Genomic DNA, 57671 nt, shown 5'->3' on the forward strand with positions numbered 1-57671 from the left:
CTAGACGGGCTGTCGCTTAAGCAGGCTGACAATAAACAGCAACGAGGCGCACAGCACCACTGACGGCCCAGCTGGCGTGTTGTATCCGGCTGAGAAGGCCAGGCCGCCCGTCACGGCAATCATGCCAACAATAATCGCGATACTCGCCATTTGTTCCGGCGTCCGCGCGAAGCGTCTGGCGCTGGCGGCGGGGATAATCAGCAGTGAGGTAATGATCAGCGCACCAACAAATTTCATGGCAATACCGATCGTTAATGCGGTGGTCAGCATCAGGAGCAGCTTGGTACGCTGTAACTTCACGCCGTCAACGTGCGCCAGCTCCGGGCTAATCGTCATCGAAAGCAGGGCGCGCCATTGCCAGCGCATAATGGCAACAACGACGATCACACCAGAACCGATGACCCACAGATCCTCTGTCGTGACGGAGAGTAAATCGCCAAACAGGTAAGCCATCAAATCCACGCGCACGTTATTCATCAGGCTAACCACAACCAATCCAAGTGACAGGGCGCTGTGTGCCATGATGCCGAGTAACGTATCGACGGCCAGATAGGGACGTCGCTCCAGCCAGACCAGCCCCAGTGCCAGAATAAGCGTCACGGCGATGACGGCAGCAAATAGGTTGATGTTCAGCAGCAGGCCGAAGGCGACGCCGAGTAAAGAAGCGTGTGCCAGCGTATCGCCGAAGTAAGACATCCGCCGCCAGACGACGAAAGAACCGAGCGGACCTGCCGCAATAGCTAACAATATCCCCGCCAGCCAACCGGGAAACAGCAGTTCGATCATGCGTCGTTTCCACCTTGTCTTTTCAGAATAATGCGTCCTTGTAGATCGTGACGATGATTGTGATGGTGGCGATAAATCGCCAATTGCTCCGCGCCGCGGTGGCCGAACATCGCTAAAAATTCGGGATGAAGGGAAACGACTTCAGGCGTACCGGAGCAGCAAACATGTTGATTAAGGCACAGGACTTCATCAGTTTTCGCCATCACCAAATGCAGATCGTGCGAGACCATTAACACGCCGCAGTGGAATTCCTGCCGCAGTTGGTTAATGAGATCGTACAGAGCAAGTTGCCCATTGACGTCGACACCCTGCGTTGGTTCATCCAGAACCAAGAGCTGAGGCTGGTTGAGCAGCGCGCGTGCTAACAGTACGCGCTGGGTTTCGCCGCCGGAGAGTTTCTGCATCGGTTGTTCCAGCAGGTGTGCCGCCTGAACGCGCTTAAGCGCAGGTAAAATATCCTGCTTTTTCACACCGGGACGCAACTGCATAAAGCGGCTGACGGTCAACGGCAGCGTGGTGTCCAGATGCAACTTCTGTGGAACGTAGCCGATACGCAGCGCAGGATCGCGGACCAGCGAGCCGGAAGTAGGGGAAAGTAGCCCCAGCACTACGCGCACCAGCGTTGATTTCCCTGCGCCATTCGGCCCCAGCAGCGTCAGAATTCGACCTGCCTGCAAGGTAAGAGAAATATCTGACAAGACCTTTCGGCTGCCAAATGTAACTGAAATATTATTGAGTGATACCAATGTGGACATATAATTCGGTTTGCACAACCCATGTAACGTTATATTATAACAAGCAATACGATAAAAATCGATGGGATCGACTTTCATGCCGCTATGTATTCAACAAAAAAAATGTATTCAGCAGAAAAAATGGTTAAAAAGTGTGTTCGTTGCCAGCGCGCTACTCGCGAGCGGGATGTCAATCAGCGCGGCATCTGCTGCGGTCATTACTTCAATTCGTCCGCTAGGATTCATTGCGTCGGCGATTGCCGATGGCGTAACGCCAACGGAGGTTTTGTTACCGGATGGCGCATCGCCCCACGATTATGCCTTGCGCCCGTCTGATGTCCAGCGTTTACAGTCCGCCGATCTGGTGATTTGGGTTGGGCCGGAAATGGAAGCTTTCCTCGGGAAGCCGTTAGCAAAAATTTCACCTGCGAAGCAGATTGCGCTTTCCGCACTGCCAGCCATTAAATCTGAGCTGGAAAAAGACGCTGGGCACGATCATGAGAGTGGACATGAACCCGCGCAGGATGACCATGAAAAAGACCACGATCATAGCCATGCCGCCCATGATGACGGCGAGGATGGACACCATCATGGCGAGTACAATATGCACATTTGGCTATCGCCGGAGATGACAAAACAGGCGGCAATTGCCATTCATGCAAAATTATTGGAACTTATGCCTCAGAATAAGGACAAACTAGACGCGAATCTGCTTTATTTCACGGATAAAATCGCGCAAGCAGATGAAAAAATTGTTAAGATGCTAGCGCCTGTGCAGGGTAAAGGCTATTTCGTGTTCCATGATGCCTATGGCTATTTTGAGAAACACTATGGGTTAAGTCCCTTGGGTTACTTCACGGTGAACCCCGAAATCCAACCCGGTGCACAGCGTTTACATCAAATACGAACACAGTTGGTTGAGCATAAAGCCGTATGCGTTTTTGCTGAACCACAATTCAGGCCAGCCGTTATTAATGCTGTTGCCAAGGGAACCGACGTGCGCTCGGGTGTGCTCGATCCATTGGGAAGCAATATTGCACTGGGTAGAGATAGCTATGCCGATTTCTTGTTGCAGCTATCGAACCAGTATGTGAGCTGTCTGGAGGAAAAATCATGAGGATACGAATAAGTGCAGCAGATAGTCCGAACTATCGCTCTGGCGTATAACAGCTTACCTCGGCCCCATCGCGTCATGCTGGGGTCGCTTACCGTTGTGACATTGGCCGTTGCTGTTTGGCGGCCTTTTGTTTATCCCCACGTCGATGATGCCCCGGTCATCGTGAAAGATATCGACCTGGAAACCAGCCAACTGCGTACGCTGACACCTGAAGCCAGTGAACCGATAGACCAACCCTCCCCGGATGACGACATTCCACAAGATGAGCTAGACGACAAGGTGGCTGATGAAGATGGCGTACATGAGTACGTGGTGTCTACGGGCGATACCTTAAGCAGCATTTTGACGCAATATGGTATCGATATTGCGGATGTCACCCAGCTCGCCGATCAGAATAAAGATTTACGGAACCTGAAAATCGGTCAACAAATTTCATGGGTACTGGGAGAAAATGGCGATCTGCAAAGCTTGACTTGGCAGATGTCCCGCCGTGAAACACGCATTTATGAACGCGTGGGTGCTGATTTCAAAGAACGCATTGAAACGCTGAAAGGCGAGTGGCGCAACAGCGTCATGAATGGCCGGGTGAGTGGTAGCTTTGTCAGCAGTGCAAAAAACGCCGGTTTGACCAGCACCGAAGTGCGTGAAGTCATCAAAGCACTACAGTGGCAGTTGGATTTCCGTAAATTACGCAAAGACGATACCTTCTCCGTATTGATGTCCCGTGAAATGCTCGATGGTAAAAGCGAGCAGAGTGAACTGGTCGGCGTGCGTCTGAATACTGGTGGTAAAGATTATTACGCCATTCGCGCGGAAGACGGCAAATTCTACGATCGTGAAGGTTCCGGTCTGACGCGTGGCTTTATGCGTTTTCCAACGATGAAACAATTCCGTATTTCCTCCAACTTCAATCCGCGTCGTTTGAACCCGGTGACAGGGCGCGTCGCACCGCATAAAGGTGTCGATTTTGCCATGCCGGTCGGTTCGCCAGTTTTGGCCGTTGGGGATGGTGAAGTGGTGATTGCGAAGCGAAGTGGTGCGGCGGGGAATTATGTCGTGATTCGCCACGGTCGTCAGTATACGACACGGTTTATGCATCTCAACCGTATATTGGTTAAACCTGGGCAGAAAGTGAAACGTGGCGATCGCATCGGGTTGTCCGGTAATACAGGCCGTTCCACTGGTCCTCACCTGCACTATGAACTTTGGATCAACCAGCAAGCGGTGAATCCGCTAACGGCTCAGTTGCCACGTTCTGAAGGGTTGGCAGGTAAAGAGCGCCGTGATTATCTGGCGCAGGTTAAGGAAGTTGTGCCGCAGCTTAAGTTTGATTAGTTCTACTAACTGCATGTTATGCCGGTGGCTTGCTGCCGGCATTTTCATTTATAGAACACTTTATAGAGTACGGTTCCTGATTTTTTATTGTCGAGCAGGTATGTTTTTGCGTAATTGTCGGCGGGTGTTGCCAAACGCGGGGTGGCAATTATGATTATGTTTATTGATTGATCTGAAGAGTTTAGGCATGGAAAAAGAAAAAAAATCGAACGCTGAATTTATTCCCCAGTTTCAACGCGCCTTTTTTCATCCGCGCTATTGGGGAGTTTGGTTAGGTGTTGGCGCAATGGCGCTCGCTGCCTATATTCCGGCACGATTAAGAAATCCGGTGCTGGGTGGGTTGGGGCGTTTTGTCGGGAAAATATCCAAAGGCGCCCGCCGCCGTGCCCGTATTAACCTGCTGTACTGTATGCCTGAGTTAACGGAAGCGCAGCGTGAAGCCATCATCGATGACATGTTTGCGACGGCCCCTCAGTCGATGATCATGATGGTGGAAGTGGGGATTCGTAACCCGAAGAAAATCGAGAAATATGTTCGCTGGCACGGTGAAGACATTCTGGACCGCATTAAAGAACAAGAGAAGAACGTGATCTTTCTGGTTCCGCACGGTTGGGGCGTCGATATTCCTGCGATGCTGCTGACCTCACGCGGGCAGCGTATGGCGGCGATGTTCCACAATCAGAAGAATGCGCTGGTAGATTATTGGTGGAATCGCTTACGCCGTCGCTTTGGTGGCCGTATTCATGCGCGTAACGACGGTATTAAGCCGTTTATCAGTTCTGTGCGTTCTGGGTGCTGGGGCTATTACCTGCCCGATCAGGATCACGGCCCTGAACACAGCGAGTTCGTTGATTTCTTTGCGACCTATAAGGCCACGCTGCCTGCTGTCGGACGACTGATGAAAGTATGCCGTGCGGATATCATTCCGCTGTTCCCGGTGTATAACGCTAAAGACGGCTGTCTGGATGTATATATTCGCCCGCCGATGGATGATTTGGCAGAGGCGGATGACGTCTATATTGCGCGACGCATGAATGAAGAGGTGGAAATTCTGGTCAGGCCGAATCCTGAGCAGTACACCTGGATTCTGAAACTGTTGAAAACCCGCAAACCGGGTGAGATTGAACCGTACTGTCGAGATGATTTATACCGCAACTAGTTGATATTGAATTACTAAACGCGAGATGAACGGCGAATAGTGACTGACAGAAAGAGAGATAAAAAAAGCCGGGCGAGAAATCGTCCGGCTTTTTACTGAAATGAACCGTCTGCCTGCCAGCGGACGGCTATGGCAAAGATTATTCCACGCGCAGGATGCGGATCGTGTTGGTCGTGCCTACGGTACCCATGATGTCGCCTTGTGTGACGATAACCAGATCCCCAGACATCAGGAATCCTTTATCGCGCAGGCGAATCACCGCATCGTTAGCGGCAGCCACACCGTCCGTGTAGCTATCGAAATGCACGGGAGTGACGCCGCGGTATAATGCTGTCAGGTTCAGCGTTTGCTCATGGCGAGACATGGCAAAAATCGGCAACCCGGAACTGATACGGGACATCATTAGCGCGGTGCGGCCTGATTCCGTCATGGCGATCAGTGCCGTAACCCCTTTCAGGTGGTTGGCGGCATACATCGCAGACATCGCGATGGATTCTTCCGTGTTATCAAACTGCACGTCAAGGCGATGCTTGGAGACGTTGATGCTTGGGATTTTCTCCGCGCCTAAACAGACTTTCGCCATGGCGGCGACGGTTTCAGCCGGGTACTGACCCGCAGCGGTTTCTGCCGACAGCATGACCGCATCGGTGCCGTCTAGCACGGCGTTGGCAACGTCCATCACCTCTGCGCGCGTTGGCATCGGGTTGGTGATCATCGATTCCATCATCTGCGTGGCGGTAATGACTGCACGGTTCAACTGACGGGCGCGACGGATCAATTTCTTCTGAATGCCCACCAGCTCTGGGTCGCCGATTTCAACGCCCAGATCGCCCCTTGCTACCATCACCACGTCGGAAGCCAGAATGATGTCATCCATCGCGGCATCTGAACAAACGGCTTCAGCACGTTCAACTTTTGATACGATCTTGGCATGACAGCCGGCGTCGCGCGCGAGGCGGCGTGCGTAGTTGAGGTCTTCACCCGTACGAGGGAAAGAGACGGCCAGATAGTCGACGCCAATTTTTGCGGCAGTGATAATGTCGGCTTTATCTTTTTCCGTCAGGGCTTCGGCAGACAGACCGCCGCCAAGTTTGTTGATGCCTTTGTTGTTGGACAGCGGGCCGCCAACGGTGACTTCGGTATAAACTTTCAGGCCTTCAACCTGAAGCACTTTCAGCTGTACACGACCATCATCCAGAAGCAGGATGTCGCCAGGTACTACGTCGCTCGGCAAGCCTTTGTAATCGATCCCAACTTTTTCTTTATCGCCTTCGCCTTTCGCTAAGTTGGCATCCAGCAAGAATTTGTCGCCGACATTCAGGAAAATTTTACCTTCTTTGAAGGTAGAAACACGAATTTTTGGACCCTGTAGATCGCCAAGAATGGCAACGTGGCGGCCCAATTTGGCCGCAATTTCACGAACTTTGTTGGCACGTAATAGATGATCTTCTGGTGTGCCGTGAGAAAAATTCATGCGTACTACGTTAGCGCCCGCATTGATAATCTTTTCGAGATTATTATCACGGTCGGTAGCGGGCCCCAGGGTGGTGACAATCTTGGTTCTTCTGAGCCGTCTGGACATGTATAACTCCGTTCACTTGTGAAGCTGTAGTGTTGCGATTAAGCGTCGAATAACGGTGCAAAATGTCACTTTACAACAAAACTATTTCACCTGCGTTATCCGAACATCGTGTTGAGTCTGATTATCATACTGTACAGGTAATCCCCGTCATCTTTCCATGCCCGTACTCTCTGACCATATCAAGATGAAGCAGGTAGATGATACCGCTCATTTTTATTACCCGTCATACTTCAAGTTGCATGTGCGTTGGCTGTTCAAATTCGTTTCCGACGAATTTGTCCTTCCCTTGCCGCCTTACGATGCTCATAAATGAGCATCACCCTAGAGGGCTAACGCTTCGCGTTATTCAAAACGAACTCGTTTTGTCCTGAAACTCGAATTATTTAGGGTATAAGATATAACTAAAACAAAGCACAACGTAAAACTTAGCGATCACCTAAAGGGATTAATCAATCGCTCGTCTTTATCAAAGCGAGATTCACGCAGGGCCTCTTTGACCCGCTTCAGATTATCACGAAACTTTTCCCCACGGCGCAGCGTGAAGCCTGTTGCCAGAACGTCGATCAGCGTCAACTGGGCGATGCGGGACACCATCGGCATATAGACATCGGTATCTTCAGGCACATCAAGCCGCAATGCCAGTGAGGCTTCACGCGCCAGCGGCGTACCGTCTGAGGTGATCGCGATAACGGTCGCGTCGTTCTCGCGCGCCAGCTGCGCCATTTCAACCAGACTTTTGGTTCTGCCCGTGTGGGAGATCAAGACCACGACGTCGCCGTCGCTGGAATTCATGCAGCTCATGCGCTGCATAACGATGTCATCGAAATAAACGACGGGGATATTAAAGCGGAAAAATTTGTTCATCGCATCGTGTGCGACAGCAGCGGAAGCGCCGAGGCCGAAGAAAGAGATTTTTTTTGCCTGCGTCAGCAAATCCACGGCGCGGTTGACGGCGGTGACATCCAGGCTGGATTTCACCTGTTCCAGGCCAGCCATTGCGGATTCAAAGATTTTACTGGTGTAAGCGTCAACGCTGTCATCTTCTTCAACGTTACGGTTCACATAGGGTGTACCGTTTGCCAGACTTTGTGCCAGATGTAGTTTAAAATCGGGAAATCCTTTCGTTTCAAGGCGACGACAGAAACGATTGACCGTTGGCTCGCTGACGTCGGCCATTTTGGCTAAGGTCGCGATGCTGGAGTGAATGGCTGTCTGCGGAGTGCTCAGGATCACTTCAGCAACTTTTCTTTCCGATTTGCTCAAGAGTTCTAGGTGACTCTGGATTTTTTCCAGCATATTCATACGACAAGGGCCATGTAAGTTTTTTCCAATTTTAACTAAAGGTACAACTGGCGGTATTACGTGAAAAAATGCTACGTGAAAAAATGCAAGTCGTGAAAATATACTACGACCCTGTAGTGGTTGGCAGAGGGCAATACGCTAAGTTGGGCCCTTTTTTTGCCAGAACATGACATGTGTCTAACTTTCAGAAAAGTAATCGACTGTCAGAAACGACGAAAAATTTCGCTTTAGGGCGAATGCATAAGTGATTTCAGCCGCTGCACAGACCGATTTATGTGTGGTTTTCGGCCAATAGCGACCATTATTTGGCATTTTTATGATGGGTTTACTGGCTGTAGTCAAAAAGAGTACATTATCGCTGTAATAAAATTACAGCATCCTGCAACGAGGAGATGAACATGGCGGTAACTTCAACAGCCCAAGCGTGCGATCTGGTTATTTTCGGTGCCAAGGGCGATCTGGCGCGCCGTAAATTGCTGCCTTCCCTGTACCAGTTGGAAAAAGCAGGCCACATCCATGCGGACACCAAAATTATCGGGGTGGGCCGCGCCGATTGGGATAAAGCGGAGTATACCCGCGTCGTGCGCGAAGCGCTTGACACCTTTATGAAAGAAGCCATCGACGACAAGTTGTGGGAAACGCTAAGCAGTCGGCTGGATTTCTGCAATCTTGATGTGGAAGACACGAAAGCGTTTAACAAGCTGGGCAAGATGCTTGACCAGAAAAACCGCACCACCATTAACTATTTTGCGATGCCGCCGAGCACATTCGGGGCGATCTGCAAAGGGCTGGGAACCGCCGGGCTGAATAAAGAGCCGGCGCGCGTGGTGATGGAAAAACCGCTGGGTACCGATCTGGCGTCTTCTCGCGTCATTAACGATCAGGTCGCGGAATACTTCAACGAGTGTCAGGTTTACCGCATCGACCACTATTTGGGCAAAGAAACGGTTCTGAACCTGCTGGCGCTGCGTTTTGCCAACTCGCTGTTCTCCTCAAACTGGGACAACCGGACGATCGACCATGTACAGATCACGGTAGCCGAAGAAGTCGGCATCGAAGGGCGCTGGGGCTATTTTGATAAAGCCGGCCAGATGCGCGACATGATCCAGAACCACCTGTTGCAGATTCTGACGATGATTGCGATGTCGCCGCCGTCTGATTTGACGACCGACCGCATCCGTGATGAAAAAGTGAAAGTGCTGCGTTCACTGCGTCGTATCGACCGTTCCAACGTGCATGAAACGACCGTACGCGGCCAATATACCTCTGGTTTTGTTCAGGGGCATAAAGTACCTGGCTATCTGGAAGAAGAAGGCGCGAACAAAAGCAGCAGCACGGAAACCTTTGTGTCGATTCGTGTTGATATCGACGACTGGCGCTGGTCTGGCGTGCCGTTCTATCTGCGTACCGGTAAACGTCTGCCGACCAAATGTTCAGAAGTGGTGGTGTACTTTAAGAACCCTGCGCTGAACCTGTTCCACGATTCTTATCAGCAGTTGCCGCAGAACAAGCTGATCATTCGCTTACAGCCGGATGAAGGCGTGGAAATCCAGATTCTGAATAAAATTCCGGGATTAGAGCACAAACACCGCCTGCAAACGGTGAAGCTGGATCTGAGCTTCTCGGAAACCTTTAATCAGCAGCATTTGGCCGATGCTTACGAACGTCTGCTGCTGGAAACCATGCGCGGCATTCAGGCACTGTTCGTTCGCCGTGATGAGGTTGAAGAGGCCTGGAAATGGGTGGATTCCATCATGGATGCGTGGGCGATGGACAATGATGCACCGAAACCGTATCAGGCGGGAAGCTGGGGGCCAGTGGCATCCGTGGCGATGATTACCCGCGATGGCCGCTCCTGGAATGAGTTTGAGTAATTCTTTGATAATACGTCAGTAATTGGGATGCCGAGAACGTTCGGCATCCCACAGTTTTTAATGTATGGCTAACGGTGCGGTCGGACATCTGCGGCGACGCAGATCCCTGTGGCAGGGGCGCGCTATATAATTAATGATGCCCTTCGGGCATGACTGGAGATAACTTTTGATGAAAAACTGGAAAACGAGCGCGGAACAGATTTTGACAACGGGTCCCGTTGTTCCTGTGATTGTGGTCAACAAACTGGAACACGCGGTGCCGATGGCAAAAGCGTTAGTCGCGGGCGGCGTTCGCGTTCTGGAACTGACATTGCGTACCGACTGTGCCATCGACGCGATCCGCGCGATTGCGAAAGAAGTACCGGAAGCCATCGTGGGTGCAGGTACGGTGACAAACCCTGAGCAACTGGCTGCCGTTGTGGAAGCGGGTGCCCAGTTCGCCATCAGCCCCGGCTTGACTGAGCCGTTGCTGAAAGCCGCGACGGCAGGCAACATCCCGTTGATTCCGGGTATCAGCACGGTGTCTGAACTGATGCTGGGTATGGATTATGGCCTGCGTGAGTTCAAATTCTTCCCAGCGGAAGCTAACGGCGGCGTGAAAGCGCTTCAGGCGATCGCGGGTCCGTTTGCTCAGATTCGTTTCTGCCCGACCGGTGGCATTACACCAAATAACTACCGCGACTATCTGGCGCTGAAAAGCGTGCTGTGCGTCGGTGGTTCATGGTTGGTGCCGAACGATGCGCTGGAAAGCGGTGATTACGCGCGTATTACCGAACTGGCGCGTGAAGCCGTTGCAGGTGCAAAAGCCTAAGTTTGCTCGTGACTGAATGACGAAGGCCACTCACTACGAGTGGCCTTTTTTATGGCGGACATCCATGTCCGCCACCCTGCGGGCCGTCGCAAGCGACGTTGAAAAACGTTCCCTACGTTTTTTTATGGCGGACATCCATGTCCGCCACCCTGCGGGCCGTCATCAGCGACGTCTTATCTCACCCGGTTGGCAGCAGCCTATCAGCCGCTGACTTTTACACCTGCAGCGACGCGCTTGGCGATCGCCACCGCATCGTCCGTGGTTTCTGCGCTGGCTAAGGCGACGCCCATACGGCGTTTGCCACCGATATCCGGCTTACCAAACAGGCGAATTTGTGTATGAGGGAGTAGCGCGCTTTCCAGCCCCTGATAGCGCACGTTGTTGCTTTCCAGTTCCGGTAAAATCACAGCGGAAGCCGATGCGCCATATTGACGAACTGCGCCAATTGGCAGCCCCAGAAAAGCGCGGACGTGCAGGGCAAACTCGGACAGATCCTGAGAAATCATTGTCACCATGCCGGTATCGTGCGGGCGAGGGGAGACTTCGCTGAAGATGACTTCATCGCCGCAAACGAACAGTTCAACGCCGAACAGGCCGTAGCCACCGAGCGCTTTTACGACATCGCTGGCCATCTTTTGCGCGCGCTCTTGCGCCAGCGCACTCATCTGCTGCGGCTGCCAGGACTCCCGATAATCGCCATCTTCCTGACGATGCCCGATAGGCGCACAAAAATGAATACCGTCAACCGCATGGATAGTTAGCAAAGTGATCTCAAAATCAAAATTCACCAACCCTTCCACGATGACACGCCCGCCGCCTGCGCGTCCACCCTGCTGGGCGTAGTTCCACGCCTGAGCTAACTGCTCCGCGGAGCGAATCAGGCTTTGTCCCTTGCCGGATGAACTCATGACCGGTTTGACAATACAAGGGTAGCCAATGGCGTCTACCGCCTGACGAAAGCTCGCTTCGCTGTCGGCAAAACGATAGGTGGAGGTCGGAACGCCGAGCGTTTCGGCTGCCAGACGGCGGATACCTTCACGGTTCATGGTCAGACGTGTGGCTTCGGCGCAGGGAACAACATGGTGACCCTGTTTTTCCAGCGTCACCAGCATGTCGGTTGCGATGGCTTCAATTTCCGGCACGATGTAATCAGGACGCTCGGCTTCAACCAACGCTTTCAACGCATCGCCATCCAACATATTGATGACGTGGCTACGATGCGCAATCTGCATGGCCGGGGCATCGGCATAGCGATCGACCGCAATCACTTCGATTCCCAGGCGCTGACACTCAATCGCCACTTCTTTGCCTAATTCACCGGAGCCAAGCAGCATCACTCGTGTGGCATCCGCACGCAGGGCGGTTCCAATCGTTAACATAACCTTATACCTGATCGGGTTGTGAAAAATGGCCGCAGTATAAACGAAAACGTTTGCGTGCGCATTAAAGAGGGCATGATTGGAATGCGGTGCGCAAAAGCGCACCAAGTGATAAGGGCGTGCCTTGGCATTGCCGATCAATCGTGCCACTCTTCTTGTAGAGTTAAAATTTTATGTTAAGACAACGAGATCCGACGCGATGAAAACACCGCAAGCTGAAAAACGCCCTCATGTGATGAGCATGCATGGCGATACGCGTATCGACAATTATTACTGGCTGCGTGATGACCAGCGCGCCGATCCGCAGGTGCTGGCCTATCTGGAGCAGGAAAATGCCTATAGCAACGCTGTCATGGCACCTCATGAGGCGCGCAAACGGTCGTTGTATGACGAAATGGTTAAGCGCATCCCGTCGACGGATATGTCGGTGCCGTATGTCAGGAAAGGCTATCGCTACCAAAGTCGCTATGAGCCAGGTAAAGAGTACGCCATCTATCTGCGCCAGCGTGAGCAAGAAACGGACGCGTGGGACACGCTACTGGACGGGAACCAACGTGCGGAAGGGCATGAGTTTTATAGCCTCGGCGCGCTTGAAGTTAGCCCCGACAATAGGCTGCTGGCACTCTCGGAGGATTTTTTATCCCGTCGGCAGTACACGCTTCGTTTTCGCGATCTGAACAGTGGCGAGTGGCTACCGGATGTGATCGAAAATGTTACGGCCGGAGCAGAATGGGCGGCGGATTCGACGGTTCTGTATTACGTGCGCAAACATGAGCAAACGCTACTGCCGTATCAGGTCTATCGTCATCGGCTGGGGAGCGATCCGGCACAGGATGAGTTGGTATATGAAGAGAAAGACGACACCTATTATGTCAGCCTGAGTAAAACGACATCAGAGCACTATATCTCCATTTATCTCAGCAGCACCACGACGACGGAAGTGTTATTGCTCGATGCGATGCGTCCGGATGCTGTGCCGCAGGTATGCATTCCACGCCGGAAAGATCATGAATATGGCATCGATCACTATCAGGGCATGTTTTATCTGCGTTCTAATCGGGAAGGAAAAAACTTTGGCCTCTACCGTTCGGACAGACTCGATGAGCAAACGCTGGAAACGCTGATTGCCCCACGTGAAAACCGCGTGCTGGAAGGGTTTGAGCTTTTCCGCGACTGGCTGGTGGTCGAAGAAAGGGAGCGCGGTTTGACCAGCCTACGCCAGATCCACTGGCAGACGCAGGAAGAAAAAGCGATCACCTTCAATGACGCGAGCTATGTGACGTGGTTGTCTTACAACCCTACGCCAGAAACGGCATTGATGCGATATGGTTATTCATCAATGACAACCCCCAGTACACAGTATGAATTGAATCTGGATACGGGCGAGCAGCAGTTACTTAAACAAGCCGAAGTGAAAGATTTCTCTTCGGACAATTACCGGAGCGAACGCGTGTGGATCACCGTTCGGGATGGCGTCGAGGTTCCCGTTTCTCTTGTTTATCATCGCGATCATTTCAGCCCAGGCAAGAACCCGATACTGGTCTACGGCTACGGCGCTTATAGCCATAGCATGGATCCGGATTTTAGCGTTAGCCGTTTGAGCTTGCTAGACAGAGGGTTCGTTTTTGCCTTAACGCACATCCGCGGCGGGGGTGAGCTTGGGCAACAGTGGTACGACGATGGTCGATTGCTCAATAAAATGCATTCCTTCACGGATTTCATCGATGTGTCGCAGGCATTGATAGCAAAAGGCTATGGCGACAGGAAAAACATGTTCGCAATGGGAGGCAGTGCGGGAGGATTATTGATGGGGGCAGTAGTGAATATGGCGCCCGAACTGTTTAAAGGCGTTGTCGCTCAGGTTCCCTTCGTTGATGTGCTGACGACGATGCTGGATGAGTCTATCCCGTTGACGACCGGCGAGTATGACGAGTGGGGCGATCCGAATGAGCAAACCTACTATGACTACATCAAACAATACAGCCCCTATGACGGTGTTATCGCACAGCGTTACCCACATTTGCTGGTGACGACCGGGCTGCACGATTCTCAGGTGCAGTATTGGGAGCCTGCTAAGTGGGTGGCGAAATTGCGGGAAGTCAAAACGGACGATCGTCTGGTGTTGCTGTACACCGACATGGATGCCGGGCACGGCGGAAAATCCGGTCGTTTCAAACGCTATGATGATATTGCGTTGGAATATGCGTTTCTGCTGATGGTGCTTGAAATGCCTGAGGACGATCGTGGATAAGGGATAAAACGTAGCTATGAGGGTAAACCCATTTTCGGGTTTACCCGATTGGCATGGCGCATTACTTCGGTGACCAAAACTGAGGTTATCAACACCTAGGTAATATCAGCCTGCGTTTTCTTCGCTCTTTTGTCAGCCCGCTTTTCGGCGGCCGTTTTCAGCGGTTTCTTCTTACTGTTCTTTTTGCTATCCAGTCCTTTGCTCATATCTTGCCTCGTTTAGATAAAAGGTTAGGTTGCCACTCCATTAACCTCCTGTGCGGGCCGAGATGCAAGTAGAAAATTGTTTTTGCTGTGTAAGAATGTAACCCGCGGAAAGGGATGTTTTCCGCGGGACAGGCGGCATAGGCTGGAATGAGGGAGAAGGCTATTTAGCCTTGGGTTCGTAGGGTAAACGTGAGAACTGGAGTGAGCGCTGGCGATAAAACATCACGCGTTCGCGAAAATAGTTACGCAGGTACTCGGGCTGTTCTCTCTCAACGGCCTCTGGAATGACCGGCATATTGTAACGCTCTTTGAAGGCAACGCCTGATGCTGCCAAATCCACGTTAACTTTATCCATATCCTCTTTGGACAATTCTGCCAGATTATATCCCATACCATTTTCTCCTGCCGGTTGATCACAGACTCATGTGCGCCACGGTAAAGTAGCAACAGAAAAATGGCAAGTGTTCGCCTTGTTATGTGGATGTTTATTATTCTCATTACGAAATGGGAATCATTTTTAATACAGGGTTTTCATAATTGATATAAACCGTTGTTGTTATTTTTGATAATAAAAATGATTCGCAGTAATATATCCCACTAAGATTTAAGTGATAACAAATATCAATAACAATTACTGCAATCTGTTGTTTTTATTGTTTATTTTGTTAATTCTCTCGTAATGTTAATAAAGTGTTTTTTATTTTATTTTTTCAGGCATAATGCCCTGAATAATTTCACCTGCCGGGAAAATAGGGAGTTAGCATGTTAAAAAAAGAAATGATTCAGAAGCTGAATGAGCAACTTAATCTGGAATTTTATTCCGCAAATTTGTATCTGCAGATGAGCGCATGGTGCGGTGACAAAGGTTTTGAAGGCGCATCCAGTTTCCTGAAAATACATTCTCAGGAAGAAATGCAGCATATGCAGCGCCTGTTTGACTATCTGGACGACACGGGAAGCCTGCCTGTATTAGGCGCGATTGCCGCACCGCCAATTGATTTCGATTCACTGGCTGATGTTTTCAAGCAGACCTATGAACACGAACAGCTGATTACAGCAAAAATTAATGAGCTGGCACATGCCGCGATGGCGTTGCAGGATTACTCCACGTTTAACTTCCTGCAATGGTACGTTGCTGAACAGCATGAAGAAGAGAAGCTGTTCCGTTCCATTCTGGACAAACTGGCTCTGGTCAAAGCCAGCGAAGGCGGCCTGTTCTTCATCGATCAGGACCTGAAAAAAATGTCTGCGGCGGCCCCATCAGCCTAGCGACAAGCGACGTTTCTGTCGGCCAATCATGATTTGAATGATGCGGGATACCGTTTTCTTTATCCCGCCATTTTCCCCCTCCTGAACGACCTTCCTGCTGGTCTCAGACCGCTAATGCTATTCCTGACGTCGTGCTCGACTTCATCTCCCTCTGTCGCTATGATCGCCTCAGTAGTGATATACAACATTTTGTTTTATAAGGTTTGAGTCTGTCTTTCTCTGATTCAGATAAGGCTGCAAAACTCACACACATCATTGTCTGAATACGCCATGTCGGGAATACCATGATGAAGAAATTCTTGCTATCTATCGTGCTTACCTCACTTTCTGTGAATGCTTTTGCTGCTGCCAAACTGGCAAATATCAGCCGGCTGGAATACGGCGATCGCTGGGCTTTCACGCGTGAAGAAGTTCAACTAATTTGCCGCCCTGGCAATGCGCTATACGCCTTACATACCGGGACGCTGATGCAATATCCGTTAAACGATGTTGCCATTGCGCAAATGAAATCCGGGCAGGTGAGTGCACAACCGATAGACGCCATCTGGCTTGACGATCCTAAACATCCCGGTCAGAAGAAAAGCCTTCAGCCATTTATCGAGCGTGCAGAGCAACTGTGTCAACCGGATGCGAAACCATGAAGTGATTGATTCATTTGTTAAATGTTAATTATTAATGCACTTGCGGTTAAGGCAAAGTGTGAAATCTGTTCCATTTGTGATAATTGCGAGCGGATTGAGGCTGGAAAACGTGGAGGAGTTGGCTAAGCTTAATTCTACAGGGCTAGTACAGCTTGTATAAATGCCAACTTTTAGCGCACGGCTCTCCCAAGAGCCATTTCCCTAGACTGAATACAGGAATCGTATTCAGTCTTTTTTTTGATTTAAAACGTTAATGGATGAAAAAGTACATTTAACCCGTAACTTTCTTGATTTATCCTTTTCTTCAGAGGTTGGCGAATTTAGCCGTGGAGAGGTCTTTTAAATAATTTAAAAATAAATGCTTGCTAAAGATATTTATACATGCGTTAATAGCTCGTCGGTTTGATTCGCAGACCTAAAAGCAGTTTAGTAAAGCAGTTCTCATCTCCAAGTGTTATCCATAGATATCCCTTCTTTTGAGCCTCCTTCTCGTTGCTAATTAAATTCTGTGCACAGGCCCTATTTGCCGGAAGGCGCTATATAAATTAAGGTAATTTCTATGTCTAATAAAATGACTGGTTTAGTAAAATGGTTTGACGCGGGTAAAGGTTTTGGTTTCATTACTCCTGACAACGGCAGCAAAGATGTATTCGTACATTTCTCTGCTATTCAGAGCAACGATTTCAAAACGCTGGACGAAGGCCAAAAGGTCGAGTTCACCATTGAAAATGGTCAGAAAGGCCCGGCAGCTGGCAACGTTGTCGCACTGTAAGAAGTCGCGCCGTAATAAAGCTGCACTATAAATTTGAAGTAATATTTTTCTTGCGATAGCGATGATGGTTTAAGCCGGAGCAGTCAAGAGAAGTAATAAAGAACCCCTAGCGTAAAGCTGGGGGTTTTTATTTGTGTCTCATACTAACCTTCAGCGGGTTTTATTTTCCGAACTCATCGTAAATTATGTCTTGCTTCGTATCACCTACAGATATTTACCCTCACTGGCTATTTCAGAGAGAATGAAATTAATTGTTCTCTTTTATTATAAGAATACCTTGTATCACGACTACATCGGCAGATTCCTGCCCGTTTGTAGCGATTCTCGGCTAAATTGATAGAACTCGACGTGATGGGAGGAAGCAATGACGGATAAACATATGAATACCAACCACAAGGATGAAAACGATCATCCGGCAAAAGACGCGCCGAAAGATCGAGGAGAGATTCCTCGCAAACGCGATGACAGCAAGGATGATGTTGAAGATCCCTTTAATGATAATGAGGATTAATAGGTTGTCGACAGACTGCTGTCGCCAATGCATTGCGGAAAATTAGTGCGTTTTTGTGGTTGCGGTGCCCGATGCGTCGGGGGTGAAATAGTCGCTGTCGTCCACAATTGGAATATAAATTCTGACCCACTCGGTACCTTCAACCATCTCCCAGCTATGTCCTTCCCCCTGCGTATCGGCGGCAATCAACACCGTTCCGGGAGAAAGCAGGAAAGTAGAACCATCGCTGACCCTAAATTTCAACGTACCCTTTAGCGTGATGACATATTGCTTGCGTGGGGCTGGATGGACGTTCATCTCCCAGGCTTCCGTGGAGTTACTGAGCCAAAATTTCTGTGCGGTGATTTTTTCCAGCGCTGGCACGCTGCCTGTTACGAAGGCCGAGTGATTGTCGGGCGTATTGATTAGTTTGATGGCCGGTATCCGTTTTTCCTCTGCATGAGGTGAGGGAGGCGCTGTGGAATAAGCCGTAACGGAAAACCATAATCCAGCAAGCGCCAGAAGAAAACGCGATGTCTTTTTCATTTAAATAAAATCCATATTATCTATGCCCGATAAGCAGGCAACCCTATATATGTCAGCCGTCTCTGTGTACGTCTTACAACGTCGGGGATGGTACTGCTGGGGGGGATCCTTCACCAGATGGTTAAAGCAATCACACTAATTGGTATCTCGCTTGATTTGTTTGTATTTTATTCAAACAAGGAGGGGGAAGAATCGGCAGGTGGGGGCAAGATTGGGAAAGCGGTGCGACAGAGGAGCCCTTAGGCTCCCTGGCGTCGGGCACGATTTATTTGTACAGAATCGCGGTGCCGCGTAATTGATTGTTACCGGTAGCGGAAACGATGCGATATGACGATGCCCCAGCTTTTTTGGCTTTTTGAGCAACCTGTGCTTCGAAACCGTCTAACGTTTTTGCACCGCTAACAGAAACGGTCGCGATTTCTTGTGCTGCAAAAGCACCGAAAGACAAAGTAGAAAGTGCGATAACTGCGATAAAATTTTTGATGCTTTTCATGGTTCATTCCTTCACGTTTTATGGTGTTAATTAGGCGTATTGCCTTGATGTGGGAAATCATAGCGCCATGCTCTGGCAATGAATATCAGAGAGATTTGTTATTCTTTTTCAAAAATATTGTTCTTTATTGGCTGTGCCATTCATTCTCGTTCCGCAGTAGGATGAAACCTGTGAATACTCATCGGTAGATAAAGGGAAGAGACATGCAGATTTCAGTCAGCCGTCTGATGGCGACGGTGCAAAGCGTATTGCAAAAAGCAGGATGTGAAGAAAACGAAGCCCGTATTGTCACCGAACACCTTGTGACCGCGAACCTGAAAGGGCATGACAGCCATGGCGTGGGGATGCTGCCGCACTATGTGGAGTTTATCGGGAAAGGTATCATGCACCCGAATTCCCCGGCGCGTTTACTGCGCGACAGCGGGGCGGTGCTGCAATTTACCGGCGATCGCGGCTTTGGTCAGCGTACGGGCAAAGACGCGATGCAGGCGGCCATTGATCGCGTGAAAACGACGGGCGTGTGTTTAATGACGCTGTCGTCTACCTGCCATTTGGGACGTATCGGCACCTATGGGGAAATGGCGGCGGATGCCGGGCTCGTGTCGATACATTTCGTCAATGTTAACGATCTCGACCCGATTGTGGCGCCCTGGTGTGGCAGTGAAGCCCGTTTCGGGACGAACCCTATCTGCATTGCGTTCCCGTCAACGGAGCATAACGCGGCCTTTATCCTGGATTTCGCCACCAGCGTGGTTGCGCTGGGGAAAACCCGTGTTGCGTATCTGGCAGGCAACACGTTTGATGAAGAGGTCATGCTGGATTGTCACGGCGTGTCTACTAACGATCCGAAAGTCATGTGGGAAGGCGAGAAGCACGGAGCCTTAAAACCGATTGCGAAACATAAAGGCGGTGGATTGATTTTAGCAGCTGAAATGCTGGCGGGATTGCTTTCTGGCGGTGGAACCATTCAACCGGAAAATGAACGTCAGGGCGCGATAGTGAATAACATGACGACGATTGTTATCGATCCCGCCAGTATGGTTTCCATGGCGTGGCTGCAAAAAGAATATGATGCGATGCTGGACTATGTTCGCTCTTCAGCGGCGCCCGATCCGGCACAGCCTATTTTAATTGCTGGTGAACCAGAGCGTATTTCTCAGGCGCAGCGCCACGCAGACGGTATTTATCTGTCCGATCAAGAGTGGCAGAAAATCGTGGAGGCGGGGGTATCACTGGGGATGAATCCGGCCGAGTTTGCGTCAATGGCATAGTATTACTCAGGAGAAGGAAATAATCGGGGGACGATGCTGATGCGGGGATGGTTGATATTTGCGGTGATACTGGGGGCGTTAGTGGCGCTGGCACCCTGGCTCCAACGCCAACTCCCACCTGGTTACGATCCCTTCTCTCCGCTGTCCGTCGATGACCCGCCTACGTTTATCACCCGACTGAAAATGAAATCTGTCGCCAACGATCCTGAGGCCTGTCTGGCGGTGTTAAAACAGGCACAGGAAAACGGGCGGCTACGCTTCTCCGAGGCTAATGATATTAGTGGCCAATGTCCGGTGGTGTCGCCCGTTCGGGTACAAAATTTTGGCGCGGTCGTGCTGAGTTCCAGTTTCCTTGCCAGCTGTCCGCTGGCGTTGAGTAGCACCATGTTTGTGGCGCAGGTTGCGATACCGCAGGCGCAATCGCTCGGTTCGTCGCTGGCGCGTATCGACCATATGGGCAGCTACGCCTGTCGCAATGTCTATCATCGGCCGGAAGGGCGTTTGAGTGAGCACGCGACGGCGGACGCGTGGGATATCGCGGCGTTTCGCCTCTCTGATGGACGGCAGGTGAGCGTCCTGAATCAGTGGTCGGCAACGGACGACCGTGGCAGCTATTTACGCTCTACGTTCAGGGAAAGCTGTCGCTTTTTCGGTAATTCGCTAGGGCCGGAATACAACGCCGCACACGCTAATCACTTTCATTTTGGTATGCGCGGTTTTGGCGTGTGTCGATGAGATGACTTAAGTGGGAAAACTAAAAATCAGCGTACTCCTGAGCGGGAATCCAGAAGCCATCGATATACTCTTCGATGGGGAAGCAGCCAGCGCGACGCAGGCGTTGTTCGTCCATCGCTTGCAGACACTGCGCTTCGGTGTTGTAGGCGCCGACGACTACATCGTCACAGCCATGCCCGAGATAACAAACAAATATCACTAACGCAAACATGCCGTTCTCCAGACATTACTGATTCTCTCTAGAGATGATAGATGAAAATCCGTGAGGAAAGAGGGAACGTACGGTTCATCAGGTGGTTTTATACCCACCTGATGCAGAAACCGCATTTATTCTTTAGGAAGTGGTTGGGCGGAAGATGCGCCATCTCGCACTAAATCGCGCGGCAGGCTGTTTTTTATCCGGCTATTGATGCGTTTGGCCAGACCGACGGGCGTGTTCTGGTAGGTTAAAATCAGCTCATCCGCCGCAGGGAGCGGTTCGGGATAACAGTCTTTGCCTTGGAACCACTCGCAGGCAATGTCATCGGTCAGTGCGTAGGCATTATTTGCGTTTGGATCGGCCAGAGCGACAATCGCTTCATGTTGCCAGCGGAAACCTTTAGGGAAGCGTTCGGCGAGTTTAATGCCAATACGTGAGAATTTGATATTGCCAAAGGCGGAGGCCAGCGCCGCAGGGAAAAGCCAGATCTCGCTATCACGCTGCCACAGTTGCAGTAACGTCTCATCCCAATGAATACCCTGCTTACGCGCCGCCTGTATGAGTGGCGTGCAATCTTTGGGGGCAACCTGAGAGAACGGGAATTTACCGACTTTATAACCCGGACGCGGCAGCGGCGGTATGCTAGCGGTCTTCCGCAGACGGGCAACAAAGAAGCCTTCGCTGTCATAAATTTGTGGGAAGACGTGCAGGAAGCCGTCTCCTGTTGTGGCGCGCTCGGCATCGGTGAAGAGATCGTGTAACGATTCAAACTCACAGGCGTCGGGAAACTGTGCCTGTAGCCAATGACAGACCTGCTGATTTTCCTGCCTATTCAGCGTACAGGTGGAGTAAATCATTACGCCGCCGGGCTTCAGGGCATGGAACGCGCTCAGAATCAGGTCGCGCTGCGTGGCGGCAATCTCGGTAATGCTCTCTTGCGACCAGTGGCTCATCGCCGCTGGATCCTTACGCACGACGCCTTCACCGGAACATGGCGCATCCAGCAGTATCGCATCAAAATACTCCGGCAACGCTGCACCGAAAACCCGCCCATCGAAGTGTGTCATCGCGGTATTGGTGACGCCACAGCGGCTGATATTGGCATGCAATACCTTTACCCGGCTGGCCGAATACTCATTGGCGACGATAGCCCCTTCATTATTCAGCCGAGCTGCGATCTGCGTTGTTTTAGAACCCGGCGCGGCCGCGACGTCCAAAACCGTTTCCAGCGCATCGTTGCGGTGGAACAGCGCGCTAACGGGCAGCATGGAACTGGCTTCCTGAATGTAAAACAACCCGCTCAGGTGCTCCAGTGTATTGCCTAGCCGCGTATTTTCCTCTTCCGCATTCAGCAGCCAGAAACCTTCCTGACACCAGGGAATCGGCTCAAGCTGCCAGCCGTAGGGTTGCACGAGCCGAAGAAAGGCCTCGACGCTGATTTTTAACGTATTGACGCGAATGCTCCGGCGCAGCGGACGCTGGCAGGCGGCAATGAAATCGTCCATCGAAAGCGATGAAGGCATGATGTCTCGCATCGTGTCGAGAAATTCAGCAGGCAGGTTGGCTGGAGTAAATTTTGCCACGGCGTGGTTCCGTACAGGTTATTCAGTAAAACGAGGGGAAGAAGCGGCGAAGTGTAGCACGGATCTTTCATGCATCATGCGAAAACGACAAGACGGCACGTGAAAACGACAGGGCGATCGCCGTCGCCCTGTCAGGTGTGTGCGTTAATTATTAGGGGGATTTGGAATCGCCGTACCCCATTGTCGCCACTCTTTAGGTTCCTCGTTTCGTAGCAGGAAATGTTTCCCTTCCTGTGCCTTAGGCGCAAGCGGTGTGCTAGGCGGCGTGGCGAAAGCGATACCGCCGCGAATAAACTGCTGGAAGGTTCCGCTCTTGATGACGCCGCCAACCAATCCGAATTCCAGGTTGTAACCCGAAGCCTGCCAGAAGACGGAATTATCGCGCACCAAATGCTGATAGCGTTTGCTGATGCGTAGCGATACGGCAATACGGTCGGAGAGCGTGCCCAGTGACAGCCCGGTTACCGTACCGACTTCAATGCCGCGGAACAGCACAGGCGTACCGACCTGCAACGCGCCCGCTTCCGGTGCGTCAACGCTGATATTCAGGCCGTCCTGATAGCGAGAATCGGAGATAGTGGCCTGTTGCAGCTCAAAATTGCGCGTGACGCTGCCGTTACCCGGTTCGACGTTGATATAGGGCTGGAATAGCGTTTCCAGATGGTTCACGCCAGCGGCGGAAATTTCCGGTGTGACGACGGAAAAACGCGTGCCGGCACGGGCGAAATTACGCACATATTCAGGATAGAGCACGGCCTGCACCAGCACTTCGTTACGCTGTTCGGACAGTTTCAGCGAATCTAACTGACCGATATCAATACCCAGATAACGAATCGGCATGCCCGGCGCGAGCTTACTGGCGTCGTAGGTGCGCAGAATGATGCGGCTGCCCACGGCGCGCGCCGCCGTTTCGTTGTTGTACAGGACGCGTTTGCCGCCTTTAATTTCCGGTGCGCCTTCCAGGTTATCAAAACTGATAGCCCCCTTAAGCGCCCGATTCAGCGGGGAAGCCTGCACGGTCAGACCCGAGGTATTCAACTGCACACGGGCGCCGCCTTCTGCCCAGAACACGCTGTTTTCCGTCAGTAGCTTGCGGTGTTCGGGACGAATATAAACGTCAACCTCAAAGGTATCCGCCTTTGGCCGCACCCGCATGATTTCACCTACCTGGAATTTACGGTACAGCACGATGGAACCGTCCTGAATATCCGGCAGGCTATCGGTCACTAAGGTGAGGGTAGGTGAGGGGGTGGAACCGCGAATGCCTTCCTCGGCTTTTTCGAGATCGCTGAACAGTGGGTAACGGGTCTGCACGTCGCCTTTGCTGCCCGGTAAAACCTGAATGCCGCCGTTGACCCACTCTTGGGCGCTAGCGCCCAACACTTGAATCCCATCCAGCCCCATTTTCACATTTACGCGACTGTTAACGATGAATTTGCTGTCGCGGTGCAATAGCTGGCGATATCGTGGCTCGATCACCAAAATGAAGCTGACGCCTTGTTCATCGAGCGTGCGCTTCACCACCTGACCAATCTGGACGCCGTGCAGCAGCACGGGTTGGCCGCTATCAATGCCGTAGCTTTGTGCCGCCGTGAGCTGAATAGAAAGCGCGCCAGGCTGGGTGAGCTGCTGTTGCCCGCTATCCAGCACGGTAAAATGCTGGTGAGGTTCGCCTTCACCCGGGATGAGCGTCAGCGTTGGGCCGCTTAGCAGGCGTGAAACATTCAGGTCGCTGAGTGAAAGCTGAGGCTTGCTGAGTTCGATACGTGTGCCTTCACGCATCAGCGAAACCACGGAAGGATCGATGATCAGCTCTCCGCTGACCTTGCCGTCGTCCGGGTTCAAGGTGATTTTATTCAGCGTGCCGACTTCCAAACCCTGATACATCAGCGGGGTGCGGCCTTCGGATAGACTGTCGCCGGAAGGTAAATCCAGCGCGATTTTTACCCCGCGCTGGCTTTGCGCCAGATCGGGATAGAGGCGGTAGGATTGTTCGGCACCCGCGTCTTCGCTCTCTTCCGGCGAATCGAACGCGATTGCACCATTAACCAGCGCCGCCAGATTCTCCATCTCAATTTTCGCACCGCTGACGCTGATGTCCGCATTAAAGCCAGACACGTTCCAGAAGCGGCTGTTCTTCTTCACCAGATGGGTGAAACGGCGTTCCACCAGCACGTCAATCATGACCCCACGACGATCCTGAGAAACCGTATAGTCGTAGACTTTTCCCACCGGGATTTTGCGGTAGTAAACCAGCGAACCGGTGTTCAGTGAACCGAGGTCGTCCGCATAGAGATGAATTAGCAATTCACCGGTGTTCACGCGGTACTTGGGCTGCGTGTCCAGCGCGGAAAAGTGCTCTTGCGGATCGCCAGAGCCGGGCATCATACCGATGTAGTTACCGCCCACCAGCGCATCCAGTCCTGACACCCCAGCGAGAGACGCTTTCGGGGTAACCAGCCAGAACTGCGTACCGCTGCGCAACGCTTCCTTCATATCGCTTTTGATACTGGCTTCGACCTGAATGGTACGCAGGTCTTCGCTCAGTTTGATATTTTGCACCGTGCCGACTTCTACCCCCTGATAGCGCACGGGAGTACGCCCGGCGACAATCCCGTCAGCGGAGACGAAATCAATGGTGACGGAGGCCCCACGCTCCTGCTGATTGGTGTAAATCAGCCAGCCGGCAATCATCAGAGCAATCAGCGGCAGCAGCCAGAATGGCGACAGGCGACGCTTGTTTTTCACCGTCGCTTCGGTTGGTGTCCCGGACGTATTATCTTGCATTGTTATTCCACATCAGTGTTATCCCACATCAGTCGGCTATCCAGCCATTCAACGGCAAGGATAGTGAGAATCACCGCCGCGCCAAAGTAAAAAGCAGCAGGCCCCATGGTGAAAGCGAGTAATTGATCGCGATTGACAAGCGACATCGTCAGGGCAATCACAAATAAATCGAGCATAGACCAGCGGCCAATCCAGCGGATAACGCGCAGCATCTTCATGCGCATCATGATATTGCCTTCTGACCGGAGATGGATACTGACCAGCAGCCCGAACAGCACCATCACTTTAGTAAACGGCACCAGAATACTGGCAATAAACACCACCAGCGCAACAGGAACATTGCCTGATGCGAGCGAAAGAATGCCGGAGAAGATCGTGTCTTCTGTACGGGCGCCGTTGACATAAATAATTGATATGGGCAACAGGTTAGCGGGGAACAGTAAAATGATGGAAGCAATCAGTGCTGCCCAGGATTTTTGCAGACTGTGCCGCTGGCGTAAGCGAAGCGGAATATGGCAACGAGGGCAACGCCCCCGATTGTCAGGCGAACTGGTGAAATGGCAGGAAAGGCAGATTCGATAGCGATCTGGCGAAATCAATGGCCTCATGCGCGGGTAAAACCGTTGCCAAAGCTGGTCGGTATTTAAGTGAATCAGCGTCAACAGACTTAAGCTCATCAGCGCCAGAAAGGCGACCAGCCCGATACCCGCCTGAACATCCGCGAATTCACGGACTTTGATCGCAGCGACGGCCATACCGACCAGATAGATATCCAGCATCATCCACTCTTTTAACCGTTGCAACATGAGCAGGATGGGGCGCAGATTCATGCCGATTCGGGGGGCAAAGAACAGGTATAACAGCGAAAAGACCAGCGTGAGCGGCGCACCAACGGTACAGAAGGCGACCATGCTTGCCGTGAGCGGATGCCCCTGGCGGGTGATCTGCCAAATGCCTTCAAACAGGCTGGCATTGATGGTGACGCCCAGAAGACGAATACTGATTAACGGTTCAGTGAAGGCAAACGGCATCAATACCAGCATGGCAACGGCCATTGCAGCCAGTCGAGAAATCGGCCAGTCTCTGCCCGAGCTGACTTTGGCATCGCAGCGTGGACAGTTCGCTGTCTGGTTACGCTTCAACGACGGTAGCGCAAAAAAAGCATCACATTCTGGGCAACGATGATAACGATCGATCGCAGGTACAGACCTTTTCGCCCCCTCGGTTAACGGCGGTCGGGGAGAAGGAAACGGCGCAGGACTGGCGATAGTCTGTATTTTCATTTTTCCTGCGATCCGGTAGAAGGTGTTGAGTTCCGTTATATTCACGATAGATAACGTATTCACAGCTATTTAGTGTAACTGAAGGCTCAACGAATGATAAATTCATATAAGGCTCTGATCTCTGCCCGATATTATTTTTCAGGTGGAAATAGCACGATATGCGTGACAGCGTTACAGTAAAGCGAATGATTCTTCGCGCGAAGGCGCTAATCTTATGGCATTCTGTAACCGATGCTAATGCAGTCTGTGCGGGAATTGTTCGCACTGTGTTGAAAAGACAACGATATACTTTATGAATAAACAAGAATTTTATCAGGATCTCATTCGCGACATGTCATCGCTTATCGCGGATGAAAACCGTTTTATTACGATCTTATCAAACAGTAGTGCGCTGCTGTTTGAGCGTTTGGATGGGGTTAACTGGGCAGGATTTTACCTGTTGGATAACGACACGCTTTTCCTGGGGCCGTTTCAGGGCAAGGTTGCCTGTGTGCGTATTCCTGTTGGCAAAGGTGTATGCGGTACGGCGATAGCTGAAAATCGCATTCAGCGCGTGGATGATGTTCATGCGTTCCCCGGTCATATCGCCTGTGATGCCGCGAGTAATGCGGAAATCGTGCTACCGCTTGTCGTTAACGGGCAACTGATTGGCGTTCTGGATATTGACAGTACCCTTTATCAGCGTTTTGACGCGGATGATGAAGAAGGTCTGAAGGCCGTGGTTAGCGTACTTTGTGCTCAACTGGAAGCGAGCGATGTGATGACATTCATCAATTCTCTCATGTTGAGACAAGGTTAACGTGGCAATTGCCGATGGCGTCATTATAATGACGCCTGTTCATGCCTGCGCCGGTTGGCAAACCCGTTGTAATCAGGAAATTTCATGGAAAATCAACCTAAGTTGAACAGTAGTAAAGAAGTTATTGCCTTTTTGGCAGAGCGGTTCCCGCTTTGTTTCACCACTGAAGGTGAAACTCGTCCGTTAAAGATCGGTATTTTTCAAGATCTTGTTGAGCGTGTACCGGAGTCCGATAACGTCAGTAAGACGCAATTACGCTCTGCGCTGCGTCTTTATACCTCAAGCTGGCGCTATCTGTACGGTGTAAAATTGGGTGCCCAACGTGTCGATCTGGATGGTAATCCGTGCGGCGAGTTGGAACAGCAGCATGTCGATCATGCCCGCACGCAGTTGGAAGAAGCGAAAGCGCGAGTTCAGGCTCAGCGCGCTGAGCAGCAGGCGAAAAAACGTGAAGCAGCCGGAGAATCGGCAGATGCGGCACGTACTCCTCGTCCCGCTCAGAAGCGTGCGCCACGTCGCGATGCTTCAAGCAATGCACCGCAAAACAATGCGTCTCAAAACCGTGCGTCTCAAAACCGTGCACCGCGTAAACCACGTCAGCCTTCTTCCGACCAATCGCAGTCCTCTTCTCAGCAATCAGCCAATGCTCAATCTCGTCAGGCAAAACCTGCCAGCAATGAGCGTCAGCGGGTCGCGGTTACGGATGTTTCCAAACTGCAAATCGGTCAGGAAATCAAAGTCAGAGCCGGCAAAGACGCCATGGATGCCACCGTGCTTGAAATTGCCAAAGGCGAAGTCAGAGTACAATTGGCTTCTGGACTGGCAATGATTGTACGCGCAGAACATTTGCAGTTCTGATACGGAGGCCAACCTGGGCATGAACAACTTAGTCAGAATAACCGCCATCGCAGGCTTACTGCTGGCGGGCTCTAGTTTTGCAAATGAAAACATTACGCGTGTTGAGCAGATCCCTCAGCTACATCAGGAGCCTCAACATGCTACCGTTAGCGACCGGGTGGCCTCACGTTTCCTGCGTTCGCATTATCGCCAGTTTATGCTGGATGCGCAGTTTTCTGAGAAAATTTTTAACCGCTACCTCAACATGCTGGACTACAGCCACAACGTGCTGTTGGCCTCTGATGTGGCGCAATTTGCCGGGCAAAAAGCCCAGTTGGGTGACGCGCTGAAATCCGGTCAACTGGACGTTCCGTACGCGTTATATAATCTGGCGCAGAAGCGTCGGTTTGAGCGTTTTCAATATGCGCTGTCGCTGCTGGATAAACCGGTCGATCTGACGGGCAATGACACGTTTGAGCTTGATCGCAGCAAAGCCCCTTGGCCGCAGAACGTCGGTGAGCTTAACCGCCTGTGGGATGCCAAGGTAAAATATGACTGGCTCAGCCTGAAGCTGACCGGTAAAGATGATAAAGACATCAAAGAGACGCTAACCAAGCGTTACCAGTTTGCGATTCGCCGCTTGGCGCAGAGCAACAGCGAAGATGTTTTCCAACTCGTTATGAACGCCTTTGCGCGTGAAATCGACCCGCATACCAGCTATCTGTCACCGCGTAACACCGAGCAATTCAATACCGAAATGAGCCTGTCGCTCGAAGGGATTGGTGCGGTGCTGCAGATGGATGACGACTACACCATGATTAATTCCATGGTGCCCGGTGGGCCGGCAGCGAAAAGCAAAAACATTACCGTGGGTGACCGTGTCGTTGGCGTAGGCCAAAGCGGCAAGCCGATGGTCGATGTTATCGGCTGGCGTCTGGATGATGTGGTCGCGCTAATTAAAGGGCCAAAAGGCAGCAAGGTGCGTCTGGAAATTCTGCCCGCAGGCAAAGGGACGAAAACCCGTATTGTCACGCTGACGCGCGAACGTATCCGTCTTGAAGATCGTGCGGTCAAAATGTCCGTCAAGACGGTCGGCAAAGACAAAGTCGGCGTGCTGGATATCCCCGGCTTCTATGTCGGCCTAACGGATGACGTAAAAGTTCAGCTTCAGAAGCTGGAAAAACAGAACGTCAGCAGCATTGTGATTGACTTACGTACTAACGGCGGCGGTGCGCTGACGGAAGCGGTAGGGCTTTCCGGCCTGTTTATTCCTAGTGGCCCCGTCGTTCAGGTACGCGATAATAATGGCAAAGTGCGTGAAGACAGCGACACCGACGGCATTGTGTATTACAAAGGCCCGCTGGTGGTACTGGTAGACCGCTTTAGTGCTTCCGCTTCCGAGATCTTTGCGGCGGCGATGCAGGATTATGGTCGTGCCTTGATCGTGGGTGAACCGACGTTTGGTAAAGGCACCGTGCAGCAGTATCGCTCGCTGAATCGGATTTACGATCAGATGCTGCGTCCCGACTGGCCAGCGCTGGGTTCCGTGCAATACACGATTCAGAAGTTCTATCGCATTGACGGCGGCAGTACTCAGATGAAAGGCGTGACGCCTGACGTGATGATGCCCACCGGTACGGAAACGGTAGATACCGGCGAGAAGTTTGAAGATAACGCGCTACCGTGGGACAGCATCAAAGCGGCTAACTATACGAAGAGTGGCGATCTGAAAGCGCTGATTAGCACACTGAATGAGCATCATCAGGAGCGTATCGCTAAAGATCCTGAGTTCCAGTACGTCGCGCAAGATATTGCCCGCTACAACGCGCTGAAGGATAAGCGCAACATCGTGTCGCTCAATCTTGCTCAGCGCGAGAAAGAGAATGACGATGATGAAGCGATGCGTCTGAAGCGGATTAACGATCGACTGGCGAGAGAAGGTAAGAAACCGCTCAAAGCGCTGGAAGATTTGCCGAAAGATTATCAGGCTCCCGATCCTTATCTGGATGAAACGGTGAAAATCGCTCACGATTTAGCGCAGGAACAGAAAGACTGATACGCTAAAATCGCCCTGATTGTCTGAGATCGTCAAGCGCCCTGTGGGTTATCCAACAGGGCGCTTTTTTTTGAAGATAATCGTTGTTTTCACAGCAGTACTGCGTTGAATACGGCAGGATATGTATTGTAGTAAATGGCGATTAACGAATCTTGGTGGGTGAACAGCCAAAACGGGTTTTAAACTGTTCGGAAAAACGCGCCGAGGATTTATATCCGCAGGCTTCAGCCAGACGTTGCATACTCCATGACGTCGTCTGCACCAGCATCATCGCGTGCTGCATTCGCGTCTCCAACAACAGCACTTCAAAACGCGTCTGCTCGGTGGATAGTCTCCGGCGCAGCGTAGCCTCGCTCATCGCCAGCCGTCGCCCCGCAGACTGTGCAGTCCAGTGATGTTCCGGTTCTTCACTGATAAGCGCACGCAGCTGTGTCGTAATGCCAGGCTGCGGCGGTGCGCCAAAATGGTATCCCCGTTCCGACAGCACCAGCAGCATATCCATCAGACGCAGTTCGAGGCGCGATTCACTGAGTGCATCGCTCGTAATACCCTCAACCAGATACTGTAATGTGCGGATAAGTTCGTCATCCAGTGCGAGGCATGTGAAAGGAGCAGGATGATGGACAGGAGCTAATTTTTCAGGATAGCGGTGATAAAACCGTGCCAAAAGCGTGGATGAAAACGTCAGAAAGACTGACCGGAAAACGGCATCATGACCGCCGGGCGTTTTCGTCAAATCGGCACTGGCATCAGGCGTAATCAGGCAAAGCTGAGACGGGGTATCGACAATCGTTGTGCCATTCTGTTCGAGAAGGGTCAAGTGGCCGGAGAGAACCAGCAGCAGCGTGGCTTCATAAAAATGAAAACGGGTTGTCTGCTGCGGCGTGCGCAAGTGCGGCTGAGCTAGCGCACACAGGCCATACCGCTGTAGCGGCTGGCCTGACGGCAATGTCCAGTCCGCCTCACGAAGAGGCGGAGTCGCTGAGCGTAATACGGTCACGTTTGTAGCCTGTCATTCTTATCACGCGTCATTTTCATCACTTATTATGAATCACAACAAGGCTGGGTTCAGCGTATACAGCCCGGTGAGTTTGGCTTCCGCTAATACAGGGGCGTTGGCGAGTGCAGCACGGGCATTCGCCCCGTTAAGCTCACCCTCGATCGCTAAAGACGGCGTTGCGAGAGCGTAAAGCGTGAAAATGTAGTGATGAACCCGCGCATCGTTCCACGGCGGGCAAGGGCCATCATAGCCATAGTAGGTGCCTTTCATCTGCTCGTCTGTGGCAAACCAGGCGGTGTAATCATTAATGCCGTGTCTGAGGCCTGTTGGTGCATCCGGGCCTGCTTTCCCACGTGGGGTAATCGTATTGGAATGCGAAGCGGCGGGAATCTCACTGACGTTGGCTGGAATATCCAACAATAGCCAGTGGTAGAAATCGACACGTGGCAGAGACGCGCTAACCTCACGACCTTCCTGATTCACATCGTCACCACGGCTGGGGACATCCGGGTCGTGGCAGATCAACACGAAAGACTGCGTCCCTTCGGGCGCGCCGTGCCAGGCAAGATGAGGATTGTGGTTAGAAGACAGTGCAATGTGGCTATTTGCGTCCGGTACGGCAAAGGCAAACTCGCCCGGGATAGTGCCGCCGTCCTGAAAACTGTGGCTGGAGAGTTGTAGCATGGTGGTGCTCCTTATCGTGATTCCGGTGGGTGTGGCATCATTATAGAAGAAGCGGAGCACAATTATTTTCCTAATGCCGTCAGGATAATGCTTTTAGCTGTCAATTTGAGGGGGTGAGATGCTGTGAGGCAATGTGAAAAAACGGCTTCCGATAAGGGAAGCCGTTATGACGTAGTTGGTGTGTATCGCGATAGCGCGTGCGACTAACGACCCGCTTTTAGCTGCTGGAAGTAGGTTTCATACAGCGCGCTGGCGCTGCCAACGTCGTTCTGCCATTCGCCTTTTGCGATGGTGTCATCATCCGGGTACAGCGTTTTGTCCCCTGAAACCTCCGCTGGCAGTCGTTTTTTCGCTGCCAGATTTGGCGTCGGATAGCCGATCGTTTCCGCAACCTGTGCCGCCACTTCCGGGCGCAGCAGGAAATCGATCAGCTTCATCGCGCCGTCAACGTTTTTGGCATTGGCCGGAATCGCCAGACTGTCCATCCAGAAGATGCCGCCTTCTTTAGGCCAGATGACGTCCAACGGTGTGCCTGCCTGACGCGCCACGTAGGCAGAGCCGTTCCACACCATACCCAGATTGACTTCGCCTTCGATAAACGGGTTGCCGGGGTTGTCTGAGTTGAACGTCAGCACATTCGGCATCAGCGCTTGCAGCTCTTTATACGCGGCCTCAATTTCTTTCGGATCGGTGGTATTCGCGGAATAACCCAGCTTACGCAGGGCAATTTGGAATACCTCGCGCGCATCGTCCGTCAGCAGCAGGCTGTTTTTATACTTCGTATCCCATAGGTCGGCCCAGCGGGTGACGCTGGCGGGGTCAATCACTTCATGATTAACACCAATTGCCGTCGCGCCCCAGATATAGGGAATCGAGTAGTCATTGTTCGGATCGAAGGACTTGTGCAGCAGGTTCGGATCGAGATTATGGAAGTTGCTGAGCTTGCTGGTATCAATCTTTTGCAGCATGCCTTCTTTGCTCATCTTGGAGATGAAATAGGTTGATGGCACGACCAGATCGTAGGCACCGTCTTTATAGGTTTTCAGCTTGGCATACATACTCTCGTTGGATTCATAGGTGGAGTAAATCACCTTGATGCCCGTTTCTTTAGTGAACTGTTCCAACAGACCCGGCGGCACGTATTCGGTCCAGTTATAGAAATAGAGCGTTTTGCCGTCGTTAGCATTGGCGGTACTGATGCCAAATGCCAGCGCACAGGCTGCCAGTAGGTGTGGCCACTTTTTCATTATGTTTACCTCTTTACGAGTCCCAAAGGAAATACCCACCTGGAATAGGTTCTTACAGGCAGATATGAAAAAACCGATATTCATCGTGCTTGCCGCCACCTTATTTTCCGGTGCGGTCGCGTAAAATCAGCTGACTACTGAGCACTAGCACGAGCGACAGAATGAGTAAAATTGTCGCCAACGCGTTGACTTCAGGGGAGACGCCAACCTTCACCATCGAGTAAATCTTCAACGGCAGAATTTCATACGCGGGGCCGGTGACAAACGAGGACACCACCACGTCATCCATCGACAGCGTAAAGCTGAGTAGCCAACTGGCTGCCACCGCGGGCATCGCCAGCGGCAGAATGATTTTGCGCAGAATAATCACTTCGCTGGCACCCAAATCGCGCGCGGCTTCCAGCATCCGCACGTCAAAACCTTTCAGGCGCGAATAGACGGTCACCACCACAAACGGCAGGCAGAACGTGATGTGGGAAAACAGCAGCGACCAGAATCCGAGCGAGATGCCCAGCAGCATGAAGAGCACCAGCAGTGAGATCGCCATCACGATATCCGGCGACATCATCACCACGAACAGCATGCCGCCGACAAAAGGTTTGCCGCGAAAGCGGTAGCGATACAGCGCAACGGCGGTTAGGGAACCAATTAGCGTAGCGAACGTTGCAGAAAAAACGGCCATCGTCAGCGAATGCTGTGCGGCCTGAAGCAGGCTGTCATTGTTCATCAGCAGCCGATACCAGTCCAGCGTAAATCCCTGCCAGTTGATGCCAAAGCGCGCCTGATTAAAGGAGTTCACGATCAGAATAATGATCGGGATGTACAGGTAAGCGTAAATGATGGACATAAATCCACCGCGGATTAAGCGTCCGGTCATTCCAGCTCTCCCTTTTTGTTCAGCAGGCGGGCTGTGCGGTAGTAGATAAACAGCAGCACACCCATGACCAGCGTCAGGCAGATACTGGTCGCGGCACCAAACGGCCAATCGCGGATATTGAGGAACTGGCTTTTAATGACGTTACCGATCAGCAGATTCTTGGCTCCGCCCATCAGGTCGGCCACGAAAAACAGTCCCATGGCGGGCAGCAGCACCAGCAGGCAGCCAGCGATAATCCCCGGCATGGTCAGCGGGATTACCACGCGAGTAAAGGTTTGCCACTTATTGGCACCCAGATCGCGGGCGGCTTCCAGGTAGGATTTATCGAGCTTCTCAATGCTGGAATAGAGCGGCAGCACCATGAAAGGCAGCAGGATGTAAATCAGGCCGAGAATCACGGCTTCGGAGGTGTACATGATCCGCAGCGGCGTATCAATCAGGCCAGTCCAGAGCAGGAATTCATTCAGGTGGCCGCGCGTACTCAGAAAAATTTTCAGCCCGTAAATGCGGATCAGTGAGTTGGTCCAAAACGGCACAATCAGCAGAAACAGCATCAGCGGCTGAATTTTTTTCGGTAAGCGCGCCAGAATAAAAGCAAACGGATAGCCCAGCAGCAGACAGCAGAGCGTGGCGATAACGGCCATGTTCAGCGAATGCAGCAAGACTGAAGCATAAAGCGGATCGACCAATCGCGTATAGTTTTCCAGCGTAAAGACCAGACTGACGAAATGTGTGTCGTCGCGTGTCAGAAAGCTGGTTGCGATGATCATCAGGTTGGGCAGGAAAACGAATAGCACCAGCCAGGCAACGATGAGTGTGATAATGATGTTTTGAAAGCGTTTACGCGACTTCTTCATCGTGCAGGACAACCTCCCAGCTTTCCACCCAGGTGACGTCGACTTTCTGGTTGAGTGAATGATCGAAGTCGGGATCGTCTTCGTTAAAGAACTCGCTGACCATGACCATCTTGCCGTTTTCCAACTCGATGTTGGATTCCAGCGTCATGCCTTTATAGTTGCGCTCGCGCACGTAACCCACCATCCCTTCCGCCTGCATACCGTCGGCCAGTTCTTCGACGCGTAAATCTTCTGGTCGCAGCAGCACGTTGAGGTGTTGGCCGACGGTGACCGGAAAGCTTGCGGTGATAACGCACTCATGGCCTTCGACCTGAGCGCGCACCCGCTGTTCGTCCAACGGCTCCAGCACGATGGCATCAAAGATATTGATTTCACCGATAAAGCTGGCGACGAATAGGTTTTTCGGCTCTTCGTAGATTTCACGCGGTGTTCCGTCTTGCTCAATACGTCCGTCGCGCATCACCACGATACGGTCGGACATGGTCAGCGCTTCTTCCTGATCGTGCGTGACGAAAATAAAGGTGATGCCCAGCTTACGTTGCAGCGCCTTCAGTTCGTTCTGCATCTGCTTACGCAGTTTATAATCGAGCGCGGACAGGGATTCATCCAGTAGCAGAACTTTTGGCTGATTGACGACGGCGCGGGCGATGGCAACGCGCTGTTGCTGACCGCCGGACAACTGGTGCGGGCGGCGCTGTGCCAGTTCCTCCAACTGCACCATTTTCAACGCGTCAATCACGCGTGGCGCAATCTCTGCGGCGGGCGTTTTCTGCATGCGCAGGCCAAACGCCACGTTCTCAAACACGCTGAGGTGAGGAAACAGGGCATAGCTTTGAAATACGGTATTAATGTGTCGCTGCTCGGCGGGCTGGTGGGTGATGTCCTGCTCTTCCAGCATGACATTGCCGCTATCGACCGTTTCCAGACCGGCAATCAGACGCAGTACGGTGGTTTTGCCGCAGCCGGATGGGCCAAGTATCGTGAGAAACTCACCGTTATTAATGGTGAGATTAAAATGTGAAATGATGTCTTTGCCATCAAAGCCTTTATGGACGTTGAGCAATTCAACGACCGGCACAGTCAGGGAGTTTTCTTTCATTAAGATCTAGCTCTATATTCCTGATTTGGCCGACCAACGGTATTGCCGTTGCATCGTACCAAGGGTTATCACCTTTCAGACAGCGTGCGCAGTTAAGGGCGGCATTTTACGGGAAACGTTGCTTAACGCCAACTTGTGTGGCCCTACGTCTGGCCAATTGGTGGTGATTCAGCCAATGAATTTACGTATATGTTTCCTGATTGTTACCTGATTGGGGCGCTCTTCGTGATGGAGGCGCCGCTTTTTGGCCTGAATTCTGATCTGACAGTTTGTTAAATCGGAAAAAAACTGACCTGACGCAATATCTACCGGGGTAGCCCTATCCATAATGCCTTTCAGGGTTCAGGGGGCATAAATAAGATGGATAAATTACTCGACAGATTTTTGAACTACGTTTCATTTGATACACAGTCTAAATCCGGCGTTCGGCAGGTGCCGAGCACCGACGGTCAACTGAAGCTGGCGCGTGCGTTGCAGCAAGAATTGCTCGATCTGGGATTTGAACAGGTTGTACTCAGCAAGCAGGGCTGCCTGATGGCGACGCTTCCGGCTAACGTTGCCTGGCCCGTTCCGGCAATCGGCTTTATTTCTCATATGGATACATCACCGGATTTTAGCGGCAAGAATGTTAATCCGCAGATTCTGGAAAACTACCGCGGCGGCGATATTGCCTTAGGCGTGGGGGATGAAGTGCTGTCACCCGTAATGTTCCCGGTGCTGCACCAGCTACTGGGGCACACGCTGATTACCACCGATGGCAAAACGCTGCTGGGAGCGGATGATAAAGCGGGGATTGCGGAAATTATGACCGCGCTGGTGCGCCTGAAAAAAAGCCATCTCCCGCACGGCGATATTCGCGTTGCCTTTACACCTGATGAAGAAATTGGCAAGGGCGCTCAGTTTTTTGATGTGAAAGCGTTTAACGCACAGTGGGCCTATACCGTGGACGGCGGCGGTGTTGGCGAACTGGAGTATGAGAATTTTAACGCCGCGTCGGTTCAGGTGAAAATTGTGGGCAACAATGTGCATCCCGGTAGCGCCAAAGGCGTGATGGTTAATGCACTGACGCTCGCTTCTCGCTATCACCAGCAGGTGCCAGAGAGCCAATCACCGGAGCAAACGGACGGCTATCAGGGGTTCTACCACCTTCACAGCATGAAAGGCTCTGTAGAGCGTGCAGATTTGCATTACATCGTTCGGGATTTTGACCGCAACGGCTTTGAACTGCGTAAACAAACCATGCTGGATATTGCGGAAAAGGTCGGCGCAGGGCTGCACCCGGATTGCTACATTGAAGTCACGATTACCGATACCTACTACAACATGCGTGAGCAGGTTGAGCAGCATCCGCACATTATTGCGCTGGCGCAGCAGGCGATGCGGGATTGCGATATTGAACCGAATATGAAACCGATTCGCGGTGGCACTGACGGCGCACACCTGTCATTTCAGGGGTTACCGTGCCCGAACCTGTTTACCGGCGGCTACAACTATCATGGCAAACATGAGTTTGTCACGCTCGAAGGCATGGAAAAGGCGGTTTCTGTGATTATGCGCATTGCTGAATTGACGGCGCTGCGTGCGAAGCCGTAATAGCTTCTATCCTGAAGAGATGAATAAGGCGGGAAATTCCCGCCTTATTATTGTGTTAACGATTATTCAGACTTGGCCTTAATCCGCGAAGTACCAGTAGCCGCTGTTGATCAGCACGGTGAGTTGCGCGAGGAAGGAAGGATCTTCCAGTGCAACGCCCAACTGTTCCGCATCAATCGTCGTGTGCTCAGCTAATGCAAACAGCGCCGCCTTGTGCGTGCTGTTCACTTTCTCACCGTTAACGAAGCAACTATCCCCAACGCAGATGACCCGCAGGCCACCTAAACGACGCAGTGGCTCACCCTGTTGCAGATATTCATACACTTCGCCAGCCTGATAAGGTGGCTCCGGCGGTGAGAGATCGAGCTCATGGCGGGACTGGGAAATAAACTCACCAAACCAGTTCTGAAAATGCTCCGGCTGTTGTACCAAATCCAGCATCATTTTTTGCAGTGCATCCAGCTCTTGCGGTAGCACGCTGGCGATATGCTCACGAGAGGGAATCTCGGGATCGCTGTAGCGATGGCTGCCGAGCTCACGGGAAAGCACATAGTCCGCAAAGCCGCTGACTAGCTCGCGTGCATTTGGCGCCCGGAACCCCACCGAGTAATTCAGCGAGTTCTCCAGCGAATAGCCTTCGTGTGGGAAACCCGGTGGAATATAAATGATATCGCCCGGTTCCAACTCTTCATCAATAATCGCGTCAAATGGCTCGACCTGTAGCAGGTCTGGGTGCGGACAGTGCTGTTTCATCGGTATTTTTTCACCGATGCGCCAGCGGCGACGTCCCGTACCCTGAATGATGAACACATCATACTGATCCAGATGCGGCCCTACGCCACCGCCGGGAACGGAAAATGAAATCATCAAATCATCAGTACGCCAGTCTGGCAGTTGTCGAAATGGCTGCATCAAGGCAGAGGAGGGCTCATGCCAGTGATCGACGGCCTGTACCAGCAGCGACCAGTTGCTTTCCCCCAGATGATCGTAGCTCTCGAAAGGACCGTGGCTGACTTGCCAGCGCCCGTTTTGATGGCTGACCAGACGGCTATCGACCTCGTTTTCCAACGCCAGACCGGCGAGTTCGTCAGGTGAAATCGGATCGATGAAATGCGTGAAGCCGCCTTTAATCAGGAGCGGGCGCTTTTGCCAGTAGTTCGCTAAAAAATCCTGCCAATCGAGATTGAGTTGATAGTCCATACTGTTTTCCAGAAACTCGTTTTTGAGGAAATGACTGTTCTTGAAGACATGATTTTTCTTGAAATAATCAGTATTTTAAAACAATCCGCATTGTGGCAATAAGTTTATACTCTAAATAATTCGAGTTTCATGCAGGCGGCAAGAGAAGGACAAATTCGTCAGGAACGAATTTGACCAGCCAACGGCTGGCCTTCGGTGAGAGACAGGATGTCTCTCATTTCATCCCGATGAGCTTACTTAAGTAAGTGATTCGGGTGAGCGAACGTAGCCAACGTACATGCAACTTGAAGTATGACGAGTATAGCGGAAGCATCGCGCGCTGTACTGCCTTTCACCCCTCATTCTGGCTCAGGTTCTGGCGGGAGAAAATGGCTTCGACTCGGGCACCGCCCAGTGTGCTGTCGCTGATGAGGATCTCACCCTGATACTGTTCGATAATTTCGACGGCGACGGCAAGGCCGATACCTTGCCCGGGGCGCATGCGATCGGCGCGCTGGCCGCGCAGAAAAATCATTTCGCGCTTACTCTCGTGGATGCCAGGGCCGTCGTCATCGACAATCAGATGCAGCTTGTGGTCGGAGTATTGCACGCTAATCTCGACAAACTCCAGACAGTACTTACAGGCGTTATCAAGAATATTGCCCATCACTTCCATAAAGTCATTCTTCTCACCGACGAAGGTCAGTTCGGGCGGAATATCGAGCGTCAGCACCACGCCTTTGCGTTGATACACCTTGTTCAGCGCGGAACACAGGCCATCCAGCAGCGCCGGAACCGAGTGCACTTCGCGTATCAGTAAATTATGTTCGGAGCGTACGCTGGCGCGATGCAGGTAATAGCCAATCTGCTGCGAGATGCGGCTGATCTGGGCCAGCATAATAGGCTCAGCCTGATCGATAGTGATTTCTTTACCGGTACGCAGCGCGCGTAATGTGGTCTGCAAGACGGCCAGCGGTGTTTTCAAACTGTGAGTGAGGTCGGTGAGCGTCGTGCGGTACTTATGGTAGCGCTGGCGTTCATTATTCAGCAGGATATTCAGGTTTTTCACCAGACTGAACAACTCGCGCGGCGGATTTTCATCCAACTGTTCGCGCGTGCCTTTTTCCAGCTCGGCGATCTGTTTTACCAAATGCTGAATAGGACGCAGGCTCCAGTGGGCGCCCAGCCACAACAGAGGAAGCACCAGCAGCAGGTTGGCGATCAGAACATAGCTGAACCACTCCCACACGACGTCTTCCTGCTGGAGCTCCTGTGGAATGCGATCGACGACAACAATCGTGATGGAAGGGAGATGCTCGGTCTTAGGATAAACGTTAACGGCGATGGAATGCGTTAACGCATTGCTGTGTGCGCCATTCAGCGCTCGCAGACTGCCCAGTAACAAGGTATTGCCCGTTAATACCGCGCTGCTGGTATCGGTGTCGGTATCCAATTCATGATAGGCCGTCTTATTCAGCCATTCCGGATTGATCAGCGCTTCCAGCTCGGGAACGTGCTTTTCGCGCCAGAGCATGTTGCCATGCTCATCGTATATCAACACCAGTGTGGGAAAGTTGATATCAACGTCGGGCGGCGTGATGATGTTCAGTTGGTTATCGCGCCACTGTGCAAGGCTGTAGTAGAGGTTACTCTCGCCGCGTAGCAAGCGGAATGAAGTTTTATCAAAGTTGACGCTGTAGCCGATAATGGCGACGACGCCATAGGCTAGCGACAACGCCAGCACAATGGCCGCTGTCGCGAGTAAAAAACGAATACGAAGCGAGAAGGGCAGCTTCTTATCACTCATACTGAGCCTGACGGCGTATCAATATCAAAACGATATCCTTGTCCACGCACGGTCGTGATCACATCCGGCGCGTCTGCCTGCTGAATTTTCTTACGCAGTCGCCCCATCAGCACGTCAATAGTATGACTTTCCCGCAATTCTGCATCCGGGTACAGCTGTAGCATCAGCGACTCTTTGCTGACGACTTTTCCTTTGTTGCGAATCAGCGTCTCGATAATGGTGTATTCGAACGCGGTGAGCTTGATAGGCGATCCGTGGATCACCAGCTCGCGGCGTGATAGGTCGATCTCAAAGGGCGGCAGGCTGATGACCTGCGATGCCAGCCCGCTGTTGCGTCGCATCAGCGCTTGCAAGCGCGCAACAACCTCTTCCATATGGAACGGTTTTGTCACGTAATCGTCCGCCCCGGCTTCCAGCACGGCAACTTTGTCCTGCCAGCCTTCACGGGCCGTCAGCACCAGAATCGGGAGTTTGACCTGATGCGCGCGCCAGCGACGGATCATGCTCATGCCATCTTCATCGGGTAACCCGAGATCGACAATGGCGATGTCCGGCATATTCTCATGCAGAAAATAATCCGCTTCTTTGGCGTCAGACACGGCGTCAACCTGATGCCCCATTTCGTTCATCTGAACGGTTAAATGGTGGCGCAATAATACATTATCTTCAACGACCAGAATCCGCATCGTTATATCCTCTGTCGAATAGATAGGGCCATATTTATGGAAATATTTTTATGTATCCTATCTTTCATCTGCCACGTATGTCGCTCCCGCGTATCAACATTATACGCAGAGAACGTTATTTATTTTATTTGTTAAATTATCCACAGGGAGAATAAACCGGGTTTAAACGGGCTGGAAATGCTTGGTCTTATACAAAATTGGCGGGCAGGGCGCCCGCCAGAGAGAGGTCACGTTCGGGTTTGAGAACGCTTATTTCAGGTCATCGACCATTGCGATAGCGCGGCCGATGTAGTTGGCTGGTGTCATGGCCTTCAGACGCGTTTTTTCCGCTTCCGGTAATGCCAGACCATCGATAAATTCCTGAATACCCGCGGCATCGACGCGTTTACCGCGCGTCAGCTCTTTCAATTTCTCGTACGGCTTTTCAATCCCGTAACGGCGCATGACCGTTTGGATCGGTTCTGCCAACACTTCCCAGTTGTGATCCAGTTCGTCAGCCAGACGATCGCGGTTCACTTCCAGTTTGCTGATGCCTTTCATCGTGGCCTGATACGCAATCAGCGCATAGCCAACGCCGACGCCCAGATTACGCAGCACGGTCGAGTCAGTGAGGTCACGCTGCCAGCGAGAAACTGGCAGTTTGCTGGCCAGATGCGCCAAAACGGCGTTCGCCAGACCCAGGTTGCCTTCTGAGTTTTCGAAGTCAATCGGGTTCACTTTATGCGGCATGGTGGAGGAACCGATTTCACCTGCAATAGTTTTCTGTTTGAAGTGATTTAGCGCGATGTAGCCCCAGATATCACGGTCAAAGTCGATCAAAATTGTGTTGAAACGCGCGATGCAATCGAACAGCTCGGCGATGTAATCGTGCGGCTCGATCTGCGTGGTGTACGGGTTCCAGTTGATGCCCAGCGAGGTGACAAAGCTTTCGCTGAACTGGTGCCAGTCTACTTCCGGGTAGGCAGCCAGATGAGCGTTATAGTTACCGACTGCGCCATTAATTTTGCCCAGAATCTCAACCTGTTGCAGTTGACGATATTGGCGTTCCATACGGTACGCCACGTTAGCGAACTCTTTACCGATGGTGGATGGCGTGGCGGGTTGACCGTGTGTGCGGGAAAGCAGCGGGATATCGCGGTATTCCTGCGCCAGCGTTTTCAGCGCATCAATGATTTGACGCCAGTGCGGCAGGATGACGTCGCGGCGAGCAGAATCCAGCATCAGCGCATGAGACAGGTTGTTGATATCTTCTGACGTACAGGCGAAGTGGATGAATTCGTTGACGGCGTGCAGTGCTGGAATCGCGGCAACTTTCTCTTTCAGAAAGTACTCAACGGCTTTCACGTCGTGGTTGGTTGTACGCTCGATGGTTTTAATGCGGGCCGCATCTTCTTCGCTGAATTCGGCGACAATTTTATCAAGGAAAGCGTTTGCGTCAGCGTCAAATGCAGGAACTTCCTGGATCTCTGCACAGGCTGCCAGTTTTTGCAGCCAACGTACTTCAACCTGCACACGGAATTTCAGCAAACCGAATTCACTGAAAATGGTGCGCAACGTGCTGACTTTATCGCCGTAGCGTCCATCAATAGGGGAAACGGCGGTCAGTGAGGATAATTCCATCGCAAGCAACTCCTGAGATTGGTTTCAATAACGATTAATTTCAATAAAACAATGAATTTAAATAACAACAACCGGTTTTGTGACGCTGGCGTTAATCACACCAGCGTCAGCGATAGCGGCAAGAATACCATCAAACGGATGGGCAACGCGCCAATATCTGTTTCGCTTCTTTGACCAACTGGCCGCGTGAAAACATCAACTGCAAGCGCCCGCCGCCAATTTGCTGCCAGAGCACCGCAGAGCGGATACCAGCTAGCAGCGCAGCGCGCACTTTCGCCTGCACCTGACTGTTTTTCAGCACTTCCGGTGAACCGGTAACCTGAATACGTGGCCCCAGCGTACTGATAACATCCACATAAATCGCCGCCAGTGCGCTCACAATCGTTTCGGAAAGCAGGTCAAAATGCTCCAACTGGCGCTCTAACTGCCCGATGCGTTTACCCAATTCGTCAAGCGCGGCGGGTTTCGCTTTCAGTTTGCGCTCTAGCGCAATCAGGCTGAAAGCATAGCGTGACAATTCCGCGCCCGCGCCTTTATTACTGCTGGTGTTCAGAATGCCTAACAGCGTTTCCACCCCAACTTTCAGGTTTTGCTCGTCATTGCCGTAAACGGCCAGTGTGGACGCCGGATTAAGGTTCAACACGCTGTTCAGCGAGGTATGCAGCACATCGTTATTACAGTGACCCGTATGGGCCAACTGCTGGACGACATGCGCTGATTGACAAATGCCCGCTAACGCCAGCGTAATCTCATAATAATTCTTAGCCACGGTTACTCCTGTAAGCGTTCTTCAATGATGCCGCCGCCAAGGCACACGTCGTCCAGATAAAAAACGGCAGATTGGCCCGGCGTCACGGCTGCAACGGGCTCATCAAAACGCACGGTAATGCGATCGTCGCCAAGTGGCGTGACGGTGCAGGGGATGTCCGCCTGACGATAGCGGGTTTTCACCGTACAACGTAATTCAGCGGTGAGCGGCTGACGGTCAACCCAATGCAACTGCTGTGCGATTAAGCCGTACGACATCAGGCGAGGGTGTTCGTGGCCCTGCGCGACATACAAAATATTGTTGGCGACATCTTTATCCACCACGTACCAGGGATCTTCGCCGCCGTCTTTGACGCCGCCGATGCCCAAGCCTTTACGCTGCCCCAGCGTGTGGTACATCAGCCCCTGATGTTGCCCCATCGGCTTGTTGTCGTCGACGGACAGAATCGGACCCGGCTGTGCAGGCAGGTAACGTGCTAGAAAATCAGTGAATTTTCGCTCGCCGATAAAGCAGATACCGGTAGAGTCTTTCTTCTTCGCGGTTGCCAGCTCGAGCGCTTCGGCGATCTTACGCACCTGCGGTTTTTCCAGCTCGCCGACAGGGAACAGACTTTGTGCGATCTGCTCGTGGCTCAGCGTATAAAGAAAATAGCTCTGGTCTTTGTTGCCGTCCATGCCGCGCAGCAAACGGCTTTTGCCGTCAACGTCATGACGACGAACATAGTGGCCTGTTGCGATATAATCTGCACCGAGATCCTCGGCAGCGAATTCCAGGAAGGCTTTGAATTTGATTTCTTTATTGCACAGGATATCGGGATTGGGGGTACGGCCCGCTTTGTATTCTTCAAGGAAGAGTTCAAACACGTTGTCCCAATATTCAGCGGCAAAGTTGACGGTATGCAACTCGATACCCAGCTTGTCGCAAACGGCCTGCGCATCGGCGAGGTCAGTGGCTGCTGAGCAATATTCCGTGTCGTCGTCCTCTTCCCAGTTCTTCATGAACAGGCCTTCAACATGATAGCCCTGTTGCTGTAACAGGTAAGCGGAAACGGAGGAATCAACACCGCCGGACATACCGACAATCACTTTTTTCTGGCTGTTATCTGACATGGAAGTCTCACGAACTGAAATTTACTGACGCATTGATGCGAAAAACAAGCGGCATATTTTAGCATGTTGAACCGCGGGCTGCATCGCTATTCCTGCTGTGCGGTGGCTCGCTCGCGCATGGCAGGAATAGCAGAATGCCTAGAACGGCCAGTTGAACGCGCCCAGTACCGTTAACGGATAGCGTTCTGGCTGCTGATAGCAGCGGATGCTTTCAGCCACCAGCGGCGAACGAAGCTGGTGAGAATGCAGAATTTCCTCTGCGGTCAGCCAGCGGCAGCATTCGATATCGCTGTCGTGCGGCTGGGTTGCGACCCGCTCAGGCAGATCGAGTGCGAAGCAAAAGCGTAAAAATGGCGTGCTGTCGGGCGCGATCCATTGGTGCAGACGTAAGAAACTCTGTGGCGTGGCCTGAATACCGGTTTCTTCCCATAGCTCACGGCTTGCCGCCTGAATCAGCGTTTCGTCCGCTTCCAGATGGCCCGCTGGCTGGTTCCACAATAATTTATCGTTAATCAACTCTTCGACGACCAGAAAATGGTTTTCGGCCTGTACCACACAGGCGACTGTCACATGAGGCTTAAACATCCGCTATCTCCTTCCATTCTCCGGGTAACAGGTTTTCTACCGTCTGATTGGCCATGCCGTATCGGATCAGACGCAAGGTAGGATAACCGATATTCGCCGTCATACGACGGACTTGCCGATTACGACCTTCATACAGCGTGATTTTTAGCCAGCAGTCAGGAATGCTTTTACGTTCGCGTATGGGCGGATTACGCGGCCACAGCCAGCTGGGTTCCGGGACGATTTCCGCCCCTGCGGGCAGCGTTTTGCCGTCATTCAGATCCAGACCTGTACGAAAGCGCGTCAGCGCGGCATCGTCAGGAATACCTTCGACCTGAACATAGTAAATTTTGGCTGTTTTTTGCGTTGGCTGGGTGAGGCGAGCCTGAAGTTTGCCGTCATTGGTCAGAATCATCAGACCTTCGCTGTCGCGATCCAGACGACCGGCGGCATAAATACCGCCAACCGGAATGTAGTCTTTTAGCGTACGGCGCCCGGCTTCATCAGTGAATTGTGGCAGGACATCGAAGGGTTTATTGAACAAAACGATGCGGCGCGGCGCGTTGTCAGGCTGCCTTTTTCTTGCCTGCTGTGAGCTGAATCGTTTAACTTTGTGATTTTTAACAGGGAATTTATTCATCATCTTTATAGTCGCGGAAAACAAAAGCATTATACTCGAAATGGTTTGCGATTGGCGCGGGCTAAATATTCAAGTAGTATTGACACGCATCTTACAAGTCATTAACAAAATTGCGCTCGAAGGAGAGGTTAATGGAAAGCAAAGTAGTTGTACCGACAGAAGGTCAGAAAATCACAGTTGATGCTCAAGGCAAACTGGTTGTTCCAAACAATCCGGTTATTCCTTTTATCGAAGGTGACGGCATTGGTATCGATGTAACGCCTGCCATGATCAACGTCGTTGACGCCGCTGTGAAGAAAGCCTATCAGGGCAAGCGCGCGATTTCCTGGATGGAAATCTATACCGGTGAAAAATCCACGCAGGTTTACGGTAAAGATGTCTGGCTGCCAGACGAAACGCTGGATTTGATCCGTGAATACCGTGTGGCGATTAAGGGCCCGCTGACAACGCCAGTCGGTGGTGGTATTCGTTCTCTGAACGTTGCACTGCGTCAACAGTTGGATCTGTATGTTTGCCTGCGTCCGGTACGCTACTACGAAGGTACACCTAGCCCGGTTAAACAGCCTGAGCTGACCGACATGGTGATCTTCCGCGAAAACGCCGAAGACATTTATGCAGGTATCGAGTGGAAAGCGGGTTCTGCTGAAGCAGACAAAGTGATCAAATTCCTGCGTGAAGAAATGGGCGTTAACAAAATCCGTTTCCCTGAGCAGTGTGGTATCGGCGTGAAGCCGTGTTCCGAAGAAGGCACCAAACGTCTGGTTCGCGCCGCAATCGAATACGCGATTACCAACGATCGTGATTCCGTCACGCTGGTGCACAAAGGCAACATCATGAAATTCACCGAAGGCGCGTTCAAAGACTGGGGATACCAGTTGGCGCGTGAAGAATTCGGCGGTGAGCTGATCGATGGCGGCCCGTGGGTGAAAATCAAGAACCCGAACACCGGTAAAGAGATCGTAGTAAAAGACGTAATCGCCGATGCGTTCCTGCAACAGATCCTGCTGCGTCCTGCTGAATACGATGTTATCGCTTGTATGAACCTGAACGGTGACTACATTTCTGATGCCCTGGCGGCACAGGTTGGCGGTATCGGTATTGCCCCGGGTGCGAACATCGGTGACGAATGTGCACTGTTTGAAGCCACGCACGGAACAGCACCGAAATATGCGGGTCAGGACAAAGTGAACCCAGGCTCCGTGATTCTGTCTGCTGAAATGATGTTACGTCACCTGCAATGGTTCGAAGCGGCTGACCTGATTGTTAAAGGCGTTGAAGGCGCGATCAAGAACAAGACCGTGACTTACGATTTCGAACGTCTGATGGAAGGCGCTAAGCTACGGAAATGTAGTGAGTTTGCGCAAGACATCATCGACAACATGTAATCTGTTGTTAAGCACAGATGAATATCAGGGGCCAATTTGGCCCCTTTTTCTTTACGAATGACCAATGTTCTGTGCATTGGGAATGAGCCGGAAGTACATGTGTTCGGGAATCGGGCTGTCCCAGCCACCGATGTACATCGCAAAGCCGATCGTGCCGAAAAGAATACCGAGCACCAGCACCGTCATCGTAATACCGGACAGCGCAGTTTGTCGCCATAGCGGTTTGGTTGTTTCGCTGCCTTTTTCCTGCGAGCCGGAAGGTTTCGTCAGTGAGAAATGGAGCGTTGAAGCCACCGGGCAGGATTCGACGCAGGTCATACAGGCCGTGCATTCTGCCGTTCTCACCTGAATCAGCTTATCCACCGGAATGTTAGACGGACATGCCTTGGCGCACTTGCCGCAATCGATACAGCTGGTGGCGTTGCGACGGATCTTGAAGGGCGACAGCAGCGAAAATACCCCCATGAGCGCGCCGTAAGGGCAGAGGTAACGGCACCAGAAATGGCGGACAAACAGACTGGTGAACGTGAAGAGAAAGACGCAGACCAGTGTGATGGTGCCGATATTACGAAAGAAGCCGAGCATTTTAACATCGGCGATCAGGCCGTAGGGCGACATCAGGAACATATAAATGCCTTGTGCCGGCATTGATAAGGCGATGTAGAGAAAAAAACCTAATAACAGATATTTCAGGCTGCGCAGCGGAATATCCAGCCATTTTGGAAGAATGAAATGGCGGCCAACTATTTTTTTCCCCAACGCACCTACCCACTCGGAAATCGTGCCGATAGGACACAACCAGGAACAGAACGATTTCTTCAGCAACAGGCTAATAAGAATAAATGCGGCAAGTAATAGCATTGACGCAAGGTGAATAGGAGGGAAGTTACCTGTTTCCCATGTGAACTTAGCGTTCATCAACCCGGCAATTGGCAGCCAGCCTTCAATACCACCCGGTCTCGGCATATAAAGACTTGTGCCGCCGGTTTCAAAGTAGCGTACCCAAAAATAGAAGGTGATGCCGATATAAACGTTGAACGCCAGTAGAAGAATTTGTGTTGCTCTGCGCCAGCTCAGAGCATTGCGCCAGTCGTTCCAGAGACGTTTTCCTCCGGTGGTGCCAGGACGGCGTTGCCACCGTTTTCTTGCTTTCTCACTCATTGCTCTCAATTGCCCCCATTTATTTTTTTCACTCGGCGCTTTCAACGCACCGAAGGGATCGTGGGGCAACGTTATCATGCTCTTAGCGGTCAAAAATTGATTTGTGCATTGTAAATGCATGTTTGTGGTTTTTTAGCTGACTGATGTAAATAAGGGGAGGGGAATAACGCGGTATTCATTGTATGGGGGATCGTGTGCTGGAAGGAATCCTTTCTAAGAGTAAAGCGTTAGCGATATCAAAAAGAATGGGTACAATAATGTACCCATTCTATTAATTGCCAGATGGTATTATCTTTGAGTCTCTCTATCATACTTCAAACTGCGTGCGTTGGCTGAGGGCAGCGTATAGGAATACCTTGTTGCATTTGCCACAATTCGAATGAATTAAGTTATATTTTATTAAAATCAGAGGTTATCGCTGTTAGTCAATTATCTATTTTTATTATTTTCCTTTAATTACCATCTGGTTGTTAATTTATGACTTTTTGTATTATGCCTGAGAGTGTTGTTTTGCCTGCAATTCCTCTTTTCGCATTGTTCTGACAATCTTATAAATCCATTGCAGCGAGACATTATATTTTTTGGCCAGCGCACTGTGATTGCGCCCGTCAAATTCTTCATAGATTTGAAGATCGCGCTGAGAAGCACGCCAGGATATTCCCATTGGGAAATAAACGTTTTGTCCACCCCAGACGGTCATCATATGTTTGGCAACGGCATTGCCGACCAGCTCAGCGGTTTGCGGATCTAACTCTGTGACGTTTTTGACCGTATCGGCCACGTGTTGAGAAAGTTCAACCAGAAGCTCAGGACCTTTACTGCGAAATTGTGGTTCAGTCATAAATCACCTTATTGTTATGCATGTGTGTTGTTACTGACGTGAAAACTGGGTTGTTATCTTTGCAGAGATTGCCCTGCTGCTATGCGTCTATTTAAAACTATAGTTGTTTTCGTGTCAACATCTTTAGTTTTAATTTGAGTTGTTTTTGGTTGTAAAAAGAAATGACAACCTGCGGGGCTGCGCGCAGAAGAGACCAGATGAAGGGCAAAAAAATCCCGCCATAGGGCGGGAAAGGAACACAGAGACAGGATGAATAACACAACATCAACAAGGGTTGATGAAACAATAGCATGGTGATTGTATAAAACTGTGGCGTGTGGGTAAGGTTATCTGAGCGAGGGTAAACGTTTTTTAGTGGCGCGGCGTTTATCCATAACGCGACGATTGGCGGCAGAAACACAAAGCCGGTGTCCGTATCGGTCCACCGGCTTTAGTGAGAGGAAAAGAGAGACGGCAATGGTGCGGGATGCCGCCAGTATCGGGACTATAGCAGCACCGAATACCAGAACACGCGGCCAATAATCTCGACGTCTGATTCGTAAGCTTCTTCGTCAGCTTCGCGATTGAAGCTATGGATGACGAGAAGGCCGCCAGGTTTGCGATAAAGCTGCTTGATTCGCTTGAGCTTATCGTTACCGCCGCCTTCCTGAGCGATGGCGTAGAGCTTGCCATCAATGATGCGTTTGTTGTTGGTATCAACCGCGACAGTGGTTCCATCAGGAATGATGGGTTCCATGCTGTCGCCCGCTGCCGGGAAACAAAGCACCCCTGAACCGTCCGTATTTGCGCCAACCTTACGCAGCGTAGCTTTAGAAAAACGGAGCTTAAAGCCGTTGTAATCTTCGCTTTGAACGCGTCCGTCGCCGCAGGCAAACTCAATATCCTTTAAAAAGGGCACTTCCACCTCGTCCTCTGATAGTTCTGTCGTGCTGTCCCAAGCTGATACGGTGCCCCATTCTGATTTTGGCGGAATGCTCGATTCCTGGACAGGTCGAGTTATCCCGTCGCTACGCATTGGGTCTTCGCCGTTTGCCAACCATTCAGGGCGAACATGTAGTGCATTGGAAAGCTCAACAATTTTGGTTGTCTGCGACGCTTTCCCCACCTCGATCTTCTGTATGGCGGCCTGAGATACGCCAATCAGGTCGCCAAGCGCTTTTTGGCTAAGCCCCTGTGCGATTCTGGCGGTCTTTAATCGTTCTGCAAGTGTCGTTTTCATCCGTTCAATGTACAACCTAGGTTGTCACTTATCAAGCGGGTATTAATCTTGTTTAAAAAAAACCAAAGTTATCTTTCATGGTGGACGCACGAGTTGTTCATTAAAGACAACTTTAAAAACGATTTAAGTTGTTATTTAGGGCTGCAAACCCGTCTGGATAGATGAGATAACGCTGGCATATATAGGCGCGATTGCTCGACTATCAAAAATCCTAATAAGTATTAGGCGGTCATAGTATCATCTTATTCCACCCCTGATTTGCTTTAAACGTGTGTGTCACTTGATCTAAATCACAATCCGACGGCATGCATTTTGCTCTTATGGAAATCCCGCTGTGGGAAATATAACCAATAAATTCGTTTCATTAAGCATGCGCATGACTGCGTGTCGCGGAGGATGTATGTCTGTAATTCGCACGTGTTTAAGTCTGTTTGGTGGTGATACGGTAATCGTTCGGTGTGCAAATACATTTGAAGTGCAAATGAGCAATGGTGAACAGGAAACATTGGCTGAAGAGAATAGTGCTACGCAGGATTCTATTTGTCGTCATGCGGAAGGCGAAGTGTATTTAACGGTACCTTATACCGGGATTTGGGATGTTGTGATCCGAGCAAAAAACGACACGCCTGAGCATTCAATAACCTATTTTCCTGCCTGATGATTCCCCGGTTGGTTATATTCTGTTAATAACTTGATAATATGTTGTCGTTATCAATCGTGATGATTTGAATATACCAACCGTCCCCTCCTTTCTTTTTTCTTCCATTGTTCAACGTTGTGAGTGCGTCGGTATCTTTCTATTTCGCTTTTCATCTATCATCTTAATTGATACTTCCACTTGTTATTATTAATGATTCGAAGGGATGATAGAGTCTGGATCTTTTGCCATACTCAACACTCAGCCGCTACGCGTCGTGATTCTAGGCAAGAGAAGGGGCTTTGGTTTGATAACACTGGCCCGCTGTTCTTATCGTGCTCATTGCTGCAACATTTTGGATTTATAGCTAAATTTTTGTCTAATCTGAACATTAAATACGATGGGAGGGGGGAACCCATGAGTCGTGCCCCAATAAGCAAAGATGAAGACAAACGTCTTGCTGCTCTTCGTGAGTATGGAATTAAGAACGTATTATTTGACCCGAGTTTGAGTAACCTGATTAGTCTGGCCGCTAACATCTTTAGCGTGCCTATCGTTTTGGTGTCGTTGGTGGAGGCTGAACGCCAACTGTTTGCCGCCAGTGTGGGGGTTCCTTTTTGTGAAACGCCTCGCGATATCTCCTTTTGCGCGCATACGATCCTAAAGAAAAAGATCATGGTGGTGCCCGATGCATTCAAGGATGCGCGTTTTAAAAGTAACCCGCTGGTTGTGGGTGTTCCCTACATTCGTTTTTATGCCGGTATCCCCTTAATTACGCCGTCCGGGCATGCCATTGGCACCTTGTGCATTATCGATTTAAAACCCAGAGCGACATTCACCAAACGTGATGAGCATAATTTGCAGGATCTGGCTTCATTAGTGATGGACAAGCTGGAAATGCGGCGTTTGGAGCTGGCGCGTAAAGCCAGTCAGGTCCGTTTTGAAAATATTGCCAATACCTCGCCTGATACCATTCTGTGCGTTAATGAGAAGGGGATGATCACCTTCTGGAATACCGCCGCGGAACATATGCTGGAATATACTGACGAGGAAATTATTGGTCGCAGTATTAATACCATCGTGCCCGATGCCTTTGTCGTACAGCTTAATCATCTGGTTGCCGACCGTGATTCGCTGATGAAAGGCGTGACGCTGGAACTGAATGTGCAAGCCAAAAGCGGTAGCCTGGTCCCGGTTGAATTGTCGGTTTCTATGTGGGAAGACAACGACAATATTAGCTATGGCGCAATATTGCGCGACATTACAGAGCGGCGACGCAATGAGGAACGCCTGTTTTTGCTGGCGCATCTGGATCCGTTAACCGGGTTGGCAAATCGCACGCTGCTGACATCCAATCTGGAAACCGCGCTAAAGAATGAACCCGCAGTCTGCATCATGATGGTCGATCTGGACGGATTTAAAGATGTGAATGACAGCCTGGGGCATTCCAGCGGCGATAATATTCTGGTACATGTCGCCAAAAAAATAAAAGCCACGGTTCGCTCCGGTGATGTTGTCGCGCGAATGGGGGGGGATGAGTTTGCGCTGTTGTTTCCCGGTCTGAACGATAAAAAAGTCGCGGGGAAAATTGCTGAGCAGATTATCCATGAAATTTCGCAGGCGATGATTATTGACGATCATCAAATCAATATTAGCGCCAGCATTGGGGCGGTGCTGTACCCAGAATATGGGCTGACCGTACAGGATCTTTTGACCAGCGCGGATTTAGCACTGTATCAGGCGAAATCTGAAGGCCGAAACTGTTATCGCTTCTTTACGCGTGAGCTGCTTGAAGTTTTTCAGGCCAAGCACGCCTTCCAGCTCGAGTTCGTGCGGGCTTACGAGCAGAATGAATTTGAGATGTTCTACCAGCCACAGGTAAAACTGGCGACAAATGAGATTGTTGGCGCAGAGGCGCTGCTGCGCTGGCGTCACCCGGAAAGAGGATTACTTGGCCCTGCCGCTTTTCTTACTGCACTGGAAAATGGCCCGTGGGCGGAGCGAGTCGGTGATTGGATTGTCGAAACGGCATGCCGGCAGGCGGCGGAATGGTGTCGGGAGAGCGACAGCTATTTTCGCATCAGCATTAATCTTTTCAGCGCACAGTTTCGTACCGGCATGTTGGCGCAAAAAATTATGGATATTCTTGCACGTACAGGATTGCAGCCAAGCTCGCTGGAGCTGGAAATCACGGAAAATATCATCTTGCGTTACGATGAAAACATGCTGCAGCCGTTAAAAGCGCTGCGTGAAGCGGGAATCGGTATTGCCTTTGACGACTATGGGACAGGCTATGCGTCCCTTAGTATGCTTAAAAACTACCCGGTGACTCGGTTGAAGATCGATCAGACTTTTGTCAGAACGATGTGTGAATCGCCACCGGACGCGGCGATTGTCCGAGCGATCCTGTATCTCGGGAAAAGTTTTGGTCTGGGCGTGATTGCAGAGGGTGTAGAAACATTAGAACAGAGCGAACGACTGCGGGGTAAAGGGTGTGAGGAAGCACAGGGATACCTGTTTGGGCATCCGATGCCTGCGGAGGAGTTTACTCAGCTACTGAAATTGAATAAGCCTATAGACGTTTAAGTTAGTAAATAGACGGATAACGGTTGTGCTATACCCCTCTTTTCCAAAAGCCAGCGTCCGCTGGCTTTCATCCTTTCGCACGGCACACGCGGCTAATAGACTAAAAAGTGGAATCCGGATCACATTTTTTCTATAGTGCAGGCTTGTAAACCTGTACCGGATATCCCGTGCACGAAATATTTGAGATGCTCCTTGCGGTCTTCGACCGCGCCGCGCTGATGCTGATTTGCCTGTTTTTCCTCACCAGAACACGTCAGTTCCGGCAATTACTGCAAAAAGAGCAACACTCGCCGGGAGAGCGCGCGACGGTGACAGCCATCTTTTCACTGTTTGCGCTGTTCGGCACCTATTCCGGTATTAATGTTGAAGGATCGCTCGTCAACGTGCGCGTCATTGCCGTGATGTCTGGCGGTATTCTCTTCGGCCCCTGGGTGGGGATTGCGACCGGTATCATCGCGGGAGTGCACCGCTATCTCATTGATATCGATGGCATCACTTCCGTACCTTGTCTGATTACCAGCATCATCGCCGGTATCACTTCCGGCTATATCAATAAGAAAGTCAAAAAAGAGCAGCAGTGGAGCATCGGGATTCTGGGCGGCATGCTGTGCGAATCGTTAACGATGCTGCTGGTTGTGGCATGGGCGACGCCGATCGAATTAGGACTGGATATTGTTTCAAAAATTGCGGTGCCGATGATTCTCGGCTCTGTCTGTATTGGCCTGATTGTCTTGCTGGTGCAGAGCGTGGCGAATGAAAAAGAGGTGATTGCTGCCAGACAGGCCAAGCTCGCGCTGGATATCGCACATAAAACACTGCCGTATTTCCGCAATATCAACAGCGATTCGCTGACGGCCATCTGTCGCATTATTCGTACTGAGATTAATGCGGATGCGGTGGCGATAACGAATACGCAGCATATTCAGGCTTATGTGGGGATTGGGGAAGAAAAATATAATATCGGCCACGACATTATTAGCCCAATGACGCAACAGGCGATTCATGATGGGAAAATCATCATTAAAAATAATGATGAACAGCACCTGACGCCAGAAATTCATTCGATGATTGTCATTCCGCTGTGGGAACACGGGCAGGTGACCGGTACGCTGAAAATCTATTATCGTCATGCCCACAAAATTACCTATTCATTACGCGTGATGGCCGTCGGTTTATCACAAATCATGTCAACGCAAATTGAGGTATCCCGCACCGAGCAGCTGCGAGATATGGCAAATAAGGCGGAACTGAGAGCGCTACAAAGTAAAATCAACCCGCACTTTCTTTTTAATGCGCTGAATGCGATTTCTTCATCGATTCGTATTAATCCCGATACCGCGCGCCAACTGGTGATCAATCTGTCGCGTTATTTGCGCTATAACCTCGAGCTTAACGATGATGCGTTGATCGATATAAAAAAAGAGCTGTACCAGATACAGGATTATATCGCGATTGAGCAGGCGCGGTTTGGCGCCAAACTGACGGTGATTTACGACATCGATGACGATCTGGCGTATAAGATCCCCAGTTTATTAATTCAGCCGCTGGTGGAAAACGCGATTGTGCATGGCATTCAGCCTTACAGAGGGAAAGGAACCGTAGTGCTGTCCGTGAAAGAGCAGGGCGATAGGCTGTTGGTGGCGGTAAAAGACACGGGACACGGTATTAGTCAGGAAACGATGGATCGTGTGGCACGTAATGAGTTACCGGGGAATAGAATCGGCCTGCTAAATGTCCATCACCGCGTTCGCCTGCTCTATGGCGATGGTCTGCATATTCGCCGTCTGGAACCGGGAACCGAGATTTATTTCTACATCCCGCGAGAAGATAAAATACCGTCGGCCTTGCCGGATACCATTCAGGTACCGCCGCCGGGATATTCTGCTGCTGAACAAATAGGAGGCAACCCATGAAAGCCATTATTGTTGAAGATGAGTTCCTCGCGCAGCAAGAGCTGAGTTACCTCATCAAACAGCACAGTGATATTACGATTGAGGCGACATTTGATGACGGGTTGGATGTACTGAAGTACCTGCAACATAACGAGGTCGATGCGATCTTCCTGGATATCAATATTCCCTCGTTGGACGGCGTCTGGCTGGCGCAAAATATCAGCAAATTTGCGCATAAGCCCTACATCATTTTTATTACGGCGTACAAAGAACATGCGGTGGAGGCCTTTGAAGTCGAAGCCTTTGATTACATTCTTAAGCCGTATCATGAATCACGTATCGTCACGATGCTGCGTAAACTGGAAGCAACCTGGCAACAGCGGCAAATGACTCCCGCTGTCGACACGGGCGCGTCTTCTGGTGCGCCGAGAAGTGCGCAGCACACCATTAACCTGATGAAAGACGAACGCATTATCGTGACGGATATCAACAATATCTATTATGCCGCGGCGCAGGAAAAGGTCACGCTGGTTTATACCCGACGTGAGGAATTCATCATGCCGATGAATATTACGGAGTTTTGTAGTCGTTTGCCGGAAGAGTATTTCTTCCGCTGCCACCGCTCTTACTGTGTCAACCTGACAAAAATCCGTGAAATTGTGCCGTGGTTTAACAACACCTATATCCTGCGATTGAACGATCTGGATTTTGAAGTACCGGTAAGTCGGAGCAAGATAAAGGCGTTCAGGTCATTGATGCGCCTTTAAAGGCATTTCATTCCGCGTTTCAGGCATCTCATTCCCTATTCGATCAACCACTGTCAGCCCGCTTGTATACTGGCTTCAGCCCATAAGCTGACAGTGTTTTGATGGATTTTTTCTTCTCCACATCAGCTTATATTTTTTAGCGTACCGAGTGAATCGGACCACTTTTTGATGTAGGGGAAAACCCATGAATACCAAACCTGTTAACCGGGGATTGATTGTCCTCGGTACCATTATCACCCAAATGGGACTCGGCACGATTTACACCTGGAGTTTGTTCAATCAGCCGCTGGTGGACAAATTTGGCTGGACGCTGAGTTCAGTAGCAACAACGTTTTCCATCACCAGTTTCTGTCTGGCCTTTGCCACGCTATTTGCCGGTAAGTTTCAGGAGCGTATTGGCCTGCGTCGTTTGACCATGGTTGCTGGCATTGCGCTCGGGGCAGGGTTGATGGCGAGTGCGGTGAGCCCGTCGCTGACGCTGATTTATCTACTAATGGGCGTGGTGGTCGGTTTTGCTGACGGTACGGCTTACATCACGACGCTGTCCAACCTGATCAAATGGTTCCCAAATCGCAAAGGGTTAATCGCGGGCATTTCTGTTGGCGCATTTGGTACCGGAAGCCTGCTGTTCAAATACGTAAACAGCTTTTTGATTGCAGAAGTGGGCGTGTCAGAAGCCTTTTTCTACTGGGGGATTATCGTGATGGCGATGATTCTGGTCGGTAGTTCACTGCTGAAAGAACCCGCTGCGGTGCCGGTTCAACAGGCTGCGGCTCAGGGACAGACGCGAGATTTTTCGCTGGCTGAAATGTTGGCAACGAAAGAATCGTATTTGCTGTTTATTATCTTCTTCACCGCATGCATGAGCGGCCTGTATTTGATCGGTATTGTAAAAGATATCGGTGTACAAATGGCCGGGATGGATATGGCGATGGCGGCCAATGCCGTGTCGGCGATTGCGATTTTTAATACCGTAGGACGCATTGTCCTTGGCGCGCTTTCTGACAGTGTTGGGCGTATGCGGGTAATCAGCTTTACGCTTTTCATGACGATTCTTGCGGTATCCGTGATGACGTTCCTGCCGCTCAATCCGGTGCTGTTCTTTATCTGTGTCAGCGCGATTGCTTTCTGCTTTGGTGGCAACATCACCGTGTT

At 51.2% G+C, this 57671-nt stretch carries 51 protein-coding genes (1 of these 51 running past the window's edge); 22 read left to right on the top strand and 29 right to left on the bottom strand.

Annotation, left to right across the window (positions count from 1 at the left end; translation table 11 throughout):
* Both znuB and znuC read right to left on the bottom strand, forming a co-directional pair.
* The gene (gene znuB, locus WCT94_RS16450) at positions 1 to 786 is read right to left on the bottom strand and encodes a zinc ABC transporter permease subunit ZnuB (protein WP_336870429.1); all 786 of its coding nucleotides are present in this window, start codon (positions 784 to 786) and stop codon (positions 1 to 3) included.
* A complete protein-coding gene (gene znuC / locus WCT94_RS16455) occupies positions 783 to 1541 on the bottom strand; it encodes a zinc ABC transporter ATP-binding protein ZnuC (RefSeq protein WP_010275871.1) in 759 nt (252 codons plus the stop codon). The genes znuB and znuC overlap by 4 nt, the downstream gene beginning before the upstream one ends.
* Positions 1542 to 1617: 76 nt before the next feature.
* On the opposite strand from znuC, the gene znuA reads away from it, so the two are divergent.
* From znuA to lpxM, 3 genes are all read left to right on the top strand, one after another.
* Positions 1618 to 2637 (top strand): zinc ABC transporter substrate-binding protein ZnuA, encoded by a 1020-nt coding sequence (znuA, locus tag WCT94_RS16460; protein WP_336870522.1) that lies wholly within the window; start codon positions 1618 to 1620, stop codon positions 2635 to 2637.
* Positions 2638 to 2649: 12 nt separating this feature from the next.
* On the top strand, positions 2650 to 3972 hold the full coding sequence (mepM, locus tag WCT94_RS16465) for a murein DD-endopeptidase MepM (RefSeq protein ID WP_336870431.1): 1323 nt from the start codon (positions 2650 to 2652) through the stop codon (positions 3970 to 3972).
* A 187-nt stretch (positions 3973 to 4159) separates the two neighbouring features.
* Positions 4160 to 5131 (top strand): lauroyl-Kdo(2)-lipid IV(A) myristoyltransferase, encoded by a 972-nt coding sequence (lpxM, locus tag WCT94_RS16470; RefSeq protein ID WP_336870432.1) that lies wholly within the window; start codon positions 4160 to 4162, stop codon positions 5129 to 5131.
* 139 nt (positions 5132 to 5270) lie between these two features.
* On the opposite strand, the gene pyk is transcribed toward lpxM, so the two are convergent.
* The gene (gene pyk / locus WCT94_RS16475; protein ID WP_319847542.1) at positions 5271 to 6713 is read right to left on the bottom strand and encodes a pyruvate kinase; all 1443 of its coding nucleotides are present in this window, start codon (positions 6711 to 6713) and stop codon (positions 5271 to 5273) included.
* Positions 6714 to 7145: 432 nt separating this feature from the next.
* A complete protein-coding gene (locus WCT94_RS16480; protein ID WP_010275858.1) occupies positions 7146 to 8015 on the bottom strand; it encodes a MurR/RpiR family transcriptional regulator in 870 nt (289 codons plus the stop codon).
* 398 nt (positions 8016 to 8413) lie between these two features.
* Here WCT94_RS16480 and zwf point away from each other — a divergent pair, with 398 nt between their 5' ends.
* Together zwf and WCT94_RS16490 are read left to right on the top strand one after the other, a co-directional pair.
* On the top strand, positions 8414 to 9889 hold the full coding sequence (gene zwf, locus WCT94_RS16485) for a glucose-6-phosphate dehydrogenase (RefSeq protein WP_319847543.1): 1476 nt from the start codon (positions 8414 to 8416) through the stop codon (positions 9887 to 9889).
* Positions 9890 to 10058: 169 nt separating this feature from the next.
* Positions 10059 to 10700: a bifunctional 4-hydroxy-2-oxoglutarate aldolase/2-dehydro-3-deoxy-phosphogluconate aldolase gene (locus WCT94_RS16490; RefSeq protein ID WP_263059478.1), complete on the top strand. Its 642-nt coding sequence runs from the start codon at positions 10059 to 10061 to the stop codon at positions 10698 to 10700.
* 200 nt (positions 10701 to 10900) lie between these two features.
* Here the strand turns inward: WCT94_RS16490 and purT are convergent, their stop codons facing one another.
* A complete protein-coding gene (purT, locus tag WCT94_RS16495) occupies positions 10901 to 12079 on the bottom strand; it encodes a formate-dependent phosphoribosylglycinamide formyltransferase (protein ID WP_336870434.1) in 1179 nt (392 codons plus the stop codon).
* A 199-nt stretch (positions 12080 to 12278) separates the two neighbouring features.
* Between purT and WCT94_RS16500 the strand changes: the two genes are divergently transcribed.
* On the top strand, positions 12279 to 14330 hold the full coding sequence (locus WCT94_RS16500; protein WP_336870435.1) for a S9 family peptidase: 2052 nt from the start codon (positions 12279 to 12281) through the stop codon (positions 14328 to 14330).
* Positions 14331 to 14696: 366 nt separating this feature from the next.
* Here WCT94_RS16500 and WCT94_RS16505 read toward each other — a convergent pair whose 3' ends face one another.
* Positions 14697 to 14927, bottom strand: a complete 231-nt coding sequence (locus tag WCT94_RS16505) for a DNA polymerase III subunit theta (RefSeq protein ID WP_319847546.1) — start codon at positions 14925 to 14927, stop codon at positions 14697 to 14699.
* Between the two features lie 371 nt (positions 14928 to 15298).
* Between WCT94_RS16505 and ftnA the strand changes: the two genes are divergently transcribed.
* From ftnA to WCT94_RS16525, 4 genes are all read left to right on the top strand, one after another.
* Entirely contained in the window at positions 15299 to 15805 is a 507-nt protein-coding gene (gene ftnA / locus WCT94_RS16510) for a non-heme ferritin (protein WP_336870437.1), read from the top strand.
* Between the two features lie 284 nt (positions 15806 to 16089).
* The gene (locus WCT94_RS16515; protein WP_015840083.1) at positions 16090 to 16446 is read left to right on the top strand and encodes a YebY family protein; all 357 of its coding nucleotides are present in this window, start codon (positions 16090 to 16092) and stop codon (positions 16444 to 16446) included.
* Between the two features lie 559 nt (positions 16447 to 17005).
* Positions 17006 to 17218, top strand: a complete 213-nt coding sequence (cspG, locus tag WCT94_RS16520; protein WP_010275831.1) for a cold shock protein CspG — start codon at positions 17006 to 17008, stop codon at positions 17216 to 17218.
* 364 nt (positions 17219 to 17582) lie between these two features.
* The gene (locus tag WCT94_RS16525) at positions 17583 to 17729 is read left to right on the top strand and encodes a hypothetical protein (RefSeq protein ID WP_336870439.1); all 147 of its coding nucleotides are present in this window, start codon (positions 17583 to 17585) and stop codon (positions 17727 to 17729) included.
* Between the two features lie 42 nt (positions 17730 to 17771).
* On the opposite strand, the gene WCT94_RS16530 is transcribed toward WCT94_RS16525, so the two are convergent.
* Both WCT94_RS16530 and WCT94_RS16535 read right to left on the bottom strand, forming a co-directional pair.
* Positions 17772 to 18254: a hypothetical protein gene (locus WCT94_RS16530; RefSeq protein WP_336870441.1), complete on the bottom strand. Its 483-nt coding sequence runs from the start codon at positions 18252 to 18254 to the stop codon at positions 17772 to 17774.
* A gap of 265 nt (positions 18255 to 18519) precedes the next feature.
* Positions 18520 to 18747 (bottom strand): YdgH/BhsA/McbA-like domain containing protein, encoded by a 228-nt coding sequence (locus WCT94_RS16535; RefSeq protein ID WP_319847551.1) that lies wholly within the window; start codon positions 18745 to 18747, stop codon positions 18520 to 18522.
* Between the two features lie 203 nt (positions 18748 to 18950).
* Here WCT94_RS16535 and WCT94_RS16540 point away from each other — a divergent pair, with 203 nt between their 5' ends.
* On the top strand, positions 18951 to 20018 hold the full coding sequence (locus WCT94_RS16540) for a malate/lactate/ureidoglycolate dehydrogenase (protein ID WP_336870444.1): 1068 nt from the start codon (positions 18951 to 18953) through the stop codon (positions 20016 to 20018).
* 39 nt (positions 20019 to 20057) lie between these two features.
* Positions 20058 to 20753 (top strand): extensin-like domain-containing protein, encoded by a 696-nt coding sequence (locus WCT94_RS16545; protein ID WP_336870445.1) that lies wholly within the window; start codon positions 20058 to 20060, stop codon positions 20751 to 20753.
* Positions 20754 to 20772: 19 nt separating this feature from the next.
* On the opposite strand, the gene WCT94_RS16550 is transcribed toward WCT94_RS16545, so the two are convergent.
* The 4 genes from WCT94_RS16550 to yebS form a co-directional block, all read right to left on the bottom strand.
* A complete protein-coding gene (locus WCT94_RS16550; RefSeq protein ID WP_015840090.1) occupies positions 20773 to 20964 on the bottom strand; it encodes a YebW family protein in 192 nt (63 codons plus the stop codon).
* Positions 20965 to 21080: 116 nt separating this feature from the next.
* Positions 21081 to 22535, bottom strand: a complete 1455-nt coding sequence (gene rsmF, locus WCT94_RS16555; RefSeq protein ID WP_336870446.1) for a 16S rRNA (cytosine(1407)-C(5))-methyltransferase RsmF — start codon at positions 22533 to 22535, stop codon at positions 21081 to 21083.
* A gap of 144 nt (positions 22536 to 22679) precedes the next feature.
* Positions 22680 to 25322 carry a PqiB family protein gene (locus WCT94_RS16560; RefSeq protein ID WP_336870448.1) on the bottom strand — a complete coding sequence of 881 codons (2643 nt, stop codon included), beginning with the start codon at positions 25320 to 25322 and terminating at the stop codon, positions 22680 to 22682.
* 2 nt (positions 25323 to 25324) lie between these two features.
* Positions 25325 to 26605, bottom strand: a complete 1281-nt coding sequence (gene yebS / locus WCT94_RS16565) for a membrane integrity lipid transport subunit YebS (protein ID WP_336870450.1) — start codon at positions 26603 to 26605, stop codon at positions 25325 to 25327.
* A 292-nt stretch (positions 26606 to 26897) separates the two neighbouring features.
* On the opposite strand from yebS, the gene WCT94_RS16570 reads away from it, so the two are divergent.
* From WCT94_RS16570 to prc, 3 genes are all read left to right on the top strand, one after another.
* Positions 26898 to 27404 carry a GAF domain-containing protein gene (locus WCT94_RS16570; protein ID WP_319847557.1) on the top strand — a complete coding sequence of 169 codons (507 nt, stop codon included), beginning with the start codon at positions 26898 to 26900 and terminating at the stop codon, positions 27402 to 27404.
* An 84-nt stretch (positions 27405 to 27488) separates the two neighbouring features.
* Entirely contained in the window at positions 27489 to 28262 is a 774-nt protein-coding gene (gene proQ, locus WCT94_RS16575) for an RNA chaperone ProQ (RefSeq protein ID WP_336870453.1), read from the top strand.
* A gap of 19 nt (positions 28263 to 28281) precedes the next feature.
* Positions 28282 to 30297, top strand: a complete 2016-nt coding sequence (prc, locus tag WCT94_RS16580; protein ID WP_336870454.1) for a carboxy terminal-processing peptidase — start codon at positions 28282 to 28284, stop codon at positions 30295 to 30297.
* A gap of 142 nt (positions 30298 to 30439) precedes the next feature.
* Here prc and WCT94_RS16585 read toward each other — a convergent pair whose 3' ends face one another.
* The 6 genes from WCT94_RS16585 to potA all read right to left on the bottom strand — a co-directional run bounded on the left by WCT94_RS16585 (position 30440) and on the right by potA (position 36061).
* Entirely contained in the window at positions 30440 to 31297 is an 858-nt protein-coding gene (locus WCT94_RS16585) for a helix-turn-helix domain-containing protein (RefSeq protein ID WP_336870455.1), read from the bottom strand.
* A gap of 51 nt (positions 31298 to 31348) precedes the next feature.
* Complete coding sequence (locus WCT94_RS16590; RefSeq protein WP_336870456.1) at positions 31349 to 31981, bottom strand: YbhB/YbcL family Raf kinase inhibitor-like protein; 633 nt, start codon at positions 31979 to 31981, stop codon at positions 31349 to 31351.
* Positions 31982 to 32184: 203 nt separating this feature from the next.
* Positions 32185 to 33228: a spermidine/putrescine ABC transporter substrate-binding protein PotD gene (gene potD / locus WCT94_RS16595; protein ID WP_336870457.1), complete on the bottom strand. Its 1044-nt coding sequence runs from the start codon at positions 33226 to 33228 to the stop codon at positions 32185 to 32187.
* A gap of 100 nt (positions 33229 to 33328) precedes the next feature.
* Positions 33329 to 34105: a spermidine/putrescine ABC transporter permease PotC gene (gene potC / locus WCT94_RS16600; RefSeq protein ID WP_011094002.1), complete on the bottom strand. Its 777-nt coding sequence runs from the start codon at positions 34103 to 34105 to the stop codon at positions 33329 to 33331.
* Positions 34102 to 34962: a spermidine/putrescine ABC transporter permease PotB gene (gene potB, locus WCT94_RS16605; protein WP_336870458.1), complete on the bottom strand. Its 861-nt coding sequence runs from the start codon at positions 34960 to 34962 to the stop codon at positions 34102 to 34104. Before potB ends, potC begins: the two co-directional genes overlap by 4 nt.
* Positions 34946 to 36061, bottom strand: a complete 1116-nt coding sequence (potA, locus tag WCT94_RS16610; RefSeq protein WP_336870460.1) for a spermidine/putrescine ABC transporter ATP-binding protein PotA — start codon at positions 36059 to 36061, stop codon at positions 34946 to 34948. The genes potB and potA overlap by 17 nt, the downstream gene beginning before the upstream one ends.
* Positions 36062 to 36421: 360 nt before the next feature.
* On the opposite strand from potA, the gene pepT reads away from it, so the two are divergent.
* Entirely contained in the window at positions 36422 to 37654 is a 1233-nt protein-coding gene (gene pepT / locus WCT94_RS16615; protein WP_336870462.1) for a peptidase T, read from the top strand.
* A gap of 78 nt (positions 37655 to 37732) precedes the next feature.
* Here pepT and WCT94_RS16620 read toward each other — a convergent pair whose 3' ends face one another.
* The 8 genes from WCT94_RS16620 to rluE all read right to left on the bottom strand — a co-directional run bounded on the left by WCT94_RS16620 (position 37733) and on the right by rluE (position 46028).
* Entirely contained in the window at positions 37733 to 38854 is a 1122-nt protein-coding gene (locus WCT94_RS16620) for a ribosomal protein uL16 3-hydroxylase (protein WP_336870464.1), read from the bottom strand.
* Positions 38855 to 39185: 331 nt separating this feature from the next.
* Positions 39186 to 40640 carry a two-component system sensor histidine kinase PhoQ gene (gene phoQ, locus WCT94_RS16625; RefSeq protein ID WP_336870466.1) on the bottom strand — a complete coding sequence of 485 codons (1455 nt, stop codon included), beginning with the start codon at positions 40638 to 40640 and terminating at the stop codon, positions 39186 to 39188.
* Positions 40637 to 41326, bottom strand: coding sequence for a two-component system response regulator PhoP (phoP, locus tag WCT94_RS16630; protein WP_336870468.1), 690 nt, complete (start codon positions 41324 to 41326; stop codon positions 40637 to 40639). The genes phoQ and phoP overlap by 4 nt, the downstream gene beginning before the upstream one ends.
* 249 nt (positions 41327 to 41575) lie before the next feature.
* On the bottom strand, positions 41576 to 42946 hold the full coding sequence (gene purB, locus WCT94_RS16635) for an adenylosuccinate lyase (RefSeq protein ID WP_015840110.1): 1371 nt from the start codon (positions 42944 to 42946) through the stop codon (positions 41576 to 41578).
* 130 nt (positions 42947 to 43076) lie between these two features.
* Positions 43077 to 43715, bottom strand: a complete 639-nt coding sequence (hflD, locus tag WCT94_RS16640) for a high frequency lysogenization protein HflD (protein WP_336870469.1) — start codon at positions 43713 to 43715, stop codon at positions 43077 to 43079.
* A gap of 2 nt (positions 43716 to 43717) precedes the next feature.
* The gene (mnmA, locus tag WCT94_RS16645; RefSeq protein WP_180741146.1) at positions 43718 to 44824 is read right to left on the bottom strand and encodes a tRNA 2-thiouridine(34) synthase MnmA; all 1107 of its coding nucleotides are present in this window, start codon (positions 44822 to 44824) and stop codon (positions 43718 to 43720) included.
* Between the two features lie 138 nt (positions 44825 to 44962).
* Positions 44963 to 45409 carry an NUDIX hydrolase gene (locus WCT94_RS16650; RefSeq protein ID WP_336870471.1) on the bottom strand — a complete coding sequence of 149 codons (447 nt, stop codon included), beginning with the start codon at positions 45407 to 45409 and terminating at the stop codon, positions 44963 to 44965.
* Positions 45402 to 46028 (bottom strand): 23S rRNA pseudouridine(2457) synthase RluE, encoded by a 627-nt coding sequence (gene rluE / locus WCT94_RS16655; protein ID WP_336870524.1) that lies wholly within the window; start codon positions 46026 to 46028, stop codon positions 45402 to 45404. The genes WCT94_RS16650 and rluE overlap by 8 nt, the downstream gene beginning before the upstream one ends.
* Positions 46029 to 46159: 131 nt before the next feature.
* Between rluE and icd the strand changes: the two genes are divergently transcribed.
* On the top strand, positions 46160 to 47413 hold the full coding sequence (gene icd / locus WCT94_RS16660) for an NADP-dependent isocitrate dehydrogenase (protein ID WP_015840115.1): 1254 nt from the start codon (positions 46160 to 46162) through the stop codon (positions 47411 to 47413).
* Positions 47414 to 47464: 51 nt separating this feature from the next.
* Here the strand turns inward: icd and WCT94_RS16665 are convergent, their stop codons facing one another.
* From WCT94_RS16665 to WCT94_RS16675, 3 genes are all read right to left on the bottom strand, one after another.
* Positions 47465 to 48574 (bottom strand): 4Fe-4S binding protein, encoded by a 1110-nt coding sequence (locus tag WCT94_RS16665; protein ID WP_336870526.1) that lies wholly within the window; start codon positions 48572 to 48574, stop codon positions 47465 to 47467.
* Between the two features lie 490 nt (positions 48575 to 49064).
* Entirely contained in the window at positions 49065 to 49415 is a 351-nt protein-coding gene (locus tag WCT94_RS16670) for a Mor transcription activator family protein (RefSeq protein ID WP_180776898.1), read from the bottom strand.
* 484 nt (positions 49416 to 49899) lie between these two features.
* Positions 49900 to 50634, bottom strand: a complete 735-nt coding sequence (locus WCT94_RS16675; RefSeq protein ID WP_336870472.1) for an XRE family transcriptional regulator — start codon at positions 50632 to 50634, stop codon at positions 49900 to 49902.
* 400 nt (positions 50635 to 51034) lie between these two features.
* On the opposite strand from WCT94_RS16675, the gene WCT94_RS16680 reads away from it, so the two are divergent.
* From WCT94_RS16680 to WCT94_RS16700, 5 genes are all read left to right on the top strand, one after another.
* Positions 51035 to 51292 carry a hypothetical protein gene (locus WCT94_RS16680; protein WP_336870474.1) on the top strand — a complete coding sequence of 86 codons (258 nt, stop codon included), beginning with the start codon at positions 51035 to 51037 and terminating at the stop codon, positions 51290 to 51292.
* Positions 51293 to 51688: 396 nt separating this feature from the next.
* On the top strand, positions 51689 to 53857 hold the full coding sequence (locus WCT94_RS16685) for a sensor domain-containing phosphodiesterase (protein WP_336870475.1): 2169 nt from the start codon (positions 51689 to 51691) through the stop codon (positions 53855 to 53857).
* Between the two features lie 167 nt (positions 53858 to 54024).
* The gene (locus WCT94_RS16690; RefSeq protein WP_336870476.1) at positions 54025 to 55770 is read left to right on the top strand and encodes a sensor histidine kinase; all 1746 of its coding nucleotides are present in this window, start codon (positions 54025 to 54027) and stop codon (positions 55768 to 55770) included.
* Complete coding sequence (locus WCT94_RS16695) at positions 55767 to 56516, top strand: LytR/AlgR family response regulator transcription factor (RefSeq protein ID WP_336870477.1); 750 nt, start codon at positions 55767 to 55769, stop codon at positions 56514 to 56516. The genes WCT94_RS16690 and WCT94_RS16695 overlap by 4 nt, the downstream gene beginning before the upstream one ends.
* 184 nt (positions 56517 to 56700) lie before the next feature.
* Positions 56701 to 57671, top strand: the 5' portion of a protein-coding gene (locus WCT94_RS16700; protein ID WP_336870478.1) for an L-lactate MFS transporter. The gene runs 253 nt beyond the window's last position; 971 of the gene's 1224 nt are visible here — the first part of the coding sequence; its start codon is at positions 56701 to 56703; its stop codon lies beyond the right edge, outside the window.

The organism is Pectobacterium sp. 1950-15 (assembly GCF_037136835.1).
Taxonomy (GTDB): domain Bacteria; phylum Pseudomonadota; class Gammaproteobacteria; order Enterobacterales; family Enterobacteriaceae; genus Pectobacterium.

Excerpts from the sequence above, each read along its gene's own strand:
- znuA (WP_336870522.1), top strand. The coding sequence starts at position 1,618 with ATGCCGCTATGTATTCAACAAAAAAAATGTATTCAGCAGAAAAAATGG.
- icd (WP_015840115.1), top strand. The coding sequence starts at position 46,160 with ATGGAAAGCAAAGTAGTTGTACCGACAGAAGGTCAGAAAATCACAGTT.
- potC (WP_011094002.1), bottom strand. The coding sequence starts at position 34,105 with ATGACCGGACGCTTAATCCGCGGTGGATTTATGTCCATCATTTACGCT.
- WCT94_RS16675 (WP_336870472.1), bottom strand. The coding sequence starts at position 50,634 with ATGAAAACGACACTTGCAGAACGATTAAAGACCGCCAGAATCGCACAG.
- purT (WP_336870434.1), bottom strand. The coding sequence starts at position 12,079 with ATGTTAACGATTGGAACCGCCCTGCGTGCGGATGCCACACGAGTGATG.
- WCT94_RS16515 (WP_015840083.1), top strand. The coding sequence starts at position 16,090 with ATGATGAAGAAATTCTTGCTATCTATCGTGCTTACCTCACTTTCTGTG.
- cspG (WP_010275831.1), top strand. The coding sequence starts at position 17,006 with ATGTCTAATAAAATGACTGGTTTAGTAAAATGGTTTGACGCGGGTAAA.
- WCT94_RS16545 (WP_336870445.1), top strand. The coding sequence starts at position 20,058 with ATGCGGGGATGGTTGATATTTGCGGTGATACTGGGGGCGTTAGTGGCG.
- pyk (WP_319847542.1), bottom strand. The coding sequence starts at position 6,713 with ATGTCCAGACGGCTCAGAAGAACCAAGATTGTCACCACCCTGGGGCCC.
- WCT94_RS16620 (WP_336870464.1), bottom strand. The coding sequence starts at position 38,854 with ATGGACTATCAACTCAATCTCGATTGGCAGGATTTTTTAGCGAACTAC.
- WCT94_RS16550 (WP_015840090.1), bottom strand. The coding sequence starts at position 20,964 with ATGTTTGCGTTAGTGATATTTGTTTGTTATCTCGGGCATGGCTGTGAC.
- znuB (WP_336870429.1), bottom strand. The coding sequence starts at position 786 with ATGATCGAACTGCTGTTTCCCGGTTGGCTGGCGGGGATATTGTTAGCT.
- WCT94_RS16530 (WP_336870441.1), bottom strand. The coding sequence starts at position 18,254 with ATGAAAAAGACATCGCGTTTTCTTCTGGCGCTTGCTGGATTATGGTTT.
- WCT94_RS16670 (WP_180776898.1), bottom strand. The coding sequence starts at position 49,415 with ATGACTGAACCACAATTTCGCAGTAAAGGTCCTGAGCTTCTGGTTGAA.
- mnmA (WP_180741146.1), bottom strand. The coding sequence starts at position 44,824 with ATGTCAGATAACAGCCAGAAAAAAGTGATTGTCGGTATGTCCGGCGGT.
- lpxM (WP_336870432.1), top strand. The coding sequence starts at position 4,160 with ATGGAAAAAGAAAAAAAATCGAACGCTGAATTTATTCCCCAGTTTCAA.
- ftnA (WP_336870437.1), top strand. The coding sequence starts at position 15,299 with ATGTTAAAAAAAGAAATGATTCAGAAGCTGAATGAGCAACTTAATCTG.
- potD (WP_336870457.1), bottom strand. The coding sequence starts at position 33,228 with ATGAAAAAGTGGCCACACCTACTGGCAGCCTGTGCGCTGGCATTTGGC.
- WCT94_RS16680 (WP_336870474.1), top strand. The coding sequence starts at position 51,035 with ATGTCTGTAATTCGCACGTGTTTAAGTCTGTTTGGTGGTGATACGGTA.
- rluE (WP_336870524.1), bottom strand. The coding sequence starts at position 46,028 with ATGAATAAATTCCCTGTTAAAAATCACAAAGTTAAACGATTCAGCTCA.
- phoP (WP_336870468.1), bottom strand. The coding sequence starts at position 41,326 with ATGCGGATTCTGGTCGTTGAAGATAATGTATTATTGCGCCACCATTTA.
- phoQ (WP_336870466.1), bottom strand. The coding sequence starts at position 40,640 with ATGAGTGATAAGAAGCTGCCCTTCTCGCTTCGTATTCGTTTTTTACTC.
- WCT94_RS16500 (WP_336870435.1), top strand. The coding sequence starts at position 12,279 with ATGAAAACACCGCAAGCTGAAAAACGCCCTCATGTGATGAGCATGCAT.
- proQ (WP_336870453.1), top strand. The coding sequence starts at position 27,489 with ATGGAAAATCAACCTAAGTTGAACAGTAGTAAAGAAGTTATTGCCTTT.
- WCT94_RS16535 (WP_319847551.1), bottom strand. The coding sequence starts at position 18,747 with ATGAAAAGCATCAAAAATTTTATCGCAGTTATCGCACTTTCTACTTTG.
- WCT94_RS16665 (WP_336870526.1), bottom strand. The coding sequence starts at position 48,574 with ATGAGTGAGAAAGCAAGAAAACGGTGGCAACGCCGTCCTGGCACCACC.
- WCT94_RS16525 (WP_336870439.1), top strand. The coding sequence starts at position 17,583 with ATGACGGATAAACATATGAATACCAACCACAAGGATGAAAACGATCAT.
- znuC (WP_010275871.1), bottom strand. The coding sequence starts at position 1,541 with ATGTCCACATTGGTATCACTCAATAATATTTCAGTTACATTTGGCAGC.
- WCT94_RS16590 (WP_336870456.1), bottom strand. The coding sequence starts at position 31,981 with ATGCTACAACTCTCCAGCCACAGTTTTCAGGACGGCGGCACTATCCCG.
- WCT94_RS16685 (WP_336870475.1), top strand. The coding sequence starts at position 51,689 with ATGAGTCGTGCCCCAATAAGCAAAGATGAAGACAAACGTCTTGCTGCT.
- WCT94_RS16540 (WP_336870444.1), top strand. The coding sequence starts at position 18,951 with ATGCAGATTTCAGTCAGCCGTCTGATGGCGACGGTGCAAAGCGTATTG.
- WCT94_RS16570 (WP_319847557.1), top strand. The coding sequence starts at position 26,898 with ATGAATAAACAAGAATTTTATCAGGATCTCATTCGCGACATGTCATCG.
- purB (WP_015840110.1), bottom strand. The coding sequence starts at position 42,946 with ATGGAATTATCCTCACTGACCGCCGTTTCCCCTATTGATGGACGCTAC.
- WCT94_RS16505 (WP_319847546.1), bottom strand. The coding sequence starts at position 14,927 with ATGGGATATAATCTGGCAGAATTGTCCAAAGAGGATATGGATAAAGTT.
- potA (WP_336870460.1), bottom strand. The coding sequence starts at position 36,061 with ATGAAAGAAAACTCCCTGACTGTGCCGGTCGTTGAATTGCTCAACGTC.
- WCT94_RS16480 (WP_010275858.1), bottom strand. The coding sequence starts at position 8,015 with ATGAATATGCTGGAAAAAATCCAGAGTCACCTAGAACTCTTGAGCAAA.
- WCT94_RS16490 (WP_263059478.1), top strand. The coding sequence starts at position 10,059 with ATGAAAAACTGGAAAACGAGCGCGGAACAGATTTTGACAACGGGTCCC.
- WCT94_RS16560 (WP_336870448.1), bottom strand. The coding sequence starts at position 25,322 with ATGCAAGATAATACGTCCGGGACACCAACCGAAGCGACGGTGAAAAAC.
- WCT94_RS16650 (WP_336870471.1), bottom strand. The coding sequence starts at position 45,409 with ATGTTTAAGCCTCATGTGACAGTCGCCTGTGTGGTACAGGCCGAAAAC.
- zwf (WP_319847543.1), top strand. The coding sequence starts at position 8,414 with ATGGCGGTAACTTCAACAGCCCAAGCGTGCGATCTGGTTATTTTCGGT.
- potB (WP_336870458.1), bottom strand. The coding sequence starts at position 34,962 with ATGAAGAAGTCGCGTAAACGCTTTCAAAACATCATTATCACACTCATC.
- prc (WP_336870454.1), top strand. The coding sequence starts at position 28,282 with ATGAACAACTTAGTCAGAATAACCGCCATCGCAGGCTTACTGCTGGCG.
- pepT (WP_336870462.1), top strand. The coding sequence starts at position 36,422 with ATGGATAAATTACTCGACAGATTTTTGAACTACGTTTCATTTGATACA.
- WCT94_RS16695 (WP_336870477.1), top strand. The coding sequence starts at position 55,767 with ATGAAAGCCATTATTGTTGAAGATGAGTTCCTCGCGCAGCAAGAGCTG.
- yebS (WP_336870450.1), bottom strand. The coding sequence starts at position 26,605 with ATGAAAATACAGACTATCGCCAGTCCTGCGCCGTTTCCTTCTCCCCGA.